Here is a 56,901-nt window from a genome sequence, read left to right as displayed (position 1 = left end):
GTACGCGCTGGTGCGACCGGGCCGCGAGATGCTGTTCACTGCGGTCTCGCCGGAGGCCAAGTACAAGGCGAAGAACTTCATCGACACCGTGGTCTATCGCGGCGCCGATGCGCTGAGCGCCTGGGTCAAGGCGCTGATCGACATGATCGCGAGCCATCCGGCGCTGGCCGCGCTGATCGGCGCGGCGATCTCGCTGGTCTGGGGGCTGACCGGCGGCCTGCTGGCGCTGCAGCAGCGGCGGCTCGAGGCGACGCAGGCGCGGCAGCCGAGTACGCCGCCCGGCGGCTGACGCCGCGCCGCGCTCAGCGCGTGAACAGGTCCTGCAGCGCGTAGCGGCCCGGCGCGCGTCCGGCCAGCCACAACGCGGCGCGCACCGCGCCGCGCGCGAAGATGTCGCGCTCGGTCGCACGGTGGCCCAGTTCGATGCGCTCGCCGGCACCGAGCAGGCAGACGCTGTGCTCGCCGACGACGTCGCCGCCGCGCACGACCGCGAAGCCGATCTCGCCGTCGCGCCGCTCGCCGCTGCGCGAGGCCGCGCCGGCGACCGACTCGAACGCGACGCCGCGCCCTTCGGCGGCGGCGCGGCCGAGCGCCAGCGCGGTGCCGGATGGCGCATCGCGCTTGTGGCGGTGATGCGCCTCGACGATCTCGCAGTCCCAGTCGGCCAGCGCCGCGGCAGCTTCGCGCACGAGGCGCGTCAGCACGGCGATGCCGAGGCTGAAGTTCGCACTCCACAGCACCGGTATCCGCGTGGCGGCCGCATCGAGCGCGGCCAGCTGCGGCGCCGAGAGACCGGTCGAGCCGCTGACGAAGGCGATGCCGCGGCGCAGCGCCAGGTCGAGCGCGGCGTCGAAACCGGCCGGGCCGGCGAACTCGATCAGCGCGGCCGGCGCAGCGTCGAGGCGATCGGCGTAGCGCTCGGCATCACCGTCGCGCGCGGACGCCTCGAAATCCGGCACGACGCGTCCGGCCGACGACGAGCCGCTGCGCACCAGGGCGGCCGCGAGCCGCGCCCGCGGTTCGGTACGGATCGCGCGCACGAGCGCCTGGCCCATGCGGCCGGTGGCGCCGAACACGGCGACGGCGGTCGGATTGGAGGTATCGGTCATGCGCGGATGGTAGAGCCTGGCGCGCGCGTTGGGTATGCACGCAGGGGACGGTGGCGGATCCGCTGGCGAGGGAGCGCGCTGGCGCGTCCCGGCCCGAGCCAGGCGCGACCGCATGCATCGTCATCGGCCGCCACGGGCTCCGATCGTTCGCCGGCGACGCGTTCGGCATACGGTCCGGCGAACCGGCCGCGCGACCGGCGCTCGCCGACCATCCAGCCTGCTCCGCGCAACGGCGAACCGCCGTTGCCCACGCCGGTCAGGACGTCACGCGATCCCAGAACTGCTTGACGTTGTCGAGCCAGGAGCTGTTGCGCGGCGAATGCGCGGCCGCGTCGGCGCCTTCGAACGTGGCCTCGAACTGCTCGAGCAGTTCGCGCTGCGCACGCGTCAGGCGCACCGGCGTCTCGACCACGACGCGGCAGATCAGGTCGCCGGTGCGGCCGCTGCGCACGGACTTGACGCCCTTGCCGCGCAGCCGGAACAGCTTGCCGCTCTGGGTTTCGGCCGGCACCGTGATGCTGGCCTCGCCTTCGAGCGTCGGGATCTTCAGCTCCGCGCCGAGCGCGGCCTGGCCGTAGCGGATCGGCACCTCGCAGTGCAGGTCGTCGCCGTCGCGCTGGAAGATCGCATGCTCGCGCACGCGCACCTCGACGTAGAGATCGCCCGGCACCGTGCCCGGCGGACCGGCCTCGCCCTGCCCGGTCAGGCGGATGCGGTCGCCGTTGTCGACGCCGGCCGGAATGCGCACCGACAGCGTGCGCTCGTCGTGCACGCGGCCTTCGCCGCGGCAGTCGCGGCACGGATTGGCGATGGTCTTGCCGCTGCCGCCGCAATGCGGACAGGTCTGCTGCACCGAGAAGATGCCGTTCTGCATGCGTACGCGACCATGGCCGCGGCAGGTGTGGCAGGTGGTGGTCTTGCCGTCGGCCGAGCCGGAGCCGGTACAGGCCGCGCACTCGATCAGGGTCGGCACCTCGATCGACTTCTCGACGCCGAACACGGCCTCCTCGAGGTCGAGCTCGAGCATGTAGCGCAGGTCCGAGCCGCGCCGCGGGCCGCCGCGACCGCCGCCCATGCCGAAGATGTTCGAGAAGATGTCGCCGAAGATGTCGTCGACGTCGCCGCGGAAGCCGCCGCCGCCCATGCCGCCTTCGAACGCAGCGTGGCCGTGCTGGTCGTACAGCGCGCGCTTGTGCGGATCGGACAGCACCTCGTAGGCCTCCTTGGCCTCCTTGAAGCGCTCCTGCGCGGCGGGGTCGTCGGGACAGCGGTCCGGATGGCATTTCATCGCCAGCCGGCGGAAGGCCTTCTTGATCTCCTCTTCGGTGGCCGATCGCTCGGCACCGAGGATTTCGTAATAGTCGCGTTTGCTCATGATCGGCGCGAGACGTCAGGTCGGGGCGGCGGACACGAAAACGGAGCCGGCGGGCCGGCTCCGTTCCCTCTCGTCTAGCGTCTTACTTCTTGTCGTCCTTGACTTCGGTGAACTCGGCATCGACGACATCGTCGCCGGCGGCCTGACCGGCGCCGCCCTGGGCACCGGCGTCAGCGCCCGGCTGCGGACCGGCCGCGGCCGCCGCATACAGCGCCTGCGCGACTTCCTCGAGGCGGCTGGTGCGCGTCTCGATCTGCGCCTTGTCGTCGCCCTTCATGACCTTCTCGAGCTCCGACAGCGCTTCCTCGATCGGGCCGATCTGGCCACCGGCGAGCTTGCCGCCGTGTTCCTTGAGCGCATCACGCGTGGCGTGGACCAGCTGATCGGCCTTGTTGCGCACGCCGACCAGCTCGTGGAACTTGCGGTCCTCTTCCTTGTTGGCCTCGGCGTCGGCGACCATCCGCTGGATCTCGTCGTCGGACAGGCCCGAGCCGGCCTTGATCTCGACGCGCTGCTCCTTGCCGGTCTTCTTGTCCTTGGCCGACACGTGCAGGATGCCGTTGGCGTCGATGTCGAACGTGACCTCGATCTGCGGCATGCCGCGCGGCGCCGAATCGATGCCGGCCAGGTCGAACTTCGCCAGCGACTTGTTGAAGCGCGCCTGCTCGCGTTCGCCCTGCAGCACGTGCACGGTCACCGCGCTCTGGTTGTCCTCGGCGGTCGAGAACGTCTGCGAGGCCTTGGTCGGGATCGTCGTGTTCTTCTCGATCAGCTTGGTGAACACGCCACCGAGCGTCTCGATGCCGAGCGACAGCGGGGTCACGTCGAGCAGCAGCACGTCCTTGACGGTGCCGCCGAGCACGCCGCCCTGGATCGCCGCGCCGACGGCGACGGCCTCGTCCGGGTTGACGTCCTTGCGCGGCTCCTTGCCGAAGAAGTCCTTGACCGCTTCCTGCACCTTGGGCATGCGCGTCTGGCCGCCGACGAGGATCACCTCGCTGACGTCGGACACGCGCAGGCCCGCATCGTTGAGCGCGATGCGGCACGGCTCGATCGTGCGCTTGACGAGGTCCTCGACCAGCGCCTCGAGCTTGGCGCGCGTGAGCTTGATGTTGAGGTGCTTCGGACCGGAGGCGTCGGCCGTCACGTACGGCAGGTTGACCTCGGTCTGGTGCGAGCTCGACAGCTCGATCTTGGCGCGCTCGGCGGCGTCCTTCAGACGCTGCAGCGCGAGCGGATCGTTCTTGAGGTCGACGCCCTGGTCCTTCTTGAACTCCTCGACGAGATAGTCGATGACGCGCTTGTCGAAGTCCTCGCCGCCGAGGAAGGTGTCGCCGTTGGTCGCGAGCACCTCGAACTGGCGCTCGCCGTCGACTTCGGCGATCTCGATGATCGAGACGTCGAACGTGCCGCCGCCGAGGTCGTACACGGCGATCTTGCGGTCGCCGCCCTTCTTGTCGAGGCCGTAGGCCAGCGCGGCCGCGGTCGGCTCGTTGATGATGCGCTTGACCTCGAGGCCGGCGATGCGGCCGGCGTCCTTGGTCGCTTGGCGCTGGCTGTCGTTGAAGTAGGCCGGCACCGTGATGACGGCCTCGGTGACCGGCTCGCCGAGAAAGTCCTCGGCGGTCTTCTTCATCTTCATCAGCACCTTCGCCGAGATCTCCGGCGGCGCCATCTTCTTGCCGTCGGCGGTCTCGATCCAGGCGTCGCCGTTCTCGTGCGCGACGATCTTGTACGGCACGATGCCGATGTCCTTCTGGACCTCGGCGTCGGTGAACTTGCGGCCGATGAGACGCTTGACCGCGTAGAACGTGTTCTTCGGATTGGTCACCGCCTGGCGCTTGGCGGTGGCGCCGACGACGACTTCGCTGTCCTTGAAGGCGACCACCGACGGCGTGGTGCGGTCGCCCTCGGAATTCTCGATGACGCGCGCCGTCGTGCCTTCCATGACCGCGACACACGAATTGGTGGTGCCGAGGTCGATACCGATGATCTTGCCCATGATGGTCTACTCTCTCCCGCGAAATGGATTCGGTCGCAATGACCGTGACTGGCGCAGAATCTGGGGGTCTGGACACCGCTTTCAAGCGGTTTGCGCATCGAACCGCTCGCTTGCGCGCGGTGCGCGCAGCGTCCGGTCGACGCACTGCTGAAAGCCAATTCCTGAACTCCCCGGTGCAACGGCGCGCCGGAAACCGGCGCTTCGAATCGACGGCGGCCGGCCCCTCGCCGGCCGCCGTCGCGGATCACGCGCTCACTGGGCGGCCTGCGCCACCGTGACCAGCGCCGGGCGCAGCAGGCGCTCGTTGAGTACGTAGCCCTTCTGGAACACGGCGACCACCGAGCCGGCCGGGTGCGCCTGCGTCGGCACCATCTGCATCGCCTGGTGGCGCTCCGGATCGAAGGCCTCGCCGGCCGGATCGATCGCCTTGAGTCCGTTCGCCTCGGCCACGCGCGTCAGCTCGCGCAGCGTCAGCTCGACGCCGCCGCGCAGGGCCGCGAAATCCTCGCCGGTCGCGGCCAGGCCGCGCTCGAGATTGTCCAGGACCGGCAGCAGATCGGCCAGCAGCTTCTCGTTGGCGAAGCGGCGCGCGTGCTCGAGATCGCGCTGCAGCCGCCGGCGCTGGTTCTCGATCTCGGCACGTTCGCGCAGGACCGTCTCGCGCATCTCGGCGAGGTTGCGCTCGGCTTCGGCCAGCTGCGTATTGAGCCGGTCGAGATCGGCCATCACCTCGTCCGGCGGCGCGGCGCCCTCGGGCGCGGGGTTTCCGGCTGGATCGGTGCTTTGCATCGTTGCTCTCCACCTGTCAAAAAAACGCCGCCGGCGTCGGGCGCCGGAGGCCAGCATGCGATTGTGGGGCACTTATTGTGCCGGCTGCGCGCGGTTCAAGGTGCCGGAGATGATCTGGGCGGTGGCCTGGACCATCGGAATCACGCGCTCGTAGGCCATCCGGGTCGGGCCGATCACGCCGAGCACGCCGAGGATCCGCCCATGCACGCCGTACGGCGCGGTGACCAGCGAGAAGCCGTCCAGCGCCGCGAAGCCCGATTCCTCGCCGATGAACAGCCGCACGCCGTCGGCGCGCGCGCAGCGCTCGAGCAGCTGCAGCAGGTCGCGCTTGCGCTGGAACGCCTCGAACAGCTCGCGCAGGCGGTCGATGTCGGCCTGGTCCTGGCGTCCCATCAGCCGGGTCTGGCCGGCCACCAGCATGTCGCTGTCGGTGCTGGCCTGGAACGCCTGGCTCGCGACCTCGACCGCGGCGCTCAGCAGGCGGTTCAGCCGCACGCCCTCCTCGCGCATCTCGCGCAGCAGCCGCGCGCGGATCTCGTCGATGCGCATGCCGGCGAACTGGCCGTTGAGGAAGTTGGCGATCTGCTCGAGCTCGCTGGCACCGTAGGCGCGCTGCGTCGCGACCACGCGGTTCTGCACCTGGCCGTCGGTGAAGACCAGGATCACCAGCAGGCGGCTGGCGTCGAGCATCACGAAATCGATGTGCCGGAACGGGAATTCCTCGCGCTTGGGCACGCTGACCACGCCGACGAAATGCGTCATCTCCGACAGCAGCGAGGTCGCGCTGTTGAGCAGGTCCGGCGTCGCCGCGTCGGTCGGCAGCTCGCGGCGCAGCTGGGCCAGCTGGTCCTCGTCGGGCGGCTGCATCTCGAGCAGGCTGTCGACGAAGACGCGGTAGCCCTGCGCGGTCGGCACGCGTCCGGCCGAGGTGTGCGGCGCGGCGACCAGACCGACCTCCTCCAGATCGGCCAGCACGTTGCGGATCGTCGCCGGACTGACGTCGAGCCCGGAGGACTTGGCCAGCGTGCGCGAGCCGACCGGCTGCCCGTCACTGATGTAGTGCGAGATCAGCGTGCGCAGCAGCTGGCGGGCCCGGGCGTCGAGCGGGTGAGCGGATGAACGGTTCATCGGACGTGCGAATGGCCGGCAGCCGGCGCCAAGCACGCTAGCAAGCGGCCGCGCCGGGTTCAAGCAGGGCGGGCGGAAGCCGCCCTGCGGCGCAGGCCCCGGCCGGGGCTGCGGCGTGCGCGCCCGCCGCACCGGGAATGCCGGCGCGGCGGCGAAGGCGCAGCCGGTGCCCCGCGGCGATGTCGCATCGGCCGCCAGCGGTCGCATGCGGCCGCCGCGAGCCGCGCAGCGGGCCGGGCGCCGCGTATCACGCGGTGCGACGCGATCCGGGCAGCATCCTGTTCACGACCGGCGCCGGCAACGATAATCGGCGCCCCGACCGTCCTCGGACCGCACGCCCACACCATGCTGGAAACCCTCTACGTCAAGGATTTCGCGATCGTCGAGCACGCCGAGATCCACTTCGGCGAGGGCCTGACCGTGGTCACCGGAGAGACCGGCGCCGGCAAGTCGCTGCTGGTCGACGCGCTGCTGCTGCTGGCCGGCAGCCGCGGCGACAGCGGCCTGGTCCGCCACGGCTGCGACCGCGCCGAGCTCTCGGCGCGCTTCGTGATCGACGGCCGCGAGGATCTGCTCGCCTGGCTGCGCGCCGAGGCACTCGACGACGACAGCGCCTGCGAGCTGCGCCGCGTGATCCGCAGCGAGGGCAGCTCGCGCGCCTGGATCAACGGCCGCCCGGTCGCGCTGGCCCAGCTCAAGGCGCTCGGCGAGCGGCTGATCGAGATCCACGGCCAGCACGAGCACCAGACCCTGCTCGACCGCGCCGCGCAGCTGGACCTGCTCGACGCGTTCGGCGGCCACGACGAGGCGCGCCGGACCGTGGCCGGCCTGGCCCAGGACTGGCGCCGCAGGCAGGCGCGCGTCGCCGAGCTGACCGGCGGCACCGACCACGCCGAGCGGATCGACTGGCTGAGCCACCAGCTGGCCGAGCTCGACCGGCATGCACTCGATGCCGATGCCTTCGCCGCGCTCGAGGAGAACCATCGGCGCCTGGCCAATGCCGGCCAGCTCGTGCAGGGCTGCGCGAACCTGGCCGAACGCATCGACGGCGACGGCGAGTTCGCGCTGTCGCGCCTGCTACATCGCGCCCAGGCCGACGCGCTGCGTCTGACCGAGCTCGACCCGCGCCTCGGCGCCGTCGCCGAGCTGCTCGACGCGGCGCGGATCCAGGTCGAGGAGGCCGGCGACACGCTGGGCCGCTACCAGGATGCGCTCGACCTCGATCCGGAGCGGCTCGCCGAAATCGAGGCGCAGCTGACCCGGCTGCACGAGCTCTCGCGCAAGCACCGCCGACCGATGGCCGAGCTCAAGCCGCTTGCCGACGAGCTGCGCGCCGAGCTCGACACGCTGCGCGGCGCCGGCGACGAACTGGCGCGCCTGCACGGCGAATGTGCGCGGATCGCCGCCGACTACGCGAGCGCCGCCGATGCGCTGTCCGCGGCCCGCGCGCAGGCCGGCGAGCGGCTTGCGGCGAGCGTTACCGCGCTGATGGCCGAACTCGGCATGGCCGGCCGCTTCGAGGTGCAGCTTGAATCCGGCGGCGACGCCGAACCGGCGGCGGCCGGCCGCGAACGCTGCGAATTCCTGGTCAGCACCAATCCGGGCCAGCCCCCGCGCGCCCTGCGCAAGGTCGCCTCCGGCGGCGAACTGTCGCGGATCGGCCTGGCGATCGAGGTCGCCGCGCTCGGCGCCGACGCGACCGGCACGATGGTCTTCGACGAGGTCGATTCGGGGGTCGGCGGCGCGGTGGCCGAGATCGTCGGTCAGAAGCTGCGCCGGCTGGCGGCGGGCTGCCAGGTATTGTGCGTAACGCATCTGCCGCAGGTCGCCGCGCAGGCGCATCACCACCTGCGCGTCGCCAAGTCCAGCGACGCCGATTCCACGCGCGTGCAGATCGAGGCGCTCGACGAGGGCGCTCGGCGCGACGAGGTCGCGCGCATGCTCGGCGGCGTGGAGATTACGCGGCAGACCCTGGCGCACGCGCGGCAGATGCTCGACAGCGCGCGCCAGGACGGCTGAGGGCGCGACCGGAACCGGCAGGGCCGGGCCGGTCGCGCAGGAACGATGCTTACTTGATCAGCCGCAGCGTCAGCGGATAGCGGTAGGTCTGGCCGTTGTTGGCACTGATCGCCGCGACGATCGTCAGCACGATCCACACGCCGAGCAGCGCCAGGCCGAGCGGCAGCGTCAGGAAGATGCCGATTCCGAAGGTGCCGATCGTGACGATCCACAGCGCGATCCAGACGATCAGCGCGGTCAGGTTGAAGTTCAGCGCCTCGCGTGCCTGATCGGCCGCGAACGGCAGGCTGTCGCGCTTGACCAGCCAGACCACCAGCGGCCCGAGCACGCAGCCGAAGCCGGCCGTGAAGAACGCGCTGAACGCGGACAGATGACCGAGCAGGGCCCAGGTCCGCTCGTCGTTGCTGAGCGTGCTCGGCGGGGTGGCGGTGGTGTCATCGATCATCACGGATCTCCGGTTCGCGGGAGGTTCCCACGGTGGATTCGGGCGCTCGGAGCGTCAAGGGCGAGGGGTCATGCCCGGCGTACCCGTTCAGCGCACGGACACCTCGCGCGCCAGTCGCGCCGCGCCGGCTACTCGCCGGCGATCGTCATGCGGTCGATCAGGATCGATCCGGTCAGCAGGTGCGAGCGCGGATCGACGTCGCGGCCGATCGCGACGATGCCGGCGAACATCGCGCGCAGGTTCGAGGCGATCGTGATCTCTTCGACCGGATGGACGATCCGGCCGTTCTCGACCCAGAAGCCCGATGCGCCGCGCGAGTAGTCGCCGGTGATCAGCGAGACGCCCTGCCCCATGACCTCGGTCACCAGCAGGCCGGTGCCCATGCGCCCGAGCAGGGCCGGCAGATCGTCGGCGCCGGGCGTGACGACGAGATTGTGGATGCCGCCGGCGTTGCCGGTGGTCGCCATGCCGAGCTTGCGCGCCGAATAGCTGCCGAGGATGTAGCGCTCGAGCACGCCGTCGCGGACCAGGTCGGCATCGCGCGTCGCGACGCCCTCGGCGTCGAACACGCTCGAGCCGTGACCGCGCGGCAGGCGCGGCCGCTCGGCCATCTGCACGAACGACGGAAACACCGGCTTGCCCAGATGATCGACCAGGAAGCTCGCGCGCCGGTACAGCGCGCCGCCGCTGACCGCCGACAGGAAATGCCCGATCAGACCACGCGCGACCTCGGGCACGAACACCACCGGGCATTCGCGCGTGGACAGGCGGCGCGCGTCGAGCCGCGCCACCGTGCGCTCGGCGGCGCGCCGGCCGATCGATTCCGGATCGGCGAAATCCTGCGCCGCGCGCACCGCGTCGTACCAGTAGTTCTGCTGCATGCCGGCCTCGTCCTCGGCGATCAGCGCGCACGACAGCAGGTGCCGCGTGCTGCGCTCGACGCCGCGGAAGCCGGCCGAGTTGGCATTGGCCAGCACCGACTCGCCGACCTGCACGGCGGCGCCTTCGGAGTTGCTGATGCGCGGGTCGAAGCTGCGGCCGGCATCCTCGATGCGCAGACCGAGCTCGATCGCTTCCTCGACGCCGATCCGCCACGGGTGCCACAGATCCAGGTCCGGGAAGTCGCGCGCGTACAGCGCCGGATCGGCCAGGCCGTTGCACGGGTCTTCCTCGGTGTAGCGCGCGATCGCACAGGCGTGCTCGACCGTGCGCGCGATCGATTCGGGATCGAGATCGGCGGTGCTGGCCGAGCCCTTGCGCTTGCCGAACAGCACCGTCAGCGACACGCCGCGGTCACGCGTGCGCGTGATCGTCTCGACCTCGCCGAGCCGCACGCCGACGTCCAGGCCGGTATCGATGCTGGCGGCGACCTCGGCCTCGCTCGCGCCGGCCGCTCGGCAGCGGCGCAGCACGTCGTCGCAGACCTCGGCGAGACGGGCCAGTTCTTCCAGGCTGGAATCGGGGGAATTGTCGATGAGCGCTGCGTTCACGTTATGCTTTTCCGATGATCGATCACGATACGACCGACGAATTCGACGGCCCGAGCCGCAGCCAGCTGCGCCGCGAGGCGCTGGACGTGCTCAAGCTCGCCACCACGCTGGCCACGCTGTCCGACGCCCAGCTCGACCGCCTGCCGCTGCCCGATGACGTGCGCAGCGAGGTCGAGCGCACGCGCGCGACGCCGTCGCACGGGGCGCGCAAGCGGCAGACCCAGTTTTTGGCCAAGCAGCTGCGCCGGCTCGACGAGGACGCGCTCGACGCGGTCCGCAAGCTGCTCGACCACGACCGGCAGAGCGCGCACCGGCAGACCGCGGTGCTGCACCAGATCGAGGCCTGGCGCGACCGCCTGCTCGCCGAAGGCGACGCCGCGCTCGACCCGCTGCTCGAGCGGCATCCGGGCGGCGACCGCCAGCAGCTGCGCGCGCTGATCCGCCAGGCGCGGCTCGAAGCCGAGCGCGCCAAGCCGCCGCGCGCCTCGCGCGAGCTGTTCCGGCTGCTGCGCGCACTGGTCGACGCGCCGGCCGACTGAGCGCCGGCGCGCGGCGCCGGACGCCGGCGCGGCGGTGCCCGTCATGCCGCGGTGCCGCCGACGGTCATCGCGTCGATCCGCAGCGTCGGCTGGCCGACGCCGACCGGCACGCTCTGGCCGTCCTTGCCGCAGACGCCGACGCCCTCGTCGAGCGCGAGGTCGTTGCCGATCATCGATACCCGCCTGAGCACCTCGGGGCCGGCGCCGATCAGCGTCGCGCCCTTGACCGGCCGGGTCAGCCGGCCGTCCTCGATCAGATAGGCCTCGCTGGCCGAGAACACGAACTTGCCGTTGGTGATGTCGACCTGGCCGCCGCCGAAGTTGACCGCGTACAGGCCGCGCTTGACCGAGCCGATGATCTCCTCGGGCGGCAGCGCGCCGGGCCGCATGTAGGTATTGGTCATGCGCGGCATCGGCAGATGCGCGAACGACTCGCGGCGGCCATTGCCGGTCGAGGCCGCGCCCATCAGCCGCGCATTGGTCTTGTCCTGCATGTAGCCGGTCAGGATGCCGTCCTCGATCAAGGTCGTGCAGCGCGTCGGCGTGCCCTCGTCGTCGATGCTGAGCGAGCCGCGGCGGCCGGCCAGCGTGCCGTCGTCGACGACGGTGACGCCCGGCGCGGCGACGCGCTCGCCGATGCGGCCGGCGAAGGCCGAGGTCTCCTTGCGGTTGAAGTCGCCTTCCAAGCCGTGGCCGATCGCCTCGTGCAGCAGCACGCCGGGCCAGCCCGGGCCGAGCACGACGGTCATCGTGCCGGCCGGCGCATCGACCGCCTCCAGATTGATCAGGGCGGTGCGCAACGCCTCGCGTGCGAACGCATGCGCACGGCCGTCGGCGAGCAGCTCGTCGAAGCCGTAGCGGCCGCCGCCGCCGCCGCTGCCGGACTCGCGGCGGCCGCCGCGCTCGGCGATGACCTGGACGTTCATGCGCACCAGCGGGCGCACGTCGGCGGCCAGCGTGCCGTCGGAAGCGGCGATCAGCACGGTATCGACGCCGGCCGAGAGGCTGACGATGACCTGCTGCACGCGCGGATCGAGCGCACGCGCATAGGCGTCGATCTCGCGCAGCACGCGCACCTTGGCCTCGCTCGACAGGGTTTCGATCGGGTCGATCGCCGGATACAGCGCCGGTGCCGAAGCGATCGCGAGCGGCCGGCCGGTACCGGCGGCGCCGGCCTTGGCGATCGCGCGCGCGGCGCCGGCGGCTTCGAACAGCGACGGCAGCACGATCTGGTCCGAGTACGAGAATCCGGTCTTCTCGCCGGAGATCGCGCGCACGCCCACGCCCTGCTCGATGCTGTGGCTGCCTTCCTTGACGATGCCGTCCTCGAGCAGCCAGGACTCGGCGCGCGAATGCTGGAAGTACAGGTCGGCGGCATCGATCGACGGCGCCATCAGGCGCGCGAACACCGGCTCGAGGTCGGTGGCGGACAAGCCGCCGGGCCGCAGCAGGCGCTGCTCGGCCTGGGCGATCAAAGAGGTCATGGGGGCCTTGCGAATGGAACCAGGTCAACGATCATGGGGGCGCACCGCGCCGCCCGCAAGCCGCGCCGGCCCGTTCAGCCGGCCGGGCCGGGCTCCCCGCGGGCCGGCCGTCCGGACCGTCCCTCGCGCGAGATCAGCCGGATCTGCGGCTTCTCCCAAGGCCCGGTGACCTCGTAGGTCGCGCGCGCTACGGCATTGATCTGCTTGTTGAAAAGACCCTGAACGACGAGTCCGGCAGCGGCTCCGACCGGCCCGCCGGCAAGCGCGCCGACCACCGGCAGCGTCGCGCCCGCGTGCGGCGTCACGATCAGGCGCTGGTCGTAGTCCTTGTGCGCCAGATCGGTGCGGCCGCTGACCCGGATGTCGGCGGCCGGCCCCTTGATCGACAGGTCGTCGGTCGCCGCCTCGCCGGTGTTCAGCCGGAACGTCCCGGTGATCGCGTTGAAGCTGAAGCCGGAGCGGAAGAAGTCCGAGAAATCGAGACTGAGCCGGCGCGGAATCTCGGTCAGCGAGAGCAGGCCGAAGATCCGCCCGGCGCCCGGCTCGACGTCGAGGATGCGGCCGGCCCCGACCGAGATCGCGAGCGTGCCGTCGAGTTTGGCCAGCGCGAATGCGGTCGGCGGTCCGGCCCAGCCGGCCTCGATGCGTGCCGTGGTCCGTCCCCCGTCGATGATGCCGGCATAGCCGAACGCGTCGAGCATGCGGCCGAGGTCGTGCGAGGACAGCTCGATCGACAGCCGCGAGCGGTTCGCGCCGGGCGTGCCGGTCCAATCGCCGTGGGCGCGCATCTCCAGGTTCGGCGACTTCGCGTCGAGCTGGTCGATGTGCATGCCGCCGGCGACCGGCCGGCTCTCGAACCGGGTCTGGCCGAGCACCGAGCGGCCGACACGCAGATCGCCGATCCAGACGTGCAGCGGCGGCAGCAGACCCGGCGCGAGGTCGCCGCCGGCCGGAGGCGCGTCCGCATCGTCGTCCTCGGGCGATTCGGGCCAGTGCAGGCGATCCAGATGCACGGTCACGCCGGCGCGCATCAGATCGGCGTTCGGCAGCGTGATGCCGCCCTGCAGCGCCTCGCCGCTGAAGCTGAACTCGGTGGCCGCGTCGCTGCGCGCGATGCGCACGCCGGCCGCGCCGATCGTGCGCGTGCCGAGCATCAGCGCGTCGACCGCGAGGTCGGCGCCGCGCAGTTCGAAATCGCCGCCTCCGCTGCCGGCACCGACGAAGCCCGCCCAGCCGGCGAGGTCGAGCTGCGGCGCATGGCCTCCGATCAGGACACCGCGGTCGGGCAGCGCGCCGGCGGCCCGCGTGCCGAAGTCCAGCCGCATCGCCAGCGGCGCGTTCGGCGCCGGCAGGCGGCCGCTGACGATCAGCCGATCGCCGAGCGTCACGCGCAGATCACCGCCGGCGTACGGCATCGGCAGCGCGACGTCGAGCGCCTGCGCGACGTCGGCGGCCTTCGCCAGCGGCGCCGGCAGATCGATCGCGGTGCCGACCAGATCGCTGTGCGCGCTCAGCCGCGTGCGGCCCGGCGCACCGTCTTGCGCAGCGGCGACGCTGGCGGCGATCGTCCACTGCGAGCTGCCTTGCATGCGTGCCAGAATCGATTCCAGACCCGGCACGTCGGCGAACACGACCTCGGCCGGCAGCCGCGCGTCGAGCCGCGCCTGCACCACCTGCCCGGCCTCGGCGACCGCATCGCCGACCGCCACGGTCAGCGCACCGGCGTGGCCGCGCGTCGTCACGCGCAGGTTCTCGGCGACGAAGCCGCCGCGGTCGAAGCGGATCGCGCCGGCGACGTCGCTGAAGTCGACGCGCCAGTCCGGCTGCGTGACCGTGGCGCCGGCCAGCGTCGCCGTGCCGTCGAGCGAGAAGCCGGGTGCGTCCTTCTTGAGCGGCACGGCCAGCTCGAACTCGAAATCGGCGCTGCCGCCGATCGCAAGGCCGGCCAGCGCGTCGCGGAAGCGCGCGCCGATCGGCGTGGCGCGCAGGAAGCCGAGCAGGTTGCGGCCGCTGCCGCGGCCGTCCGCCGAGAGTTCGAGTACGGCGTCGCCGAAATCGGCGATCCGCGCCTCGGCGCTGCCGAGCGCGGCACCGAGCGAGCTGCCGGCGGTCGCCGAGGCTTCCATGCCGTCGTTGACGAAACGCGCGACCGCCGCGACGCCCTCGACGCGCGGCCAGTCGGCCAGGTACTGCAGCTGGGTGTCCTCGATCGCGGCGACCGCCTCGAAACGCCCGCCGTAGCCGTCGAACGGCCATTCGGCCAGATCGCCGCGGAACACGGCGCGGCCGTCGACGACGCGGCCGGCCTGCAGCGCGCGATCGAGCCAGTCGACCGCGGGCCGCGGCATCACGTTGACCGGCCAGAAGCGCTTGGCGGCCGGCACGTCGCCGTGCGCGACCGCCGCGTAGAGATCGAGCCGCGGCCGCGGCCGGCCGCGCGGCAGCTCGACGCCGCCGCGCAGTTCGCCGCCGTAGCCGTCGCCCTCGAAGACGATGCGGTCGGTCTCCACGCGCCAGCCGTCGTCGATCCGCCGCAGCACCACGTCGCCGCCGAACGCCGAGAACGCGAACGGCTCGCGGAACACGCCCGGGTACTCGGCCGTGAAGCCCTGCGCCGGCAGCGCGATCAGCAGCGCCTGGGCGTCGCCGCGCAGTTCGCCGTGCAGCGGCCCGAGCCCCGGCGCCCTGGCGGCCGGTGCGACCGCCAGATCCGAGAACCGCGTGCTCAGCTCGTAGTCGTCGGCGCCGTCGTAGCGCAGATAGGCCTGATCGAGACGGCCGCGCGGCGCGGCGCCGCGCAGCCAGCCGCGCAGGCCCGGCGGCAGCTGGCCGATCTGCGCGGCCAGACCCGCCAGCGGCGCCAGCGCGATCGTGTCGGCCGCGGCACGCCAGCGCAGCGGCGTGCCGCCGAGCATCTCGACGCTGGCGCGCGTCGGCGGATGCTCGACGCCGCCGGCGCCGAGCACGAGATCGGCCAGATCGAGCGACCAGGCTTCGCCGTCGCCGCGACGCCAGCGCAGCGCCACGGCGAGCCGGTCCAGCGCCGTTGCGGCGGCGGCGCTCGGCGGCCCGACCTCCGGTCCATCGGCCGCCAGTCTCAGACCGCGCAGGTCCAGGCGCGTGCGCACGTCCAGCACCCGGCCGTGGTCCCACTCCGCCCAGGCCTGGACCAGGCCGCGGCCGGCGTCCAGACGCGTGCCGCCGTAGACCTGTCCGCGCAGCAGCCGGCCGAGGTCGACATCGCGGCCGGACAGGTACAGGCGGCCGCGGCCTTCGCCGCGCCGGATCGAGGTGATCAGGTCGAGCGGGCTGGCCTCCTCGTCGAGGCTGCGCACCTTGCCGAGCACATAGAGCTCGGCGCCGCGGTTGACCAGACGCAGCTCGCTGGCGCCGACCTGCAGGTGGATGCCGTGCCGCGCGTCGTCGAGTCGCAGCTTGAGGTCGACCAGCACCAGCACGCCGAGCGCGCCGAGCGGATCGCCGCTGGCCGCCGGATCGAGATCGAAGCCGTGCAGTTGCCAGCGGCCGTCGGCGCCGCGCTCGAGCGAGAGGTCCAGGCCGACCAGGCGGAACTCGTTCCAGGCGCGATTGCGCTGGAACGGCGCGAACAGGTTCAGCGCCAGCTCGGCGCGCTCGAGCCGCAGCGGCGTCTGCGCCGGCGTGCGCGCCCCGATCAGCACGTTCTCGAGCACCAGCTGCGGTCCGCCGCGGACCCAGCGCGCCGCGATGTGGCCGATCGTGACCGGCCGGTCGATGCGCTCGGCGAGCCAGGTCTCGACGCGGTCCGGATTGCGCACCAGCCACGGCACGACGAGCTGGCCGATGCCGACCAGCACGCCGAGCGCGATCACGACCGTCGCCAGCGTGCCGGCGACGATGCGACGGACGCGACGCCAGCGGCGGCGTGCCGGATCTACCGCAGGTGCTGCGCTGGCGCCCATGCCGGCCGGTCAGAGCAGCACGACATCGTACTGCTCCTGCGAGTAGTGCTCCTCGGCCTGGAAGCGGATCGTCTTGCCGATGAACTCCTCGAGTTCGGCCACCGCCGCGCCTTCCTCGTCGAGGATGCGCCCGACCACCTTCGGCGCGGCCAGCACCAGCAGCTTGGCCGCCTCGAACTGGCGCACCGCGCGGGTGATCTCGCGGAAGATCTCGTAGGTGACCGTCTCGGCGGTCTTCAGGCTGCCGCGGCCGGCGCAGGCCGGACACGGCTCGCAGAGCTGGCGTTCGAGGCTCTCGGTGGTGCGCTTGCGCGTCATCTCGACCAGGCCGAGCTCGGACATCTCGTAGACCGTGGTCTTGGCGTGATCGCGCGCCAGTGCCTTCTCGAGCAGGCGGATCACCTGGCGCTTGTGCTCCTCGTCGGTCATGTCGATGAAGTCGATGATGATGATGCCGCCGAGGTTGCGCAGACGCAGCTGGCGCGCGGCGGCCTGCGCCGCCTCCAGATTGGTGCGGAACACCGTCTCCTCGAGGTTGCGGCTGCCGAGGAAGGCGCCGGTGTTGACGTCGATCGTCGTCATCGCCTCGGTCTGGTCGACGATCAGATAGCCGCCGGACTTGAGCGGCACCTCCTTGCGCAGCGCCTTCTGGATCTCGTCCTCGACGCCGTACAGGTCGAAGATCGGGCGCTCGCCGGGATAGTGCTCGACGCGCTCGGCCAGTTCGGGCATGAACTGCGCGACGAAGCGCTGCGCGCGCTCGAGCGTCTCGCGCGAGTCGATGCGCACCTTCTCGATCGACGGCCGCATCAGGTCGCGCAGCGCGCGCTGCGCGAGCGCGAGATCCTCGTAGATGCACTCGCCGACGCGCGCGCGCGCCGAGTTCTCCTGCACCGCCTTCCACAGGCGCCCGAGGTAGGCCACGTCCTCGGCCAGCGATTCGCGCGGCTGGCCTTCGGCATTGGTGCGCACGATGTAGCCGAGCGGACTGTCGCCGACCAGCTGGGCCAGCATGTCCTTGAGCCGGGCGCGCTCCTCCTCGACCTCGATCCGCGCCGACACGCCGAGCACCTTGCTGTACGGCAGCAGGACCAGATAGCGCGACGGGATCGACAGGTGCGTGGTCAGCCGCGCCCCCTTGGTGCCGATCGGGTCCTTGACGATCTGCACGACGACCTCCTGGCCCTCACGCACCAGCTCGCCGATCGGCGGCGGCAGCGGCGGCAGCAGGTCGCCGTTGTCGGCGACGATCGGCAGCGACGGCCGCACGATGTCCGAGGCATGCAGGAACGCGGTGCGCTGCAGGCCGACCTCGACGAAGGCCGCCTGCATCCCGGGCATGACGCGGCTGATGCGGCCCTTGTAGATGTTGCCGACGTAGCCGCGCCGGCTCGAGCGCTCGACCAGCACCTCCTGCAACATGCCGTTCTCGACCAGGGCCACGCGGGTTTCGCGTGGTGTCACGTTGATGAGGATTTCTTCGGACACAAAAGGGGTTAGAAAAGAATGTTGATCGGGTTTATAGCCCGGGCGCGCGGTGCTTGTCGAATCGCCGGACCGGCGCCGCGCCGAATCGGCGGGCGCCGCCGTGAAACCGCTGCACCCGCCCCGACCGGTCCCCGGCAAGCGATTGATTCGATTGAAAGAGGCGTCCGTGCGGCCGGCGCCGCCGGACCTGAACGCGGCCGGTCCGCTAGAGCCGAGCCAGGGCCCGGGCCAGATCGTCGATCAGCACCTGCGGGTCCTCCAGCCCGATCGACAGCCGCACCAGGCTCAGCGCCAGCCCCTTGGCTGGCCGCAGCGGCGTCCCCGGCGGGAACACCGCACAGACCGGAAACGCCAGCGACTCGTAGCCGCCCCAGGACACGGTCATCAGAAAGCGCGTCAGGCCGTCGCAGAAGCGCTCGACCGCGGCGACGTCCGCGGCGTCCAGATCGATCGTGACCAGGCCGCTGGCGCCGCGCAGCTGGCGCGCGCTCAGGCCGAGCTGCGGATTGTCCGCCGCCTGCGGCGACCAGACGCGGCGGATCCGCGGCTGGGCTTCGAGCCAGGTCAGCACGGTGCGCGTGCTGGCCGCGACGCGTTCCATGCGGATCTCGAGCGTGCGCAGGCCGCGCAGCATCAGCCAGGCATCGTGCGGCGACAGGATTGCGCCCAGCGTCATGTACGGCCCCTTGAACACGCCGCGCAGCAGAGAGGCCGGACCGCACAGCGCCCCGGCGACGACGTCGCTGTGGCCGTTGAGATACTTGGTCGCCGAATGCGCGACCAGGTCGATGCCGAGCGCGATCGGCGACTGGTTCAGCGGCGTCGCATGGCTGTTGTCGCACAGCGTGCGGATGCCACGCCGGCGCGCCAGTGCGGCGATGCCGGCCAGATCCTGCTGCTCGAACGTCATCGAGTTGGGGCTCTCGAGCACGATCAGCCGCGTGCGCTCGGTCAGCGCCGCCTCGAACGAGGCGGCCTCGCCGCCGTCGACGAAGCGGGCCTCCACGCCGAAGCGCGGCAGGAAATCCTGCAGCAGGCTGCGCGTCCAGCTGTACGGCCGCGCGGCGCAGACGACATGGTCGCCCTGGCCGACGCAGGCGATCACGCCGGCCGCGATCGCCGCGGCGCCGCTGCCGAACACGAGGCAGTCCTCGGCGCCCTCGAGCGCCGCGAGCTTCGCGCGCAGCATCGCGACGGTCGGATTGTTGCCGCGCGTATAGACGTGGCCGGCGTACTCGTCGCGGAAGCCGGCGCGCATCTGCGCGACCGTCGGGAACGCGAAGATCGAGGACTGCACCAGCGGCGGCACGACCGCGCCGTGATAGCGGTCGCGATCCTCGCCGAGGTGGTTGAGGATGTAGCTGAGGTCCATCAGCGCGGCTCCGGAAGGCCGCCACGCCGGGCAGCGCGGCGGCGGGCAGCGGCGCGGCTCAGAGGCCGCCGACGAACTCGCGCGTGGCGGCCGCGATCTGCGGGTCCTGCAGCGCCATGTGCAGCGTCGCCTTGACCAGGCCGAGCTTGTTGCCGCAGTCGAAGCGCGTACCGGCGAAGCGATAGGCCAGCACCGAGCGCTCGGCGAGCAGCGCCTCGATCGCGTCGGTCAGCTGGATCTCGCCGCCGGCGCCGGGCTGCGTGCTCTCGAGCAGCCCGAAGATCCGCGCCGGCAGCACGTAGCGGCCGACGATCGCCAGGTTCGACGGTGCGACCTCGGGCTTGGGCTTCTCGACGACCAGATTGATCTTGGCCGCGCGCTCGGACAATGCGGTCGCGTCGACGATGCCGTACTTGTCGGTCTGGTCGTGCGGCACTTCCTCCACCGCGATGATGCCGGCGCCGTTCTCGCGCTGCGAAAGCTCGGACATCTGGCGCAGTGCGCCGGGGCCCTCGTTCCAGATCAGGTCGTCGGGCAGGATCACGCCGAACGGCTCGTCGCCGACCACCGGCCGCGCGCAGAGCACGGCGTGGCCGAGCCCGCGCGCCTCGGGCTGGGTTACGAACACGCAGCGCACGTGCGGCGGCAGCGTGCCCTGCACCATCGCCAGCAGCTCGGTCTTGCCGGCCTCGGCGAGCTTGCTCTCGAGCTCGTAGGCCTTGTCGAAGTAGTCGGCGATCGCGTGCTTGTAGCGGTTGGTGACGAACACCAGCGTGTCGGCGCCGGCATCGACGGCCTCGTCGACCGCGTACTGGATCAGCGGCCGGTCCAGCACCGGCAGCATTTCCTTGGCGACCACCTTGGTCGCGGGCAGGAAGCGGGTGCCGAGACCGGCGACCGGGAAGACGACCTTGCGCAAACGGGGGGAGCTCACGGCATGTCCTCGAAACGAATGAAGGGGATGAGCATGGAATCGAAACGCGGCGCGGTCTGCGCGCGCACCGGACCGGACCCGGCGGCGGGCGATCGCGAACGGCGAGCCGCTGCCGTCAAGGCGCGCGCTCGCCGAGCGCCAGCACCTGCGCATCGCCGCCGGCCGGCCGCATCGCGAACTCCGGCAGCAGGCCGTCGAGCAGGCGCCGCAGCGCGTCCTCGTCGTAGTCGCGCGTGGCCAGCGCGCCCTGGCGCAGCTGACTCGCCAGCAGCTCCCAGGACATCAGCCGCGACTGCGCGAGGAAGATCTTGGCATGCGTGGTCTGCTGGTAGTTCTCGAGCGGGTGGAACAGCTCCTCGAACAGCTTCTCGCCGGGCCGCAGGCCGGTGAAGACGATGCCGACGTCGCGGCCGGGCTGCTTGCCGGCCAGGCGGATCATCTGCTCGGCGAGGTAGCGCACCTGCACCGGCTCGCCCATGTCGAGCGCGAAGATCTCGCCACCGCGGCCGAGTACGCAGGCCTGCAGGATCAGCTGCGCGGCCTCCGGGATCGTCATGAAGTAGCGCGTGATCTGCGGATGGGTGACCGTGACCGGACCGCCGGCGCGGATCTGCTCGCGGAACAGCGGCACGACCGAGCCGGCCGAATCGAGCACGTTGCCGAAGCGCACCGTGATGAAGCGCGTGCGCGAATGCGTCGCGAAGTTCTGGCAGAACAGCTCGGCCACGCGCTTGCACGCGCCCATGACGCTGGACGGATTGACCGCCTTGTCGGTCGAGATCAGCACGAAGCTGCCGGCGCCGTGACGGTCGGCGGCCTCGGCCACGACCTGAGTCGCCAGCACGTTGTTGCGGAACGCCTCGCGGATCTGCCCCTGCAGCAGCGGCACGTGCTTGTAGGCCGCGGCGTGGAAGACCACCTCGGGCCGCGCCGCCGCGAACGCGCGCTCGCAGGCGATCGCGTCGCCGCAATCGCCGATGCGCGCGTCCAGCAGCAGGTCCGGATACTCGCGGCGCAGCTCCTGCTCGATGCGGTAGAGGTTGTATTCGGACTGTTCGAGGATCGTCAGCGCCGCCGCGCCGAGCCGCGCGACCTGCCGGCACAGCTCCGAGCCGATCGAGCCGCCGCCGCCGGTGACCAGGACGCGCTTGCCGGAGATGCCGGTGCGGATCGCGGTCCAGTCCAGCTGCACCGGATCGCGGCCGAGCAGATCCTCGATCGCGACCTCCTTGAGCTCGTTGAAGCTCGAGCGCCCGGCGACGATGTCCTCCAGGCGCGGCACCGTGCGGAACGGCAGGCCGGTCTCCTCGCACAGCGCGACCACGCGCCGCATCTGCACGTTGGTCGCCGACGGCATCGCGATCAGCAGCATCTGCGCGGCGGTCTCGCGCGCGAGCAGCGGCAGGTCGGCCAAGTGGCCGAGCACCGGCACGCCGTGGACGCGGCCGCCGCGCAGCTTGGCATCGTCGTCGAGCACGCCGACCGGCCGGTAGCGGTTCTCGTGCAGCAGATCGCGGACCAGGGCCGCACCGGCACGCCCGGCGCCGAGCACCAGCACGCGCTGCGCCGAACGGCCGCCGCCCAGATCGAGATGGCTGTCCTTCCAGTAGCGGTAGAGCAGGCGCGGTCCGCCGAGCAGGACCGAGAGTACCAGCGGATAGATCACCAGCACCGCGCGCGGCACGCTGTCGAGGCGGTTGTACAGGAACAGCACCAGCGCCGCGGCGAGCGCGCCGAGCACGCTGGCGCGCGCGATGTTCCACAGGTCCGGCAGACTCGCGAAGCGCCACAGGCCCTTGTACAGCCCGGTCAGCCAGAACACCGCGCCCTGCGCGGCCAGCACCAGGGCCAGCTCGGGCGTCAGCCAGCCGATCTGCGGCGGCTCGGCCAGCAGCGAATAGCGCACCACGTTGGCCACGACCCAGGCCAGCGCGACCATCGTCAGATCGTGCAGGACCACCGCGAGCCGCGGATGGATCGCCGCCATCGCCGAGCGCAGCATCGTCATCGCGTGCCCCGCATCCGAATGCGGCGCAGGCAGTGCCGCCGGCCGGCGAACCACAGCGCGAGGCCGGCCGCGTAGACCGCGGCGCAGGCGCCCCAGGCCGCAGGCGGCGCCTCAAACGGACCGATGGCGATGTTCGACATGGTGCCCGACACCCGAGGTGAACGATTGACCCAGCACAGGACCGGAACGACGATTCCGAGATTCCACAGCGCGTAGAGCGCGACGACCCGCGGATGGCTGCGTCCGCTGCGCACCAGCCACTGGTAGAGGTGCTCGCGGTGCGCACTATACCAACGCCGGCCGCGGAGCATGCGCGAGAGCAAGGTAGCCGAGGCGTCGACAACGAAGGCCGAACAGGCGATCGCGACATTGACCGCGGCCGGCGCGGCCTGCGCCAGGTGCGCCAGCCCGAGCAGCGCGACCAGCAGGCCGAGCACGCCGCTGCCGACGTCGCCCATGAAGATATGCGCGCGCGGGAAGTTGAACGGCACGAAGCCACCGACCGCGGCCGCCATGACCAGCGCCGCGGCGGCCGGCGCCGGCGCGCCGTAGCGGTCGAGCAGGACCGCCATTACGACGAACACGAACAGCGCCTGCAGCGCCAGCAGGCCGTCGATGCCGTCCATGAAGTTGTGCAGGTTGATGCTCCAGACGATCGTCAGGACCGCGGCGAGCGCGAGCAGCAGGCGAGCCGCCGGCTCCGCGCCGAACGCATCCGGGAGCGCCGCCGGGCCGGAACCGGCCAGCAGCGCCGGGATCGCCGGCGCGCAGACCAGAGCGGCGGCCAGCGCATGCACGGCCAGCCGCGCCGCGGCGCCGAGCGGCCGGTGATCGTCGATCCAGCCGACTGCCGCGACCAGCACGATCGCCGCGACCACCGGCCACTGCGCCGGCATCCACAGCACGATCGGCACGCCGATGCAGACCAGGACCGCGGCGACGATCGCGATGCCGCCGCCGCGCGGCGTCGGCACCGTATGCGAGCGGCGCTGGCCGGGCTGGTCGATCAGGCGGCGGCGCAGCGCGTAGGCGATGCTGGCGCGGGTCAGCAGCGCCGACAGCACGAACGCCAGCGCGGCGAGCGGCGCCGCGATCGTCGCCGATACCGTCATGCCGATGGCCTACTCGCCGACCACGCCGTGGATCGGACGCACCGATTCCCAGCTCTTGCAGCTCGGGCACTGCCAGTGGTGCGCCTTGGCGCCGAAGCCGCAGCGGTTGCAGCGGTACATCGCCTGGCCTTCGAGCAGCTTGCGCGCCAGTTCGCGCAGCAGCAGCAGGTTCTCGCGCGCCTCGCCGCGCGAGCGGTCCAGGCTGACGTCGATCAGCGCGATCAGCGCGCGCACCGACGGCCGCTGGCGCAGCGTCTGGTTGAGGTAGGCGATCGCGACGGCCTCGCCGCGTGTGCTCGCGTAGAGCTTGGCCAGCGCGAGCACCGGCGAGACGCCCTTGTAGCGCTCGGCGATGCCGAGCAGAAACGCCTCGGCGCGCTGCATGCGCTGCAGGCGCGCGTAGCAGTCCAGCAGCGGCGCCAGGATCTCCGGCACGTAGTCCACGTCCTGCTCGGCGACGCGCTCGAACGCGGCGGCGGCCTCGGCCAGATGGCCGCGCGTGGCCTCGATGTGGCCGCGCACGATGCTCGCGCGCACGCAGCGCCCTTCGGCGCCCTCGGCCTGGTCCAGATAGGCCAGCGCGGTCGGCCAGTCGGCCTGCGCGCGCGCCTGCTCGGCGAGCTCGCAGTAGAACTGGGCGATGATCGCCGCCTGCGAGTCGCCGCCGGCCTTCTCGAGCCGGCGCGCGTGTTCGATCGCCTTGTGCCAGTCGCGCTCGTGCTGGTAGATCGAGATCAGATGCCGCAGCGCCGACGGCGCCAGCGCGTCCATCGCGACGAGGTCGCTGAACAGCGTCTCGGCGCGATCGAGCAGGCCGGCGCGCATGTAGTCCTCGCCGAGCTCGAGCAGGGCGACAGTCTTCTCCGATTCGCTGAGATTGGGCCGCGCGATCAGGTGCTGATGCACGCGGATCGCACGCTCGACCTCGCCGCGGCGGCGGAACAGGTTGCCGAGCGCCAGATGCGTCTCGACGGTGTCGCGGTTGATCTCGGCGAGCTTGAGGAAGACCTCGATCGCCTTGTCCTGCTGTTCGTTGAGCAGGTAGTTCAGACCGCGGAAATAGCTGGTCGACAGCTCGTTGACGCGCGCGCCGGAGCTGCGCTCGCTACCGCGGCGCCCGAGCAGCCAGCCCGATAGCGCGGCGACCGGGAGCAGCGCGAACAGCCAGGCGAGTGCGTTCATGCACCACCGGATACCACGGGCTCGTCGGGGGCGGCCGGACTGCCCGGCGCGGCGGCCGCGGCCGCCTTCGCACGGCGGCGCGCGCGGCGCCCGCGCGCGAACCAGACCAGACAGCCGCCGCTGAGCCAGCCGAGCATCAGGGCGGCCAGCAGCGCGGCGCCCTTGGGCAGGGACACGCTGCGGACGTAGAGGTCCACGCTGATCGTCTCGGCGTTGAGCGCGCCGAACACGGCGCCGAACACCGCGAACAGGACCACCAGCAGCAGGGTCAAACCGGTACGCATCGTGATCTCAACGCGAACGAACGGCGCAGCCGGCCGCACGGCGGCACGACCGGTCAGTCGTTGGACTGGAGCAGCTGCTTGGCCGACTCATTGACGCGCTCACGCAGTTCCTTGCCCGGCTTGAAGTGCGGCACATGCTTGCCCGGCAAGGCTACCGCGTCGCCGGTCTTGGGGTTGCGACCCATGCGCGGCGGACGGTAGTGCAGCGAGAAGCTGCCGAAACCGCGGATCTCGATACGATCGCCGTCGGCCAGCGCCTGGCTCATCTGTTCGAGCAGGCTCTTGACCGCCAGCTCCACATCGTTGGCCGCAAGGTGCACCTGACGCGCGGCCAACGCTTCAATCAATTCCGACTTGGTCATCGACGCGGAATGTTCCGTTGTGGGCCGCCGCTGCCCGCCCGAAGGCGGACAGCGGGGCCGTTTCATCGCACACCGTACGCGGACGGAGGCGCCCCTGTGACGCGCGGGAGATCAGTCGGCCGAGCGGCCGAGCTGTTCCTTGAGCAGCGCACCGAGCTTGGTGGTGCCGCCCGACGCGCTCTGGTACTCCTCGAGCGTCTGCTGCAGCTCTTCCTCGTCCTTGGCGCGGATCGACAGCTGCAGGCTGCGGCCCTTGCGGTCCATGCCGGTGTACTTGGCTTCGACCGTGTCGCCGACCTTGAGGTACTGCGTCGCGTCCTCGACCCGCTCCTTGGCGATGTCGTTGGCGCGCAGATAGCCTTCCACGCCGTCGCCGAGGTCGATCGTCGCACCGCGCGCGTCCACTTCACGGACCGTGCCGCTGACGATGCTGCCGCGCGGATGGGCCGCCATGAACTGGCCGAACGGATCCTGCTCGAGCTGCTTGACGCCGAGCGAGATGCGCTCGCGTTCCGGATCGACGGCCAGCACGACCGCCTCGATCTCCTCGCCCTTCTTGAAGTTGCGGACCAGGTCTTCGCCGGTGGTCTGCCAGGAGATGTCCGACAGATGGACCAGACCGTCGATGCCGCCTTCCAGACCGACGAAGATGCCGAAGTCGGTGATCGACTTGATCGTGCCGATGACCTTGTCGTTCTTCTTGTGGATCGCGGCGAAGGCTTCCCACGGGTTGGCGCGGGTCTGCTTCATGCCGAGCGAGATGCGGCGGCGCTCCTCGTCGACGTCCAGGACCATGACCTCGACCTCGTCGCCGACCTGGACCATCTTGCCCGGGTTGACGTTCTTGTTGGTCCAGTCCATCTCCGAGACGTGCACGAGGCCTTCGACGCCCGGCTCGAGCTCGACGAAGCAGCCGTAGTCGGTGACGTTGCTGACCTTGCCGAACAGACGGGTGCCGGTCGGGTAGCGACGCGAGATCGCGACCCACGGATCCTCGCCGAGCTGCTTGAGGCCGAGGCTGACGCGGTTGCGCTCGCGGTCGAACTTGAGCACGCGCACGTCGAGCTCGTCGCCGACGTTGACCACCTCGGACGGATGACGCACGCGCTTCCACGCCATGTCGGTGATGTGCAGCAGGCCGTCGATGCCGCCGAGGTCGACGAACGCACCGTAGTCGGTGAGGTTCTTGACGACACCCTTGACGACCGCGCCTTCCTGCAGGCGGTCCAGCAGCTGCTCGCGCTCGACGCTGAACTCGCTCTCGACCACCGCACGACGCGAGACCACCACGTTGTTGCGCTTGCGGTCGAGCTTGATGATCTTGAACTCGAGTTCCTTGCCTTCGAGGTAGGACGGATCGCGCACCGGCCGCACGTCGACCAGCGAGCCCGGCAGGAACGCGCGGACGTCCTTGATGTCGACGGTGAAGCCGCCCTTGACCTTGCCGGAGATCCGGCCGGTGATCGCGGCATTGGCGGTCTGCGCCTCTTCGAGCTCGTCCCACACCAGCGAACGCTTGGCCTTCTCGCGCGAGAGCATCGTCTCGCCGAAGCCGTTCTCGATCGAGTCGAGCGCGACCTTGACCTCGTCGCCGACGTCGATCTCCAGTTCGCCCAGATCGTTCTTGAACTGCTCGATCGGAATGATGCCCTCGGACTTCAGGCCGGCGTTGACGACGACGACGTCGTTGCGGATGTCGACGACGATGCCGGACACGATGGCGCCGGAGCGCAGCTTGGCCAGCGAGGACTGGCTCTGTTCGAACAGCTCAGCAAAACTTTCGGTCATGTTGGTATCCAGTTGAGACAACAGATCGCAGTCGCCGCGGGTTCCAGCCTGCGAGACGAGGCGCGATCCACCTGTCGAGGGTGCCGTTTCGCCGGCACCGTTCAAATTCCCGGCGCGCGTGCGCCGGACCGTTCCCTTCCGTACGATCAGGAGGCCGGACGCACCAGCGCCAGCACGCGCGACACCACCGTCTGGACCGGCATGCCGGTCGTGTCGATGGTGACGGCGTCGGCGGCGGGCCTGAGCGGCGCCACCACGCGGGCGGCGTCGCGCGCGTCGCGCGCCTCGATTTCATGCAAAAGGGCGGCGAGTGTAACGCTCAACCCCTTTTCTTTCAACTGTTTATACCGGCGCTGTGCGCGCTCGGCGGCGCTGGCCGTCAGAAACACCTTGTACGGGGCATCCGGGAAGATCACCGTGCCCATGTCGCGGCCGTCGGCGACCAGGCCCGGCGCGCGGCGGAAGCCGCGCTGGCGCTCGAACAGGGCCGAGCGCACGCCGGGGATCGCCGCGATCGCCGAGGCCGCCGCGCCGGCGGTCTCGGTGCGCAGCTCGTCGGTCGCGTCGTGGCCGTTGACGATCACGCGCGTCTCGCCGCCGTCGCCGGGATCGCGGAAGCGGATCGTCGTGGTCTGCGCGCAGCGCGTGACCGCATCGGCGTCGGACAGGTCCAGGTCGGCCGAACCGGCGGCGTAGCCGACCGCCCGGTACAGCGCGCCGGAGTCGAGCAGATGCCAGCCGAGCGCCTCGGCGACCAGGCGGCTGACCGTCCCCTTGCCCGATCCGGAAGGACCGTCGATCGTCAGGACCGGGGCGGAAGGCGATGCCGGCGTCATGGGAGCTCCTCGGGCGCAATCGGCGATTTTATCAGGTCGGCAGGTCCGGACCGCGCATCCGGGCCGCACCCGAACGCAGCGCAGCGGGAGGCGGGCACTGCGGCGGATGCGCGCTCCCCGGCCGGAACGGTCCACGGCGGTGCACGGCGCCGGCCGGCGCCGGCTGCCGCATGGCCGCCGCCCATGGCGGCAGCGCGGATCGCATCGCCGCTGCGCTTGATCCGGATCAACTGGTCCGCGGCGGGCCGCGGCGATGATGATCGCCCGCCTCCTGCGAAGCACCGCCATGTTCAAGAAGATCCTCGTTCCGACCGACGGCAGCGCGCTGTCGCACAAGGCGATCGCCGGCGCGATCGAGCTGGCCTCGGCCCTCGGCGCGGGCATCGTCGGCTACTGCGGCGCCGAAGACTATCCGCTGTCGTTCGCCGAATACACGCTGGTCGATCCGGAACAGTTCCGGCGACAGGCGCTGGCCGGTGCCGAACGCCATCTGCGCCACATCGCCGACGCGGCCGCGGCGGCCGGCGTGTCGTGCCGCACCGTCGCGGCCGAATGCGACACGGTCTGGAGCGGCATCATCGATACCGCGACCAGCCAGGGCTGCGATCTGATCTTCATGGCCTCGCACGGCCGCCGCGGCCTGTCCGCCGCGCTGCTCGGCAGCGAGACGCAGAAGGTGCTGACCCACTCGAAGATCCCGGTGCTGGTCTATCGCTGAGCGGCCGCCTGCGCGCTCAGCGCGAAGCCGCAGCCGTTGGCGAGCTCGAGAAAGCCCGGGAACGAGGTCGCCACGTTCGCGCAGTCGGCGATCCGCACCGGCCCGGCGGCGATCAGGCCGGCCACGGCGAAGCTCATCGCGATGCGGTGGTCGCCGCGGCTGTCGACGCGGCCGGCGCCGATCGGTCCGCCCTCGATGTCGGCACCGTCCGGATGCTCGGTCACGGCGACGCCGAGCGCCTCCAGGCCGCGCGCCATTGCCGCGAGGCGATCCGATTCCTTGACGCGCAGCTCGGCGGCGCCGCTGATGCGCGTGATGCCGCGTGCCGCCGCGGCGGCGACGAACAGCGCCGGAAACTCGTCGATCATGTCCGGCACCAGATCCGGCGGCAAGTCGATGCCGCGCAGCGGCGCATGCCGCACGTGCAGATCGGCGACGGGCTCTCCGCCCTGCTCGCGGCGGTCCCGCTCGACGATATCGGCGCCCATCAGGCGCAGCGCGGTCAGCAGCCCGGTCCGACGCGGATTGAGGCCGACCGCACTCAAGACCAGGTCGGATCCCGGCATCAGGCTGGCCGCGACCAGGAAGAACGCGGCCGACGAGAAATCGGCCGGCACGCGCACGTCGGTCGCGCGCAGGCGGTGGCCGCCGGACAGGCGCGCCCAGCCTTCGCCGAACGCGATCGGCCAGCCGAACGCAGCCAGCATGCGCTCGCTGTAGTCGCGCGTCGGATGAACCTCCCGCACCTCGGTCTGGCCGTCGGCATACAGACCGGCCAGCAGCAGCGCGGACTTGACCTGTGCGCTGGCGACCGGCAGCGCGTGGCGCATGCCGCGCAGGGCGCGGCCGCCGTGAATCCGCAGCGGCGGCAGGCCGCCGGGCTCGGCATCGATGCGAGCGCCCATCAGCGCCAGCGGATCGATCACGCGCCGCATCGGCCGCCGCGACAGCGACGCGTCGCCGACCAGGACCGACTCGAAGCGCTGGCCGGCGAGCAGGCCGGCAAGCAGGCGCATGCCGGTACCGGCATTGCCGCAGTCGATCGGCGCGGCCGGCGCCCGCAGGCCATGCAGGCCGACGCCATGCACGATCCGCCGCGACGCCGACGGGGTCTCGATGTGCACGCCCATGCCGGCGAACGCCGCGGCGGTCGCGCGCGTGTCCTCGCCCTCGAGGAAGCCGTCGACCCGCGACACGCCCTCGGCCAGCGCGGCCAGCATGATCGCGCGGTGCGAGACCGACTTGTCGCCGGGCACGAGGATCGTGCCGGTCAGCGGTCCACCCGCGGCGCTCGTCCATTCCAGCTGGCTCATCGGCGCGTACATCCTCGGATTCGGATCAGAACCTCGGCGGCGTGACCGCTCGCGCAGCACCGGGGCCCGCAGACAGCAGGCGACCCGCCCGTGGCCAGCGTCGGCGATGCGGCGCTGCGCGCGGCTTGGCGCCCCGCCGCGACCATCATGACGGCAGCGCCGCCAGCAGGCGCAGGTTCTCCTCGCGGCTGCCGACGCTGATGCGCAGGGTCTGCGGCAAGCCGTAGCCGGTCATCGGCCGCACGATCACCGCGCGCGCGAACAGCGCCGCCTCGAGCGCGGCGGCGTCCGCGCCGAGGTCGATCAGCAGGAAGTTGGTCTGCGACGGCAGCACGCGGTAGCCGCGTGCGCTCAGCTCGCCGGCCAGCCAGGCCCGCTCGGCCAGCGTCCAGTCGCGCACCGCGCGCAGATGCCCGGTATCGCCGAGCGCGGCCTCGGCCGCGGCGAGCGCCGGCCCGTTGACGTTGAACGACTCGCGCAGGCGTTCGATCACCTCGACCACGCCCGGATCGGCGACGAGGTATCCCACGCGCAGGCCGGCCAGCGCGTAGGCCTTGGAGAACGTACGCGTGACGATCAGGTTCGGATGGCGCTCGATCAGGCGCAGCGCGCTGCGCGGCCCCTCGGCGTCGGCGAACTCCTGATACGCCTCGTCGACGACGACCAGTACGGTCTGCGGCACCTCGGCAAGCAGGGCGTCGAGCGCCGCGTCGTCGAACCAGCCGCCGGTCGGGTTGTTCGGATTGGCCAGGAACACGATACGCGTGTCGGCCTCGACCGCGGCGGCGATCGCCGGCAGATCGTGGCCGTACGGCATGCGCGCATGATCGGCCGGCAGCGCCGGCACGCGGATCGCGCGCGCGCCGGCCGCCGCGGTCGCGATCGGGAACACCGCGAAGCCGTATTGCGAATGGACGACCGAGCCGTGCGCGTCGGCGAAGCACTGGCCGATCAGCATCAGCAGCTCGTGCGAGCCGTTGCCGAGCGCGATCCGCGACGCATCGACGCCGAGGTGGCCGGCGATCGCGCGCTTGAGCGCCGCGCCTTTCGGATCGGGATAGCGGAACGCCTCGGCCAGGCTGTCGCGTGCCGCGGCGAGTGCGCGCGGACTGGGGCCGAGCGGATTCTCGTTCGAGCCGAGCTCGGCGAGCGCGGCGCCGTGCAGCCGGCGCAGCGCCGGCAGGTCGTGGCCGGGATCGTAGGCGCGCAGCGCCGCGGTGGCCGCATTGGCCAGCCGCGCAGCGTCGAAGCTCACGGCACCGCGACCGGATAGGAGCCCAGCACCTTGATCTGCGCGGCGTGCGCCTGGAGTTCGGCCAGTGCGCGCTGCATCGGCGCGTCCTCGACGTGGCCGGCCAGATCGATGAAGAACGCGTATTCCCACTTGGCCTGGTGCGAGGGCCGCGACTCGATGCGGTTCATGCTGATGCCATGCCGGGCGAACGGGCTCAGCACGTTGAACAGCGCACCGGGCTGGTCCTTGATGAAGACCAGGACCGAGGTGCGATCGTGCCCGGACGCCGGAAACAGCTGGCGGCCGATCACCAGGAAGCGCGTGGTGTTGTCCTTGTCGTCCTCGATCGGTCCGGTGATGACCTTGCGCAGCCCGTAGACGTGGCCGGCCGCCTCGCCGGCGATCGCCGCGGCGTCGTCGGCGTTGCGCGCGCGGCGCGCGCCCTCGGCATTGCTCGACACCGGGATCTTCTCGACCTGAGGCAGGTTGCCGCGCAGCCAGCCCTGCGTCTGCGCGAACGACTGCGGATGCGAGTAGATGCGTTCGATGTCCTCGATGCGGCCGCTGCGCGAGAGCAGAAACTGGTGCACGCGCAGCTCGACCTCGCCGCAGATCTTGAGGCCGGAGGTCAGGAACAGGTCGAGCGTGACCTGGATCGTGCCCTGCCCCGAGTTCTCAACCGGCACCACGCCGAAATCGGCATTGCCGTTCTCGACCTCCTGGAACACCTCCTCGATGCTCGCCATCGGCATGCCGTGCGCCGAGCGGCCGAAGTGCTTGAGCACGGCCTGCTGGCTGAACGTGCCTTCCGGCCCGAGGAAGCCGATCTTCAGCGGTTCCTGCTGGGCCAGACACGCCGACATGATCTCGCGGAACAGATGGACCAGCACCTCGTCGCCGAGCGGCCCCTGGTTGCGGTCGACGACCATGCGCAGCACCTGCGCCTCGCGCTCGGGCCGGTAGTAGTCCACCGCCGCCGCGAGCGGCCCCTTGGCTAGGCCGACCTGGTGCGCGAAGCGGGCGCGTTCGGCGATCAGCTCCTGGATCGTGCGATCGATGGCGTCGATGCGCGCGCGCACCTGGGCCAGGTCGGGGGGTGCATCGGGCGGCGGATCTGCGCTCATGGGATCGGATCGGCAATGGAAGGGGGGACGCGCCGCCGGCTCAGCCGTGGCGGCGCGCGAAGTCCTGCATGAAGGCGACCAGCGCGTGCACGGCCTCCAGCGTCACCGCGTTGTACAGCGAGGCGCGCATGCCGCCGACCAGCTTGTGCCCTTTCAGCGCGAGCAGGCCGGCCTCGCGCGATTCGCGCAGGAACACTTCGTCGAGCCCGGCGCGCGGCAGCGTGAACGGCACGTTCATCGCTGAGCGCGCGTCCGGATCGACCGGGTTGCGATAGAAGTCCGAGCCGTCGATCGCCGCGTACAGCGCGGCGGCCTTCTCGCGATTGCGCGCGGCCATCGCGGCGACGCCGCCCTCGGCCTTGAGCCACTTGAAGACCAGGCTGGCCAGATACCAGCCGAACGTATTGGGCGTATTGAGCAGCGAGCCCTGGGCGGCGTGTTCGGCGTAGCTGAAGATCCGCGCGATGTCGGCCGGGCAGCGCGCGAGCAGATCCTCGCGCACGATCATCACGACCAGACCCGAGGCGCCGATGTTCTTCTGCGCGCCGGCGTAGATCAGGCCGTAGTGCGAGACGTCGATCGGCCGCGACAGGATGTCCGATGACATGTCGGCGACCAGCGGCACCTCGCCGGTGTCCGGCGGATCGGCGAACTGCACGCCGTGGATCGTCTCGTTGCTGACGACGTGGACGTAGGCGGCGGAAGGGTCGAACCGCCACGCGTCGGCCGGCGGCAGACCGGCGTAGCCGCCGGCCTGCGCGCTGGCCGCGATGCGGACCGTCGTGTACGGCGAGGCCTCGCGTGCGGCCTTCTCGCTCCAGGCGCCGGTCAGCACGTAGTCGGCGACCTGGTCGCGCCGCGCGATGTTCATCGGGATCTGCGCGAAATGCTGGGTCGCGCCGCCCTGCAGGAACAGCACGCGGTAGTGATCGGGGATCGCGAGCAGGTCGCGCAGGTCGCGCTCGGATTCGGCGGCCAGATCCATGAACGGCTTGCCGCGATGGCTGACCTCCATCACCGAAGCGCCGGTGCCGTTCCACTCGAGCAGCTCGGCCTGCGCCTGGCGCAGCACCGCCTCGGGCAGGGCGGCCGGTCCGGCGCTGAAGTTGAAGCATCGACTCACGCGAACCTCGCAGATGCGCTGCGCACGGCGCAGGCGGTGACGGAAACGACCACAGTATGCCGCAGTGCGGCATGGCGGCAAGCCCGGCTGGCGCGCGTTCCGCAGCCGCCGCGTTCATCGCGGCTGAACATCGGACGGAGTATCGTCGCGACGCCCTTCCCGCCTCGCCGGAACCGACCCATGCGCCGCGACGCCGTACCCGCCATACCGGGCTCGCAGATCACGTCCGAATCGACCTGGCTGCGCCGCCGCCAGATCCTCAAGGCGCTCGCGCTGGCCGGACCGGCCCTGGCCGCCGGCTGCAGCCGGGCCGAGGACGGCGCCGCCGCCGAGGCGGCCGAGCTGCCCGGCGAGGCGCTGACGGTCGCCAGCCGCAGCGCCTACTCGACCGACGAGACCCGGACCAGCCTGCGCGACGCGACGCACTACAACAATTACTACGAGTTCGGGACCGGCAAGGACGATCCGTGGCGGCGATCGGGCCGCTTCAAGCCGGCGCCGTGGAGCGTGGAGGTGGCCGGACATGCCGAGCTGACCGGCCGCTTCGCGCTGGAGGACCTGGTCAAGCCGCATGCGCTCGAGGAACGCATCTATCGCATGCGCTGCGTCGAGGCCTGGTCGATGGTCATTCCGTGGGTCGGCATCCCGCTCGGCGACGTGCTCAAGCGCTTCCGCCCGACCGCCCAGGCCAAGTACGTCGCGTTCACGACGGTCGAGCGACCGGCCGAGATGCCGGGGCTGTCGTATCCGGTGCTGCGCTGGCCGTATCGCGAGGGCCTGCGCATCGACGAGGCGATGCATCCGCTGACCCTGCTCGCGGTCGGGCTGTACGGGCGCACGCTGCCGAACCAGAACGGCGCGCCGCTGCGCCTGGTCGTGCCGTGGAAGTACGGCTTCAAGGGCATCAAGTCGATCGTGCGCATCGACTTCACCGAGAGCCAGCCGGCCACCTCGTGGAACCTCTCGGCCGGCGACGAGTACGGCTTCTACGCCAACGTCAATCCGGGGGTCAGCCATCCGCGCTGGAGCCAGGCCAGCGAACGGCGCATCGCCGGCACCGGCCTGAACCTGCTCGGCAACCGGATCGCGACGCTGCCGTTCAACGGCTACGCCGACCAGGTCGCCGGCCTGTATGCCGGCATGGACCTGCGGACCCACTATTGATGGCGCGCCGCCTCGATCCGATCGCGCTCAGCAAGCCTTTCGTCTTCGCCGCCTGCCTGCTGCCGCTGGCCTGGCTGGTCTGGCTGACCGCCTACGGCGACCTCGGACCCGATCCGGTCGCGCGCCTCGAGCACGAAACCGGCGCCTGGGCGTTGCGCCTGCTGCTGGCGACGCTGGCGCTGACGCCGCTGCGCCGGCTCGGCGCCGGTGCCGGCGTGATCCGCTACCGGCGCATGCTGGGGCTGTTCGCGTTCTTCTACGCCAGCGTGCATCTGGCGGTCTATCTGGTCGTCGATCTCGGCGGCTTCTGGTCGCAGATCCTGCAGGAGATCGCGCGCAAGCCGTTCGTGACCGCCGGCTTCCTGGCCTGGCTGCTGATGATTCCGCTGGCCGTCACCTCGACGCGCGCGATGATGCGCCGGCTCGGCGGCCGCTGGCAGAAGCTGCACCGGCTGATCTATCCGCTGGCGATCCTGGCGATCCTGCATTTCCTCTGGCAGGTCAAGTACGGCGAGACGATCGCGGTGCGCGAGCCGCTGATCTACGCCGGCATCCTCGTCGTGCTGCTGGCCCTGCGCGTGCCGGACTGGCTGCGCCGTGCGCGCCGCTCAGGTGCCCAGCAGCAATAGCAGCGCCAGCGCCAGGCCGATCAGCGCGCCGCCGCCGATCAGCCACCACAGGCCGTTGCGCGCCGCCTCGGTCTCCTCGCCGGCACCGTCCAGCAGCGCCGGATCGACGGCCGGCTGCGGAATCAGCGGCGTGCGGCGCGTCTCGTCGGCCGACGGCAGGCCCGGCGCCTCGATCAGGAACCGGTTGCGGCCGATCACGACCTGGTCTCCGGAGCGCAGCAGCGCCGCCGTGACGGCGACGCCGTTGACCTGGACGCCGCCGCTGCCGTGGCTGCGCAGTGCGATGCGCGGCCCGCCGAGCACGATCGTCGCATGCAGCGGCTCGACGCCGGCCTCGTCGACGACGAGGTCGTTGCCGGCAGCCGATCCGATCGTCAGCTGCGGATTGAGTGCGATCGACTTGCCGAACCAGCTGCCGGAGATCCCGCGCAGCGCGGCGCGTGCCACCGGCGCGGACCCGTCGACGTCGAGCGTCACCGCCTCGTCCGCGACGTCGGCGTCGCGATCGGGCTTGACCAGGACCGCGACGCGATCGAGACAGACCGTGTCGCCGAGCCGCAGCAGCGCCTTCTCGCGTACCGGCCGCGCATTGACGTGGGTGCGCGCGGCCGCGTCGAGTACGTCCAGGACCAGACCGCGCGCATCGGCGGTGACGCGCGCGTGCCAGGCGTGCACGCCGTCGGCCGCGATCACGATCGTGTTGCCTTCCGCGCTGCCGAGCGTGACGGCGCCGGCGGCGACGACGACGTCGCGGTGCTCGCCGTTCGGAAAACTGAGGCGCATCGGCCATCCAGGCTTGTTATTGCCGCGAAATTTAGCACAGCATGCCGTCCCGCACGCCCGCATCCGGAGCCCGGCATGAGCCGCATCGACATCCGCCGTCCCCACCAGCGCAGCCGCCAGGACGTGCGCGACGCCGTCGACCGGCTGGCCTGCTCGCTCGGCGACCGGTTCGGCGTCTGCCACCGCTGGGACGGCGACACGCTGACGTTCGAACGCAGCGGCGTGCGCGGCCGGATCGCGGTCGGCGAGCACGACGTGCACGTCAGCGCCGAACTCGGCCTGCTGATGGGCGCGATGAAGCCGCTGATCGAACGCGAGATCGAGCGCTACCTCGACCAGCATCTGGCCTGATCGCGACACGCATCGGCCGCCCGTCGGCAGCCGTGCGCGGCCACGTCGCGCCCGCAGTTCGCCACAACGGCTCGCTATACTGATCGGCATCCGTTCTGGAGGGGAACTTGGGATGAAGGCCTCGCTGCCTGTTTCGCCGTTGCGTCTCGGATGGACCATCGTGCTGTCGTCGGCGCTGGCCCTGCTCGGTGCCTGCAGCCGTTCCCCGCAAGGCGTGCCCGAACTCCAGGAGCGCAAACCGGTCGCCGCCGAGCCGGCGACGCAGCCGGAAGGCTTCGCGCTGGCCTCGGCGCGCGCCGAGCCGTACCAGGGGCAGCTCGCGCTGACGCTGGAGTTCTCGCGCGCGCTGACCGGATCGCAGACGTTCGACACGCTGATCGAGGTGACCGGGCCGAAGGGCGAGACCGTAACCGGCAGCTGGGCGCTCGACGAGGACGGCAAGACGCTGCGCTTCCCGTTCGTGCAGGCCGACGCCAGCTACACCGTGCGCATCAAGCCGGGCATCGGCGCGGTCGACGGCAGCACGCTGTCCGAGGCGGTCGAGAAATCGGTCTATACCGGTCCGCTGGAACCCGCGGTCGGCTTCGCGTCGCAGGGCAGCGTGCTGCCGGCGCGCGAGACGCGCGGCCTGCCGGTGGTGTCGGTCAACGTGCCGGAGGTCGACGTCGAGTTCCTGCGCGTGCAGGACAAGGAAATCCCGAACTTCTTCGCGGCCTACCAGCGCAACGCCAAGCGCTCCTCGTGGGAGCTCGATCCGCGCTACGGCTGGTACGGGCGCGAGGGCAAACCGGTCGCGCAGATCGCCGAGTCGGTCTATGCCAACCGCTTCGCACTGGCCGGCAAGCAGAACGAGCGCACGCTGTCGTACCTGCCGATTCAGAACATCGCCGAGCTGAACCAGCCGGGTCTGTACTTCGCGGTCATGAAGCGCGCCGGCAGCTTCGGCGACCAGTTCGAGACCAGCTTCTTCTTCGTCAGCGACATCGGTCTGCACACGCGTGTCTATGCCGACAAGCTGTTCGTGCACACCGCCTCGCTGAAGACCGGGGCGGCCACCAGCGGTGTCGAGATCGCCGTCGTCGACGCCAAGGGCGAGACCGTCGTCAGCGGCACCACCGACGCCAGCGGCAACGCCCTGCTCGGCTACACGCTCAACGCCGCGCACGTGCTGACCGCGCGCGCCGGCCGCGACGTCTCGCTGCTGCCGTTCAACCAGCCGGCGCTGGACCTGTCCGACTTCGCGGTCGGCGGCCGCCGCCAGGAGCGCTTCGACGTATTCGCCTGGTCCGGGCGCGATCTGTACCGGCCCGGCGAGACCGTGCGGCTGTCGGCGCTGCTGCGCGACTTCGACGGCAAGCCGATCGCCGCCCAGCCGCTGTTCGTCAGCCTCAAGCAGCCCGACGGCCGCGTGTTCGCGCAGGCCAGGCTCGAGCCCGGCGATCTGAACTATTTCGAATGGACGCGCGAGATTCCGGCCGATGCGCCGACCGGCCGCTGGCAGGTCGAGTTCCGGCTCGACCCGGCCGCCAAGGAAGCCAGCCAAGGCATCACGTTCCGCATCGAGGAATTCCTGCCCGAGCGCCTCAAGCTCGACCTCGGCACCGCGCAGGATCGGCTGGCGCCCGGCGAGGCGCTGGCGCTCGAGGTGCAGGCCGACTATCTCTACGGCGCACCGGCCGCCGGCAACCGCTTCACCGCGCGGCTGACCGTCGCCGTCGACCAGCATCCGGTCGAGGCCTACAAGGACTACTTCTTCGGCGATCCGACCGTGGAGCTGCCGAAGGAGGCCAAGGACGTGCTCGACGTCGTGCTCGACCAGCACGGCCACCACAGCGCGAGCGTCGAGATCGCCGAGGACGCCAAGCCGGCCACGCCGATCGCCGCGATCGTCTCGGGCAGCGTCTACGAAACCGGCGGACGCACCGTGACGCGCACGCTCAAGCGCACGCTGTGGCCGGCCGACACGCTGGTCGGCGTGCGGCCGCTGTTCGATCCGAAGGACGGCGCCAGCTCGAACGCGCGCGCCGGCTTCGAGGTGGTGCGCGCCAATGCCGCCGGCGAATCGGTCGGCGGCTCGCCGCTGAAGCTGACCCTGGTCCGCGAGCGCCGCGACTACCACTGGGTCTACGACAGCGAGAGCGGCTGGCGCTTCAACTACACCGAGCGCCAGGAGAACGCCGAGAGCCGCGACCTGCCGATCCAGGCCGGCCAGGCCGCGCGCTTCGACGTGCCGGTCGAATGGGGCAACTATCGCGTCGAGCTGTTCGATCCGGACACCGGCCTGACCACGCGCTATCCGTTCTACGCCGGCTGGAGCTGGAACGACGACAACCGCGGCCAGGAAGCGCGCCCCGACAAGATCAAGCTGTCGCTCGACAAGGAGCGCTACCGCGCCGGCGACACCGTCAAGGTGACCGTCACGCCGCCGCATCCCGGCGAGGGCCTGCTGCTGGTCGAGTCCGACACGCTGCTGCACACCCAGGCGATCGACGTGCGCAAGAACGCGACGATCGAGATTCCGGTCACCGAAGCCTGGGAACGCCACGACGTCTACATCACGGCGCTGGTCTTCCGCGGTGGCTCGGCCTCGGAGAAGGTCACGCCGGCGCGCGCGGTCGGCGAGGCTTTCGTGCCGATCGACCGCAGCGAGCGCAAGATCGAGGTCAAGCTCGAGGCGCCGGCGACGATGAAGCCGCAGACCGCGCTGCCGGTGACGGTCAGCGCGCCGGCGCTGGCCGGCCGCAAGGCCGCGGTGACGGTGTCGGCGGTCGATGTCGGCATCCTCAACATCACGCGCTTCCCGCGGCCCGACCCGACCGGCTGGTTCTTCGCGCAGCGCCGGCTCGGCGTCGATGCCTACGATCTGTACGGCCGCGTCATCGAGAGCTTCGAGGGCGGTACCGCGCGGCTGCGCTACGGCGGCGACCTCGCGCTCGACGCGCTGCCGCAGGCGCGCCGGCCGACCGCGAAGGTGCAGACCGTGGACCTGTTCTCCGGCACCGTCGCGCTCGATGCGCAGGGCCGCGCCGAGGTCAGGCTCGACGTGCCGGACTTCAACGGCACGCTGCGCGTGGTCGCGGTCGCGTTCGCCGACGACCGCTACGGCAGCGCCGATATCGAGACGATCGTGCGCGCGCCGCTGGTCGCCGAGATCTCGACGCCACGCGTGCTCGCGCCGGGCGACCGCTCGGTGATGACGCTGGACCTGCAGAACTTCTCCGGCAGCGAGCGCGCGATCACGGTCGACGTACAGGCCGGCAAGCCGCTGGCGTTGGCCGACAGCAAGCGCACGCTGACGCTGGCCGACGGTGCCAAGACCACGCTGAACTTCCCGCTGAGCGCGCAGGACGGCTACGGCGTCGGCACGCTGACGGTCGCCGCCGACGCCGGCGCCGACATCGAGATCCGCCGCACGTTCGAACTCGCGGTGCGGCCGGCCTGGCCGTCGGTGTTGCGCTCGCGGCCGGCCGTGCTCGAGCAGCTGGCGCCGATCACGCTCGGCGCCGGCGAGCTCGACGGCCTGCTGCCCGACTCGGTCACCGCGCGGCTGACCGTGACCAGCCTGCCGCCGCTGCCGTTCGCGGCCGCGCTGCAGGGCCTGCTCCAGTACCCGTACGGCTGCGCCGAGCAGACCACCAGCAAGGGCTACGGCGCGCTGCTGCTCGACGGCGCGAGCGCCGACAAGCTCGGCGTGACCGGCCTTGACGCGGACGCGCGCAAGGCCCGCGTCGAAGGCGCGCTCGGCCGCCTGGCCTCGATGCAGGTCGGCTCCGGGCATTTCGGCATGTGGGGCGGCGACGGCTACGTCAACGAGTTCCTGACGCCGTACATCACCGAGTTCATGCTCGACGCGCGCGACGAGGGCTTCCTGGTACCCGAGGCGACGCTGCAGAAGGCCCTGCAGCGGATCAACGACGACCTGCTGTCCGGCGGCCATCCGTACTACCAGTACGACCACAGCGACCATCTGCGCTTCGCCGACCAGGCCTGGTCGGCCTACGTGCTCGCCCGCGTCAACCGCGCGCCGCTCGGCACGCTGCGTGCGTTGTACGACAACGACCGCGGCAAGTCGCTGACGGCATTGCCGCTGGTCCACCTCGGCATCGCGCTGAAGCTGATGGGCGACGCGCCGCGCGCCGAGCAGGCGATCGCCGAAGCCTTCGCCAAGACGGTCGACCGGCCGTCCTGGCTCGGCGACTACGGCTCGGACCTGCGCGATACCGCGCTGATGATCTCGCTGGTGCGGCGGTTCGACCTCGCCAAGCCGGAGTACCTGGCGCGCGTGTTCGATCTGGCGCGCAGCCTCGACGCGAATGCCGGTGACCGCCGCTCGCGCTGGACCTATCTCAGCACGCAGGAGCAGATCGCGATCGCGCGGCTCGGCCGCACGCTGATCGACGACAACGGCAATGCAGTCTCCGGCACCCTCGCGATCGGCGCGCAGACCACGCCGGTCGAGCCGACGCAGCTGTGGACGCGCAGCTTCGGCGCAGCCGATCTGCGCGCCGGCGTGCGGCTGACGCCGCAGGGCGACCTGCCGATCTATCTGAGCACCGACGTCGCCGGCGTGCCGACCTCGGCGCCGGCCAACGACGACAGCCACGTCTGGATCCGCCGCCGCTACTACACGCTCGACGGCAAGCCGTGGGAGCCGGCGCCGCTCAAGGAAGGCGATGCGCTGATCGTCGGCCTGCGCCTGGAAGCGCGCGAATCGATGCGTGACGCGCTGCTGGTCGACCTGCTGCCCGGCGGCCTGGAGATCGAGAACTTCAACCTGACCGACGCCAAGCAGTGGGCCGACGTCGTCGTCGACGGCATCACGCTCAGCGATCGCGGCTCGGCCGCCGAGGTTCGCCACGAGGAGTTCCGCGACGACCGCTACGTCGCCGCGCTCAGCCTCGACCAGGGCCAGACCGCGCAGATCTTCTATCTGGTGCGTGCGGTGTCGCCGGGCACGTTCCTGGTGCCGCCGCCGCTGGTCGAGGACATGTACCGGCCGCAGATCCGCGGCGTCGGCCGCAGCGAGCCGCCGCGCATCGAGGTCGGCGCGCCGGCGAAGTCGCCGTGAGCGGCGCGGCCGGCGAGGCGCAGGCGTGCGTGATCGGCCAGCCACTGCTCTCGTGCCGCGCGCTCGCGCGCGGCAGGCGTCTCACGGTGCAGCGGGCGCGGCCACGACGACGGTGAATACGCGCACCGGCGCCGAGGGTGCCGGCACCGCGCGCGCCTCGATCCGCTGCAGCCGCAGCGTCGCTTCGCCGGGCGCGATCGCACGGAAGCGCCATTCGTACCGTCCGCCGGAGCCGACCACCGGCCGCGGCGGCGGATCGAGCAGCCGTCCTGCTGCAAGCGTCTCGAGTACCGCACCGGCGGTCGACGCGTCGATCCGCCAATGCGTGCCGGTGCTGGGGTTCGAGTACAGCCGCAGCACCAGTTCGTCACCGACCTGCACATGCTGCGGCGCTCCGGCTTGGCCGGCACCGAGCTCGACCGTCGAGGCGGCCGCACCGGCCGCGCCGATCCACAACGCGCCGAACGCGATGCCTGCCGCCGATCCGCGTACGCTCATGATCCAGCTCCGATCGCTGCCGTGGCCGCATCAGCCTAGCAGGCCGTCGCACGACGGACCGCATGCGCTGTCTGGCCTTCCATCGCTCGTGCAGCGGCGATGCCTGACCTCGCCCGGCGCGGCCGAACGCAGGGCCGCTGCGCGAGCGGACGCGCCGAATGCGGCAACGCGATCGCCTCGCGTCCCGGCGCCGGCCGGCCGGCGGCAGCGCCGGCACGTCGGCGCGATCGGCCGTGCGGCCGCGTGGATCGGCGCGACGCCGCCGACACGGCGCGGCGCTGAAGTGGGCCGCGGATGAAAGCGATCCTGCGCCCGCGCTGGCTCAGGGGCCTGCTCGCGGCCGTGCTGGTGCCGGCCGCGCTGCTGTGGGTGCTCGACCGCTGCTTTCCACTGCCGCTGCCCGACGGATCGGGCGCCGGCACGGTCGTGCTCGCGCGCGACGGCCAGCCGCTGCGCGCGTTTCCGGACCGCGACGGCGTCTGGCGCTATCCGGTGACGCCGGACCAGGTCTCGCCGCTCTACGTCGAGGCGCTGCTGAACTACGAGGACCGCTGGTTCGCGCATCATCCGGGCGTCAATCCGCTCGCGCTGGCGCGCGCGATCGGCCAGGGACTGCGCCATGGCCGCCTGGTCTCCGGCGGCTCGACGCTGACGATGCAGGTCGCGCGCATCCTCGACGGCACGCCGCATACGCTGGCCGGCAAGCTGCGCCAGATGGCACGCGCGCTGCAGCTGGAGGCGCATCTGTCCAAGCGCGAGATCCTGACGCTCTATCTCAACCACGCGCCGTTCGGCGGCACCGTCGAAGGCGTCGAGGCGGCATCGTGGGCGTACCTCGGCAAGTCCGCGCAGCGGCTTTCGCACGCCGAGGCGGCCCTGCTCGCGGTGCTGCCGCAGGCACCGACGCGCCTGCGGCCCGACCGCAACGCGGAGGCGGCCCGCGCCTATCGCGACAAGGTGCTCGAGCGCATGGCGCGACTCGGCGTCTGGACGCCGGCGGTGGTCGCCGACGCGCGGATCGAGACGGTCGCGTCGCGCTCGCTGCAGCCGCCGATGACGGCCGCGCTGTTCTCCGAACGCCTGCGCACGGCCTACCCGGACCAGCGCCGGATCGCCTCGACGATCGACGTCGAGCTGCAGCGCGCGCTCGAGGCGCGCGTCGGAGACTATCTGGCACGGCTGCCCGAGCGCACCTCGGCCGCCCTGCTCGTCGTCGACAACGAAACGCTGGAAACGCTGGCCTATGTCGGCTCCGGCGCGTTCGGCAGCGAGGCGCGGCTCGGCCACGTCGACATGGTGCGCGCCTGGCGCTCGCCAGGTTCCACGCTCAAGCCGTTCCTGTACGGACTGGCGCTCGACGACGGCCTGATCCATTCGGAAAGCCTGCTGGTCGACGCACCGCAGGCGTTCGGCGGCTATCGGCCCGGCAACTTCGACATGGCGTTCAACGGGCCGGTCGCGGCGGCCGAGGCGCTGCGCCTGTCGCTGAACATTCCGGCCGTCGATCTGCTCGACCGGGTCACGCCGACGCGCTTCGCGGCGCGCCTCGAACATGCCGGCCTGAGCCTGCGCCTGCCGCGGGGGGCGCGGCCGAACCTGTCGGTGATCCTCGGCGGCGCCGGCGCGCGGCTGGAGGATCTGGTCGGCGCCTACACCGCGCTCAATCGCGGCGGCGTGGCCGGCCGCGTGCGCCACCTGCGCGACGCGCCGGTCGTCGATCGCCGCCTGCTGTCCGAGGGCGCGGCCTGGATCGTGCGCGAGATGCTCGAGGCCAATCCGCGGCCCGGCTATGCCAGCGGCAGCTTCGACACCGGCTCGCGCCCGCGCGTGGCCTGGAAGACCGGCACCAGCTACGGCTTCCGCGACGCCTGGGCGATCGGTACCACGCGGCGCCATACGGTGGGCGTCTGGATCGGACGCCCCGACGGCACGCCGCTGCCGGGCCAGTACGGCGCGGTCACCGCCCTGCCGCTGATGTTCCAGGCGGTCGACACGCTGCCGCGCAGCGCGATCGCGCCGACGCCGCGGCCGCCGCCGGCGAACGTCGCCTCGGTGCCGATCTGCTGGCCGCTCGGGCTGGCGTTCGATCCGGACCATCCCGATCGCTGCCACCAGAAGCGCGATGCCTGGGTGCTCGACGGCGTGATCCCGCCGACGCTGGCCGAGCGCGACGCGACGCGCTGGAGCGCCGGCCTGGTCCATCTGACCGTCGATGCCGCCAGCGGGCAGCGGCTCGCTGCCGGCTGTCTGCGCGAGCCCTCGCGCAGGATCGACGTCGCGCGCTGGCCGGTCGCCGCGTATCCGTGGCTGTCGCGCGAAACGCGGCGGCGCGCCGGCCTGCCGCCGCTGGCGCCGGGCTGTGCCGACGACGGGCTCGGACAGTTGCAGGGGCTGCGCATCGAGGGCATCGGCGACGGCGCGACGCTGGCGCGGGCGCCCAACAGCGACCAGCCGGCGCGGGTGCGGCTGCGCGCGCTCGGCGCCGAGGGCGAGGTGCTGTGGCTGGTCGACGGCCTGCTGGTTGCCCGCTCGCTGGGCAGCCGGCCGATCGAGCAGCCGTTCGACACGCCCGGGCCGCGCACGATCACCGCGCTCGCCGCCGACGGCGCCTACGCCCAGGTGCAGGTGCGCGTGCTGCGCTGAACGCTCGCACGCCGGACGCTGCAGCGCCGCTTGTACCGGCGCGAGGCACGAAACGACAATGAACGCCGCCGGCCGGCGCCGCACCGGCCCAACCGAACAGGACATGCACATGGCAGCATCCGGATCGAAGCGCCCCACCCGTTCGCGCGGCACCGCGCCGACCGCCACCGCGCCGCGCAAGCCGGCCAGGGCATCGGCCAGGACGCCGGCTCAGGCACCGGCCGAGGCGCCGGCCGGTCCGAAGCCCGAGGCCGCTACGGGCCGCTCGATCTGGCTGGCCGGCCTCGGCGCGCTGGCGCGCGCGCAGGCCGAGGGTGCGCGGCACTTCCAGGCGCTGGTCAAGGCCGGCATCGACTTCGACGGTCAGCTGCGCAAGGCCGCACGGACCCGCGGCGAGGCCGCCGGCGAGCTGATCGGGGCGGTCGGCGATGCGTTCGGCGCACGCGTGCGCTCGGCGCTGCCGGTCGTCGGCCGTGCCGAGTTCGACGCGCTGGCGGCACGCGTGGAGACGCTCGCGCGCCGCGTCGAGCAGCTGCAGCGCGGCGGCACGGCTCGGCCGGCCGCAGCGGCACGCCGCGGCGGCGCCGAACCGCGTCCGGGCGCGCATGCGGTGCGCCGCGTACGCGACGAACTGGCCGACGTGGCCAAGGAACTGGAGAACGCGCAGATCGCCGCGCGCGCAACGACGCGGAGAAGCGGCTCGCGCAAGCGCTGACGGCGCGCGTTGACCGACATTTCTTGCGCTGTTCTAATCGTTCGCCGGTCAGACGACGACCATGCCCGCGCGCAGGTTCGCTATGCCAGACGATCTACAGGCCGCCTTTCAGACCGCCGTCGCGCGCGTCAGGGAGTTGGCCGAACGTCCGGACAACGACACCCTGCTGAAGCTCTACGCGCTCTACAAGCAGGCCAGCGAAGGCGATGCCTGCGGCCCCAAGCCGGGCTTCTTCGATTTCGTCGGCACCGCCAAGCACGAATCCTGGGGCAAGCTCAAGGGCATGAGCCGCGAGGACGCGATGCAGCGCTACGTCGAACTGGTCGAACGCCTGCACGCCCCGGACCACGGCGGCTGAGCCGCCGCACCGCTCCGGATCAGGACGGCAGACGGCGGATGTGCGCGCCGAGCGAGCCGAGCTTCTCCTCGATGTTCTCGTAGCCGCGATCGATGTGATAGACGCGATCGACCGTGGTGTCGCCCTGCGCGACCAGGCCGGCCAGCACCAGCGACGCCGAGGCGCGCAGATCGGTCGCCATCAGCGGCGCGCCAGTCATCTGCGGCACGCCCTTGATGATCGCGGTATTGCCTTCCAGACGGATGTCCGCGCCGAGCCGCTGCAGCTCGTGCGCGTGCATGAAGCGGTTCTCGAACACCGTCTCGGTGATCACGCCGACGCCCTCGGCGATGCAGTTGAGCGCGGTGAACTGGGCCTGCATGTCGGTCGGAAACGCCGGATACGGCGCGGTCGTCAGGTTGACGGCCTTGGGGCGGCGACCGCCCATGTCGAGCTCGATCCAGTCCTCGCCGACATTGATGTCGGCGCCGGCCTCGGCGAGCTTGGCGAGGACTGCGTCGAGCGTCTTGGGACGCACCTTCTTGGTGACCACGCGACCGCCGGTGATCGCCGCGCCGACCAGGAAGGTGCCGGTCTCGATGCGGTCGGGCAGCACGTCGTAGTCGGTGCCGTGCAGGCGCTCGACGCCCTCGATCGTCAGCGTCGCGGTGCCGGCCCCCTCGATCCGCGCGCCCATCGCGTTGAGGCAGTTGGCCAGGTCGATGACCTCAGGTTCCTGCGCGGCATTCTCGACAATCGTGGTGCCCGAGGCGAGCACGGCGGCCATCATGATGTTCTCGGTGCCGGTCACGGTGACCAGGTCGAGATTGATGCGGGTGCCGCGCAGCCGCTTGGCGCGTGCGCGGATGTAGCCGTTCTCGACGGTGACGTCGGCACCGAGCGCCTGCAGTCCCTTGATGTGCAGGTCGACCGGCCGCGAACCGATCGCGCAGCCGCCCGGCAGCGAGACGTCGGCCGCGCCGAAGCGCGCGACCAGCGGCCCCAGCACCAGGATCGAGGCGCGCATCGTCTTGACCAGATCGTACGGCGCGAAATAGTGCCGCGCCGCGCGCGGATCGACGTTGATGCGCATGCGCTCGTCGACGACCAGTTCCACCCCCATCTGGCCGAGCAGTTCCATCGTCGTGGTGACGTCGTGCAGATGCGGCACGTTGCCGATCGTGACCGGCTCGTCGGCCAGCAGGCAGGCGGCGAGGATCGGCAGGACCGCGTTCTTGGCACCGGAGACGGTGACTTCGCCGTTGAGCGGTTGCCCGCCGTTGATCACGATTTTGGCCATTGCTGTGGGTCACACCTCGAAGTGGGGAACGGGCGAGCGGCACGCCGTCGGCACGGCGCGCCGGCTCTCAAGGGACGGCGCGTCAGCGCGCTTCGTCCGGCGTCAGCGTGCGCAGCGACAGGGCATGGATCGCACCTCCCATCAGGTCGCCGAGGGTCGCATAGACCATCCGGTGCCGGGCCAGCGGCAGCTTGCCGGCAAACGCCGGACTGACCACCAGCGCCTCGAAATGCACGCCGTCGGGCCCGTGGACCTGGACCTGGGCGTCGGGCAGGCCCTGTCGGATCAGATTCTCGATCGTGGATGTGTCCATCGGCGGGCGGCTTGAGGGCGGGATGAGGGCTGCGACGATCGGTGCCCGGCGCCCGTCTTGGGCGCTTACACGGGCTTGCAGCTACAATGGAGGACGCGGATGTTACTGAAAAACTCCCATTTCCGAAACGCGGGCCCGTCCGACGCCGACGTTTCCATCGCTCTGCTGCCTTTGATGAACGCCCAAGTGCAACCGGTTTCCACGAAGCTCGCCCACTCGCCGATCGACGGCGATGCCTTGCGCCGGAGCGCGCTGAACGTGGTCACGATCGAGGCCCGGGCGATCGACGCGCTCAAGGACCGCATCGACGAGAACTTCATGCGCGCCTGCCAGACGATGTTCGCCTGCGCCGGCCGCATCGTCGTCTCGGGCATGGGCAAGTCCGGCCACATCGCGCGCAAGATCGCCGCGACGCTGGCCTCCACCGGCACCCCGGCCTTCTTCGTACATCCGGCCGAAGCCAGCCACGGCGACCTCGGCATGATCACGCACAAGGACGTCGTGCTCGCGCTCAGCAATTCCGGCGAGACCGACGAGCTGCTGACGATCCTGCCGCTGATCAAGCGCCAGGGCGTGCCGCTGATCGCGATGACCGGCAACGCCGGCTCGTCGCTGGCGCGCATTTCCGACGTCCACCTCGACGTATCGGTGCCCGAGGAGGCCTGCCCGCTCGGCCTGGCGCCGACCTCGAGCACGACGGCGGCCCTGGTCATGGGCGACGCGCTGGCGATCGCGCTGCTCGAGGCGCGCGGCTTCACCGACGAGGACTTCGCGCGCTCGCATCCGGCCGGCTCGCTCGGCCGCCGCCTGCTGCTGCACATCGGCGACGTCATGCACAGCGGCGCGGCGATCCCGTCGGTCGATACGCAGGCCACGCTGTTCGAGGCCGTGCTCGAGATGACGCGCAAGGGCCTGGGCATGACCGCGATCACCGATCCGGAGGGCCGCCTGCTCGGCGTCTTCACCGACGGCGACCTGCGCCGCGCCGTCGACGACGGCGACGTCGACCTGCGCACGACGCCGGTGGTCCGGCTGATGACGATCAATCCCAAGACGATCGGCCCGGACAAGCTTGCGGTCGAGGCCGCGCGCGTGATGGAAGCGCACAAGATCCACGCGCTGCTGGTCGTCGACGACGATCAGCGCGTCGTCGGCGCGCTCAACATCCACGACCTGCTGCGCGCCCGCGTGGTCTGACCGGGGCGCCCGCAAGGGCTGCCGTCCCGCGTCACCGGCGGTCGCGATGGCGTTGCCCGCCCGGATGCCGGACTTCGCAGCGGCGGCTGATCGCCGCCGCCCACCATCCGCACCTCCGCGTAACGACCGGCCGCACCCATGCCGGTCCTCTCGCCGCGGTCGCCGCAGACGGCTGCGCGGCGGTACCATGCGCCCTCGCCTTTCAGCCGTCCCCATCATGCTGCCCGACGATCTGCCTGCCGACATCCGCGCCCGCGCGTCCCGCGTGCGCCTCGCCGTGTTCGACGTCGACGGCGTCATGACCGACGGCCGCCTCTGGTATGGCGAGGACGGCCACGAGATCAAGGCGTTCCATGTCCATGACGGGCTCGGCCTCAAGCGGCTGCTCGCCAACGGCATCGAGGTCGCGGTGATCACCGCCCGCATCAGCCGCACCGTGACCGAGCGCATGGCCGATCTCGGCGTCGCCCACGTCTACCAGGGCCAGGCCGACAAGCTCGCCTGCTTCCGCACCCTGCTCGGCGCACTCGGCCTCACGCCCGAGCAGAGCGCCTACACCGGCGACGACCTGCCGGACCTGGCGGTGATGCGCGAGGCCGGCCTCGGCGTGGCCGTCGCCAACGCCCACCCCTGGGTCCGCGAACGCGCGCGCTGGCGCACGCGGCGCGGCGGCGGCGAAGGTGCCGTGCGCGAGGTCTGCGACCTGCTGCTGGCCGCGCAGGGCCGCACCGACGCCGAAATGGCGTTCCACCTGCCGTGATCGACCGCCGCTACTGGCTGGCCGTGGTGCTGCTGGCGCTGGCCGCCGCGGCGACCCAGATTCTGGTCTGGATCAACCGCGCGCCGGTCGACGAGCAGGTCTACAGCGGTCCGCCGCGCTCGGACTACACGCTGGCCGACTTCACGATGAACGCGCTCGACGATCAGGGCAGGCTGTCGTTCGCGATCAGCGGCCCGCGCCTGGCGCGCCGCGGCGACGACGGCTCGATCTACGTCACCGACCCGCGCTACGTCCTGGTCGACCGCGACGGCCTGCCGTGGCTGGGCCGTTCCGACACGGCCTGGGTCGACAAGGGCGGCACCGTGATGAAGCTGCAGGGCGAGGTGCTGCTGGAGCGCCGCGCCGAAGCCGGCGTGCAGCCGGCGACGATCCGCACCGCCGATCTGACGACCTGGCCCAAGACCGGCAAGCTGGAGACCGCGGCGCCCGCCCGCATCGAGCAGCCCGGCTCTATACTGCGCGGCACCGGCCTGCGCGGCGACATGAACACGAACGTCCTGGAGTTGCTGTCCGATGTCCATTCCACCTTCGAACCCCGACAGCGGCGGCGTTGAGCGGTCCGCCCGCAAGGCGATCGGACTGATCCTGGCCGTGCTGCTGCCGGTCGCACCGGCGCTCGCGCTCAGCACCGACCGCAATCAGCCGCTCGACGTCAGGGCGCAGTACCAGCGCATGACGCAGAGCCGCGCGAGCGGCAGCGACACCCATTTCGTGACGCTGACCGGCAACGTGCGCATGGAACAGGGCAGCCTCAAGGCCCAGGGCGACGAGGCCAAGCTCTACGACACCACGCAGGCCGGCAGCGGCGGCGGCGACAACCAGATCCGCCGCATGGTGCTGACCGGCAAGCCGGCGCGGCTCGAGCAGCGCATGGACGGCAGCGGCGACCTGATGAAGGCCAGCGCCGCGACGATCCACTACAACACCGAGACCGGCATCGCCGAACTCGACGGCGACGTCGTCGTCGTGCAGGAAGGACGCTCGGAATTCCGCGGCGCGCACATGACCTACGACACCAATACCGGCGCGATGGAAGGCGGCAGCACTGCACCCGGCAGCGAGATCCACCTGCGCTTCCTGCCCAAGACCGCACCGCCCGGCGGCTCGCCCTGATGCTGAGTGCCGAGGGGCTGCGCAAGAGTTTCCGCGGCCGCAACGTCGTACGCGATTTCGGATTCGCGATCGGGGCCGGCGAGGTCGTCGGACTGCTCGGTCCCAACGGTGCCGGCAAGACGACCTGCTTCTACATGGTGGTCGGCTTGATCGCCTCGGACGCCGGCGTGATCCGCCTGGACGAGACCGACATCACCCAGCAGCCGATGCACGTGCGCGCCCGCCTGGGCGTGGGCTACCTGCCGCAGGAGCCGTCGGTGTTCCGGCGCCTGACCGTCACCGAGAACATCCTGGCGATCCTCGAGCTGCGCGAGGATCTGGACGCCGCCGGCCGCGCCGCCGAGCTCGAAAGCCTGATGCAGGAGCTGCAGATCGGGCACATCGCCGGACAGAAGGGCCAGAGCCTGTCCGGCGGCGAGCGGCGCCGCGTCGAGATCGCGCGCGCGCTGGCCGCCAAGCCCCGCTTCATGCTGCTCGACGAGCCGTTCGCCGGCGTCGACCCGATTTCGGTCGTCGACATCCAGCGCATCGTGCGTCACCTCAAGGATCGCGGCATCGGCATCCTGATCACCGACCACAACGTCCGCGAGACGCTCGGCATCTGCGACCGCGCCTACATCATGAGCGACGGCGTCGTGCTCGCGCAGGGCGTGCCGGCCGACATCCTGACCAACGAGCAGGTGCGCGAGGTGTATCTGGGCCGCGAATTCCGCATGTAGCGCGCCCGCATCGCGCCGGACCGCCAAGCGGCGCCGGCCGACCGAAACCGTGGCGCGCCTGCTGGCCCGCCAAGCCTGTTCCGTTCGCGCTGCGCCGTCAAGCCCTGCCCGGGCCTGCGATTTAGCGCTAGGATTTCGAACCAGGGGATTGGCATGATTCCGGCATGAAACCTGCTCTCCAGCTTCGCGTCAGCCAGCAGCTCGCGCTCACTCCTCAGTTGCAGCAGGCAATCCGTCTGCTGCAGCTCTCGCGCATGGAGCTGGAGCTCGAGCTGGCGGTCGCGCTCGAATCCAATCCGCTGCTGGACATGACCGACGGCGACGCCGAGTTCGACGAGAACGGCGAGCAGAGCGAGTCGCCCGAGCCGGCCGAAGCCGAAGCGCCCGCCGAAGCGGCCGGCGAGGACGCCCACGACGACGAAGGCCCGCTCGACCTCGCGCTCGAGCACGGCGACTACCGCGGCGCCTCCAGCGACGAGGACGGCCTCGAGCCGCAGGACGCCGAAGCGGAGGACCTGCGCGACCACCTGCTCTGGCAGCTGAACCTGACGCCGATGTCGCCGCGCGACCGCGCGATCGCGACGGCGGTCATCGAGGCGGTCGACGACGACGGCTATCTCGGCGAGCCGGCCGAGGTGCTCGCGCAGAGCGTGCAGTCGCTGTTCGCGGCGACCGCCGAGGAAGTGGAGGCCGTGCGCCATCGCGTACAGCGCTTCGATCCGCTCGGCGTCGCCAGCCGCAACCTGCGCGAGTGCCTGCTGGTACAGCTCGACGCCTGCAGCCGCGATACGCCCTCGCTCGATCTGGCGCGCACCCTGGTCGACCAGCATCTCGACCAGCTCGCGCGCAACGACCGCGGCAAGCTGTGCCAGAAGCTGCGCGCCAGCGCCGACGAGCTCGACAATGCGATCACGCTGATCCGCTCGCTGAACCCCCGGCCCGGCGCCGGCCATTCGGCGGCGCCGGCCGAGTACGTCGCGCCCGACGCGTACGCGATCAAGCACAACGGCCGCTGGCAGGTCTCGCTGTCGCCGGGCTGCCAGCCGCGGCTGTCGATCAACCAGCACTACGCGGCCCTGATCGCGCGCGCCAAGCGCGACGACGCCAACTACCTGCGCAGCCAGCTGCAGGAGGCGCGCTGGCTGATCAAGAGCCTGCAGACGCGCGCCGATACGCTGCTCAAGGTCGCCACCGCGATCGTGCGCGCGCAGGAGGCCTATCTCGAATTCGGCCCCGAGGCGATGCGCCCGCTCGTGCTCAAGGACGTCGCCGACGAGATCGGCATGCACGAATCGACGGTCAGCCGCGTGACCACGCGCAAGTACCTGCACACGCCGCGCGGCACGTTCGAGTTCAAGTATTTCTTCTCCAGCGGCGTGACCACGATCGACGGCGGCGCGGCATCGGCGACGGCGATCCAGGCGATGATCCGCAAGCTGGTCGCCGACGAGCGCCCGGAGCGGCCGCTGTCGGACCAGGCGCTGACCGTCGAACTCAACAATCGCGGCATCAACGTCGCCCGGCGCACCGTCGCCAAGTACCGCGAAGCGATGAACATACCCTCGTCGAACGATCGTGCGCGCCTGAGTTGAACCGGTCCGCAAACACCCCCATCGAAACTCCATCACCCTGAGGAACCTCGCCAACCGATTCGTGTCCGAACAGCTTGAGGCCTGCATCGCGCCCCGGCGTGTTTCAGGCTACTGCCGGGGATGTTCCCGGTTCACCCGCAGCAACGGAGGTCGTCATGCAGATCCACGTCAAGGGGCATCAAGTCGAAGTCACTCCCGCCATCCGCGACTACGCGATAGCGAAATTCGAGCGAATCGGACGAACCCTCGATCATGTGAACGAACTGACGATCGTGATCAGTGTGGAGAAGCTGCTGCACAAGGCCGAGGTGACGGTGTTGTGCGCGGGCCGCACCCTGCACGCCGAGACCACCTCGACCGACATGTACGCCGCGCTCGATGCACTGGTCGACAAGCTCGGCGCGCAGGGTCGCAAGCTCAAGAGCAAGCGTGCGGACCACCATGCCGATGAGGTACGCTCCGCGCGTTACGCCTGACGCCAGGGACACCCGCTCCGCCCGATGCCTCTGCTCGATCTTCTGCCCGCGGAGCGGGTTCACGTCGGCGTCCGGGCCGGCGACAAGCCGCAGCTGATCCGGCATCTGGCCGGCATGCTCGCCGTCGATGACGGCGAACTGCCGGCCATCCTCGAATCGCTGCTCGCGCGCGAGCAGCTCGGCAGTACCGGGCTCGGCAGCGGCGTGGCGATTCCGCACGGCCGCACCCCGCACATCGACGGCGCGCGCGCCGCCTTCGTCCACCTGGCCGAACCGGTCGATTTCGGTGCCGCCGACGGCCTTCCGGTCGATCTGGTCGCCGCGCTCGCGGTGCCCGCGCATTTCACCAATCAGCATCTGCAGCTGCTGGCCGAGCTGGCCCAGATCTTCTCCGACGCCCGGCTCACCGGTCAGCTGCGCAGCGCGCCCGACGCCGCCACTCTGCGCCTGAAACTGGCAGAATGGACGCGCGCCGCCCGCGAATCCCGCTGAGGCGCGCCGACGCGGCCCGCAGCGCCGCTGTAGCCCCGGGACATCTGCGTGGATCGAGTCACCGCCCGCGAGATCTTCGACGCCGTCAGCGAGCGTCTGGCCCTGCGCTGGGTCAGCGGCATGCGCGGCGAGAACCGCGTCATCGAGCCGGTCGGCGCGCAGACGCGCCGTCCCTCGCTGGTCGGCTATCTGAACATCATCTATCCGAACAAGGTCCAGATCATCGGCACGGAAGAGCTGAATTATCTGGACGGCCTCGATTCGCGCCAGCGCTGGGAGACCATCGAGCGCGTGATGAACTACAAGCCGATCGCGCTGGTCGTCACCAAGGATCAGGCGGTGCCGGCCGATCTGCGCGAGGCCGCCGACGAATCGCAGACGCCGCTGTGGGCCAGCCCGAAGCGCGGCCACGAACTGCTGACCTATCTGCAATACCACCTGGCGCGCGCGCTGGCGCGCCAGATCACGCTGCACGGCGTGTTCATGGAGGTCAACTCGATCGGCGTGCTGATCACCGGCGAGTCGGGCACCGGCAAGAGCGAGCTGGCGCTCGAACTGATCACGCGCGGGCACCGGCTGGTCGCCGATGATGCGCCGGAGTTCACGCAGATCGCGCCGGACGTCATCGACGGCACCTGCCCGGAGATGCTGCGCGACCTGCTCGAGGTGCGCGGCCTGGGCATCCTCAACGTACGCGAGATGTTCGGCCACACGGCCGTCAAGCAGTCCAAGTACCTGCGCCTGATCGTGCATCTGCAGCCGCAGCGCTTCGACGCGCCCGGCGACAGCATGATCCGCCTGACCGGCGACGTCGGCTACCGCGAGGTGCTCGATTTGCAGGTGCCGCAGATCGTGATTCCGGTCGCCCCGGGCCGCAACATCGCGGTGCTGGCCGAGGCCGCCGTGCGCAGCCACATGCTCAAGACCAAGGGGCTCGACCCGGCGCAGACCTTTATCGACCGCCAGGCGCATCAGATGCGCCGCCTGCCGCCATGGTAGAGCCCCTCGCCGACGCGCCCGCGCAGCGCGCCCAGCTGATCGTCGTCAGCGGCCTGTCCGGCTCGGGCAAGACGGTCGCGCTGCGCACGCTGGAGGACCTCGACTACTACTGCGTCGACAACCTGCCGAGCGCGCTGATGCCGGCCTTCGTGTCCGCCGTTTCGCAGGACTCGATCGCGATGCATCCGCGCATGGCCGTCGGCGTCGACGTGCGCAACCGGCGCCAGGACCTCGACCGCCTGCCCGGCATCCTGTCGGACCTGGCGCGTACCGGCATCGACTACCGCCTGCTGTTCCTGGACACGCGCGACGAGGTTCTGCTCAAGCGCTATTCGGAATCGCGGCGTCGCCATCCGCTGTCGGCCGACGGCATCGCGCTGGCCGATGCGATCGTGCAGGAGCGCAAGCTGCTGCGTCCGATGCGCGCGATCGCCGATACCGTCATCGACACCAGCGACATCAACGTCCATCAGCTGCGCCGCCTGGTCATCACCGAGATGGGCCAGAAGAGCGGCTCGATGACGCTGCTGTTCGAGTCGTTCGCGTACCGGCGCGGCGTGCCGCCGGATGCCGATTTCGTCTTCGATGCGCGCGCCCTGCCCAATCCGCACTGGAACGCCACGCTGCGGCCGCTGTCGGGCCGCGACGCGGCGGTGCGCGACTGGCTCGAGCGCCAGCCCGACGTGGAGGCGTTCCGTGCCGACGTCGCCGGCTTCCTGGACCGCTGGCTGCCGCGTTTCGAGTCGGAAGGGCGCAGTTATGTCACCATCTGCATCGGCTGCACCGGCGGCCGCCACCGGTCGGTGTACCTGGCCGAACGACTGGCCGAGCACTGCCGCGAGCGCTTCCGGCAGGTGCTGAGCTACCACCGCGAGATGGAATGACGATGAGCGTCGGCGTACTGCTCCTGACTCACGAGGCGATGGGCGGCGCGCTCATCACCGCCGCGCGCCACGTGCTCGGCAAGCTGCCGCTGCCGCTGGACGTGATCGAGGTGGAGCCGGGTTCCGACCCGGACACCACGCTGCGCGACGCGACGCTGCGCGCGCGGTCGCTCGACGGCGGCGACGGCGTGCTGGTGCTGACCGACCTGTACGGCGCGACGCCTTGCAATGTCGCGCAGCGGCTGCCGGGCCTGGGCGTGCACATGCACTGCGTGTCCGGACTCAATCTGCCGATGCTGCTGCGCGTGCTCAACTATCCCGAGCAGAAGCTCGATCAATTGGCGCAGACCGCCGCCAGCGGCGGTCGCGGAGGAATCTTCGTCGACCATGCTTGAACGCGACATCACCGTCAGCAACCGGCTCGGCCTGCATGCGCGGGCTTCGGCCAAGCTCGTCCAGGCGCTGCAGGGATTCCAGGCGAACATCTTCATCATCTATCGCGGCAAGGAAGTGAACGCCAAGAGCATCATGGGCGTGATGATGCTGGCCGCCGGCCTCGGCGCGCAGCTGCGCCTGCGCGCGGACGGCGCCGACGAGGAGGCGGCGATGGCGGCGATGGTCGACCTGTTCGAGCGCAAGTTCGACGAGGGGCAATGACGATCCCGAGGAGTAGCATCGAGCGTGCGGTCGGTACTTAAAGGCGGCAGCGCGGCGCGCGGCATGGCGCTCGGACGCGCACGCCTCGAGCAGCCCGGCCGCATCCTCGTCGACGAGCGCCCGCTTGCGGCCGAGGAGATCGAGCCGGAGGTCGAGCGCCTGCTGGCGGCGATCGGCCTGGCGCGCGACGAGCTGCGCACGCTGCGCGACAAGCTGCACGGCACGCTGGCCAGCGACGTCGGCGACTTCCTCGAAGCGCACGGCCTGATCCTCGCCGACCGCGATCTCGTCGCCGGCCTGGTCGATCTGGTCCGGCTCGGCCGCTACCGCGCCAGCGCCGCGCTCAAGCTGCAGCGCGACAAGCTGGTCGCGGTCTTCGAGGCCATGGAAGACGCCTACCTGCGCAGCCGCAAGGAAGACATCGACCACGTGCTCGGCCGCGTCCAGGCCGCCCTGGTGCGCGAATCGAGCGTCGAGGAGCGCAAGCTGGCCTCGCGCGTCGGCGAGATCCTCGTCAGCGACATCGTCGCGCCCGCCGAGCTGGTGCCGCTGGCCGAGAACGGCGTGCTCGGCGCGGTGCTGACCAACGGCAGCACGCTGTCGCACAGTGCGATCCTGGCCCGCTCGCTGCGGCTGCCGATGGTCGTCGGCGTCGACGACGCGCTCGGCTCGATCGCCGAAGACGACCTGATCCTCGTCGACGGCGAGCACGGCGAGGTGGTGGTCCATCCCAATGCGCAGGACATCGCGCGCTATCGCAACTGGCAGCGCGAACAGGTCCAGATCGGCAAGCGTCTGGCGCGGCTGCGCGAAGCGCAGACGCTGACCCGGGACGGTGTGGCGATCCGCCTCTACGCCAATGCGGAGATGCCGGCCGACGTCGCCCGCGCGCGCCTGTCCGGCGCCGCCGGCATCGGCCTGTACCGGACCGAGTTCCTGTTCCTGCAACGCCGGGAGATTCCAGGCGAGGAGGAGCAGTTCCTGGCCTACC

At 71.1% G+C, this 56,901-nt stretch carries 51 protein-coding genes (1 of these 51 only partly in view); 24 read left to right on the top strand and 27 right to left on the bottom strand.

Annotation, left to right across the window (positions count from 1 at the left end; genetic code table 11):
* Positions 1-289, top strand: partial view of an NTP/NDP exchange transporter gene (locus tag VMR06_RS12315; protein WP_325376739.1) — the 3' end only. It extends 1,031 nt beyond the left edge of the window; 289 of the gene's 1,320 nt are visible here — the last part of the coding sequence; its start codon lies beyond the left edge, outside the window; it ends in the stop codon at positions 287-289.
* Between the two features lie 13 nt (positions 290-302).
* Here the strand turns inward: VMR06_RS12315 and dapB are convergent, their stop codons facing one another.
* The 5 genes from dapB to hrcA form a co-directional block, all read right to left on the bottom strand.
* Positions 303-1,109 carry a 4-hydroxy-tetrahydrodipicolinate reductase gene (gene dapB / locus VMR06_RS12310; RefSeq protein ID WP_325376737.1) on the bottom strand — a complete coding sequence of 269 codons (807 nt, stop codon included), beginning with the start codon at positions 1,107-1,109 and terminating at the stop codon, positions 303-305.
* Positions 1,110-1,365: 256 nt separating this feature from the next.
* Entirely contained in the window at positions 1,366-2,484 is a 1,119-nt protein-coding gene (gene dnaJ, locus VMR06_RS12305) for a molecular chaperone DnaJ (RefSeq protein ID WP_325376735.1), read from the bottom strand.
* A gap of 82 nt (positions 2,485-2,566) precedes the next feature.
* A complete protein-coding gene (gene dnaK / locus VMR06_RS12300) occupies positions 2,567-4,486 on the bottom strand; it encodes a molecular chaperone DnaK (protein WP_325376733.1) in 1,920 nt (639 codons plus the stop codon).
* A 252-nt stretch (positions 4,487-4,738) separates the two neighbouring features.
* A complete protein-coding gene (grpE, locus tag VMR06_RS12295) occupies positions 4,739-5,275 on the bottom strand; it encodes a nucleotide exchange factor GrpE (RefSeq protein ID WP_325376732.1) in 537 nt (178 codons plus the stop codon).
* A gap of 72 nt (positions 5,276-5,347) precedes the next feature.
* On the bottom strand, positions 5,348-6,403 hold the full coding sequence (gene hrcA / locus VMR06_RS12290) for a heat-inducible transcriptional repressor HrcA (protein WP_325376731.1): 1,056 nt from the start codon (positions 6,401-6,403) through the stop codon (positions 5,348-5,350).
* Positions 6,404-6,748: 345 nt separating this feature from the next.
* Here hrcA and recN point away from each other — a divergent pair, with 345 nt between their 5' ends.
* A complete protein-coding gene (gene recN / locus VMR06_RS12285; RefSeq protein ID WP_325376730.1) occupies positions 6,749-8,422 on the top strand; it encodes a DNA repair protein RecN in 1,674 nt (557 codons plus the stop codon).
* A 49-nt stretch (positions 8,423-8,471) separates the two neighbouring features.
* Here the strand turns inward: recN and VMR06_RS12280 are convergent, their stop codons facing one another.
* Both VMR06_RS12280 and pmbA read right to left on the bottom strand, forming a co-directional pair.
* Positions 8,472-8,867 carry a DUF4870 domain-containing protein gene (locus tag VMR06_RS12280; protein WP_325376728.1) on the bottom strand — a complete coding sequence of 132 codons (396 nt, stop codon included), beginning with the start codon at positions 8,865-8,867 and terminating at the stop codon, positions 8,472-8,474.
* A 128-nt stretch (positions 8,868-8,995) separates the two neighbouring features.
* Positions 8,996-10,357 carry a metalloprotease PmbA gene (gene pmbA / locus VMR06_RS12275; protein ID WP_325376726.1) on the bottom strand — a complete coding sequence of 454 codons (1,362 nt, stop codon included), beginning with the start codon at positions 10,355-10,357 and terminating at the stop codon, positions 8,996-8,998.
* A 14-nt stretch (positions 10,358-10,371) separates the two neighbouring features.
* Between pmbA and yjgA the strand changes: the two genes are divergently transcribed.
* Positions 10,372-10,896, top strand: a complete 525-nt coding sequence (gene yjgA, locus VMR06_RS12270) for a ribosome biogenesis factor YjgA (protein ID WP_325376724.1) — start codon at positions 10,372-10,374, stop codon at positions 10,894-10,896.
* Between the two features lie 41 nt (positions 10,897-10,937).
* Here yjgA and tldD read toward each other — a convergent pair whose 3' ends face one another.
* The 12 genes from tldD to cmk all read right to left on the bottom strand — a co-directional run bounded on the left by tldD (position 10,938) and on the right by cmk (position 27,687).
* Positions 10,938-12,380, bottom strand: coding sequence for a metalloprotease TldD (gene tldD, locus VMR06_RS12265; protein WP_325376722.1), 1,443 nt, complete (start codon positions 12,378-12,380; stop codon positions 10,938-10,940).
* A 74-nt stretch (positions 12,381-12,454) separates the two neighbouring features.
* Positions 12,455-16,321, bottom strand: coding sequence for a YhdP family protein (locus VMR06_RS12260; RefSeq protein ID WP_325376720.1), 3,867 nt, complete (start codon positions 16,319-16,321; stop codon positions 12,455-12,457).
* A gap of 9 nt (positions 16,322-16,330) precedes the next feature.
* A complete protein-coding gene (rng, locus tag VMR06_RS12255) occupies positions 16,331-17,809 on the bottom strand; it encodes a ribonuclease G (protein WP_325376718.1) in 1,479 nt (492 codons plus the stop codon).
* 205 nt (positions 17,810-18,014) lie between these two features.
* A complete protein-coding gene (locus tag VMR06_RS12250; protein ID WP_325376715.1) occupies positions 18,015-19,181 on the bottom strand; it encodes a PLP-dependent aspartate aminotransferase family protein in 1,167 nt (388 codons plus the stop codon).
* Between the two features lie 58 nt (positions 19,182-19,239).
* Complete coding sequence (gene galU / locus VMR06_RS12245; protein ID WP_325376713.1) at positions 19,240-20,115, bottom strand: UTP--glucose-1-phosphate uridylyltransferase GalU; 876 nt, start codon at positions 20,113-20,115, stop codon at positions 19,240-19,242.
* 115 nt (positions 20,116-20,230) lie between these two features.
* The gene (locus VMR06_RS12240) at positions 20,231-22,123 is read right to left on the bottom strand and encodes a nucleoside-diphosphate sugar epimerase/dehydratase (protein ID WP_325376710.1); all 1,893 of its coding nucleotides are present in this window, start codon (positions 22,121-22,123) and stop codon (positions 20,231-20,233) included.
* Positions 22,120-23,235 (bottom strand): glycosyl transferase family 4, encoded by a 1,116-nt coding sequence (locus VMR06_RS12235; protein WP_325376708.1) that lies wholly within the window; start codon positions 23,233-23,235, stop codon positions 22,120-22,122. The genes VMR06_RS12240 and VMR06_RS12235 overlap by 4 nt, the downstream gene beginning before the upstream one ends.
* A 9-nt stretch (positions 23,236-23,244) precedes the next feature.
* Complete coding sequence (gene lapB, locus VMR06_RS12230) at positions 23,245-24,417, bottom strand: lipopolysaccharide assembly protein LapB (RefSeq protein WP_325376705.1); 1,173 nt, start codon at positions 24,415-24,417, stop codon at positions 23,245-23,247.
* The gene (locus VMR06_RS12225; RefSeq protein ID WP_325376703.1) at positions 24,414-24,701 is read right to left on the bottom strand and encodes a DUF1049 domain-containing protein; all 288 of its coding nucleotides are present in this window, start codon (positions 24,699-24,701) and stop codon (positions 24,414-24,416) included. The genes lapB and VMR06_RS12225 overlap by 4 nt, the downstream gene beginning before the upstream one ends.
* A 53-nt stretch (positions 24,702-24,754) precedes the next feature.
* On the bottom strand, positions 24,755-25,129 hold the full coding sequence (locus VMR06_RS12220) for an integration host factor subunit beta (RefSeq protein ID WP_325376701.1): 375 nt from the start codon (positions 25,127-25,129) through the stop codon (positions 24,755-24,757).
* Positions 25,130-25,174: 45 nt separating this feature from the next.
* Positions 25,175-26,851: a 30S ribosomal protein S1 gene (rpsA, locus tag VMR06_RS12215; protein ID WP_325376699.1), complete on the bottom strand. Its 1,677-nt coding sequence runs from the start codon at positions 26,849-26,851 to the stop codon at positions 25,175-25,177.
* Between the two features lie 146 nt (positions 26,852-26,997).
* Positions 26,998-27,687 (bottom strand): (d)CMP kinase, encoded by a 690-nt coding sequence (cmk, locus tag VMR06_RS12210; protein WP_325376762.1) that lies wholly within the window; start codon positions 27,685-27,687, stop codon positions 26,998-27,000.
* Between the two features lie 286 nt (positions 27,688-27,973).
* On the opposite strand from cmk, the gene VMR06_RS12205 reads away from it, so the two are divergent.
* Complete coding sequence (locus VMR06_RS12205; RefSeq protein WP_325376697.1) at positions 27,974-28,405, top strand: universal stress protein; 432 nt, start codon at positions 27,974-27,976, stop codon at positions 28,403-28,405.
* Here VMR06_RS12205 and aroA read toward each other — a convergent pair.
* The 4 genes from aroA to serC form a co-directional block, all read right to left on the bottom strand.
* The gene (gene aroA / locus VMR06_RS12200) at positions 28,396-29,718 is read right to left on the bottom strand and encodes a 3-phosphoshikimate 1-carboxyvinyltransferase (RefSeq protein ID WP_325376695.1); all 1,323 of its coding nucleotides are present in this window, start codon (positions 29,716-29,718) and stop codon (positions 28,396-28,398) included. The two genes, VMR06_RS12205 and aroA, sit on opposite strands and share 10 nt — an antisense overlap.
* Positions 29,719-29,863: 145 nt before the next feature.
* Positions 29,864-30,973, bottom strand: coding sequence for a histidinol-phosphate transaminase (gene hisC / locus VMR06_RS12195; protein WP_325376693.1), 1,110 nt, complete (start codon positions 30,971-30,973; stop codon positions 29,864-29,866).
* A complete protein-coding gene (gene pheA, locus VMR06_RS12190; protein ID WP_325376691.1) occupies positions 30,970-32,076 on the bottom strand; it encodes a prephenate dehydratase in 1,107 nt (368 codons plus the stop codon). Before pheA ends, hisC begins: the two co-directional genes overlap by 4 nt.
* Positions 32,077-32,116: 40 nt before the next feature.
* Positions 32,117-33,199, bottom strand: coding sequence for a 3-phosphoserine/phosphohydroxythreonine transaminase (gene serC / locus VMR06_RS12185; RefSeq protein WP_325376689.1), 1,083 nt, complete (start codon positions 33,197-33,199; stop codon positions 32,117-32,119).
* Positions 33,200-33,379: 180 nt separating this feature from the next.
* Here serC and msrP point away from each other — a divergent pair, with 180 nt between their 5' ends.
* On the top strand, positions 33,380-34,363 hold the full coding sequence (msrP, locus tag VMR06_RS12180) for a protein-methionine-sulfoxide reductase catalytic subunit MsrP (protein ID WP_325376687.1): 984 nt from the start codon (positions 33,380-33,382) through the stop codon (positions 34,361-34,363).
* Positions 34,363-34,992 (top strand): protein-methionine-sulfoxide reductase heme-binding subunit MsrQ, encoded by a 630-nt coding sequence (locus VMR06_RS12175; protein ID WP_325376685.1) that lies wholly within the window; start codon positions 34,363-34,365, stop codon positions 34,990-34,992. The genes msrP and VMR06_RS12175 overlap by 1 nt, the downstream gene beginning before the upstream one ends.
* Here the strand turns inward: VMR06_RS12175 and VMR06_RS12170 are convergent.
* Positions 34,972-35,775 (bottom strand): FHA domain-containing protein, encoded by an 804-nt coding sequence (locus tag VMR06_RS12170; protein ID WP_325376683.1) that lies wholly within the window; start codon positions 35,773-35,775, stop codon positions 34,972-34,974. The genes VMR06_RS12175 and VMR06_RS12170 overlap by 21 nt on opposite strands.
* Before the next feature lie 75 nt (positions 35,776-35,850).
* Here VMR06_RS12170 and VMR06_RS12165 point away from each other — a divergent pair, with 75 nt between their 5' ends.
* The gene (locus VMR06_RS12165) at positions 35,851-36,126 is read left to right on the top strand and encodes a polyhydroxyalkanoic acid system family protein (RefSeq protein WP_325376681.1); all 276 of its coding nucleotides are present in this window, start codon (positions 35,851-35,853) and stop codon (positions 36,124-36,126) included.
* Positions 36,127-36,238: 112 nt separating this feature from the next.
* Entirely contained in the window at positions 36,239-41,194 is a 4,956-nt protein-coding gene (locus tag VMR06_RS12160; RefSeq protein ID WP_325376679.1) for an alpha-2-macroglobulin, read from the top strand.
* An 81-nt stretch (positions 41,195-41,275) separates the two neighbouring features.
* Here VMR06_RS12160 and VMR06_RS12155 read toward each other — a convergent pair whose 3' ends face one another.
* Positions 41,276-41,692, bottom strand: a complete 417-nt coding sequence (locus tag VMR06_RS12155; protein ID WP_325376677.1) for a protease inhibitor I42 family protein — start codon at positions 41,690-41,692, stop codon at positions 41,276-41,278.
* A 294-nt stretch (positions 41,693-41,986) separates the two neighbouring features.
* Here VMR06_RS12155 and pbpC point away from each other — a divergent pair, with 294 nt between their 5' ends.
* From pbpC to VMR06_RS12140, 3 genes are all read left to right on the top strand, one after another.
* Entirely contained in the window at positions 41,987-44,335 is a 2,349-nt protein-coding gene (pbpC, locus tag VMR06_RS12150) for a penicillin-binding protein 1C (RefSeq protein ID WP_325376675.1), read from the top strand.
* 109 nt (positions 44,336-44,444) lie between these two features.
* Complete coding sequence (locus tag VMR06_RS12145) at positions 44,445-45,050, top strand: phasin family protein (RefSeq protein WP_325376673.1); 606 nt, start codon at positions 44,445-44,447, stop codon at positions 45,048-45,050.
* An 82-nt stretch (positions 45,051-45,132) separates the two neighbouring features.
* A complete protein-coding gene (locus tag VMR06_RS12140) occupies positions 45,133-45,408 on the top strand; it encodes an acyl-CoA-binding protein (protein ID WP_325376671.1) in 276 nt (91 codons plus the stop codon).
* Between the two features lie 19 nt (positions 45,409-45,427).
* Here VMR06_RS12140 and murA read toward each other — a convergent pair whose 3' ends face one another.
* Positions 45,428-46,687, bottom strand: a complete 1,260-nt coding sequence (murA, locus tag VMR06_RS12135) for a UDP-N-acetylglucosamine 1-carboxyvinyltransferase (RefSeq protein ID WP_325376669.1) — start codon at positions 46,685-46,687, stop codon at positions 45,428-45,430.
* A gap of 82 nt (positions 46,688-46,769) precedes the next feature.
* Entirely contained in the window at positions 46,770-47,000 is a 231-nt protein-coding gene (locus VMR06_RS12130; RefSeq protein ID WP_325376667.1) for a BolA family protein, read from the bottom strand.
* Positions 47,001-47,174: 174 nt separating this feature from the next.
* Between VMR06_RS12130 and VMR06_RS12125 the strand changes: the two genes are divergently transcribed.
* From VMR06_RS12125 to VMR06_RS12065, 13 genes are all read left to right on the top strand, one after another.
* Entirely contained in the window at positions 47,175-48,197 is a 1,023-nt protein-coding gene (locus tag VMR06_RS12125; RefSeq protein WP_325376665.1) for a KpsF/GutQ family sugar-phosphate isomerase, read from the top strand.
* 217 nt (positions 48,198-48,414) lie between these two features.
* Positions 48,415-48,957 (top strand): 3-deoxy-manno-octulosonate-8-phosphatase KdsC, encoded by a 543-nt coding sequence (gene kdsC, locus VMR06_RS12120; protein WP_325376663.1) that lies wholly within the window; start codon positions 48,415-48,417, stop codon positions 48,955-48,957.
* A complete protein-coding gene (gene lptC / locus VMR06_RS12115) occupies positions 48,954-49,532 on the top strand; it encodes an LPS export ABC transporter periplasmic protein LptC (RefSeq protein ID WP_325376661.1) in 579 nt (192 codons plus the stop codon). The genes kdsC and lptC overlap by 4 nt, the downstream gene beginning before the upstream one ends.
* Entirely contained in the window at positions 49,492-50,091 is a 600-nt protein-coding gene (lptA, locus tag VMR06_RS12110) for a lipopolysaccharide transport periplasmic protein LptA (protein ID WP_325376659.1), read from the top strand. The genes lptC and lptA overlap by 41 nt, the downstream gene beginning before the upstream one ends.
* On the top strand, positions 50,091-50,810 hold the full coding sequence (lptB, locus tag VMR06_RS12105) for an LPS export ABC transporter ATP-binding protein (protein ID WP_325376657.1): 720 nt from the start codon (positions 50,091-50,093) through the stop codon (positions 50,808-50,810). Before lptA ends, lptB begins: the two co-directional genes overlap by 1 nt.
* A gap of 164 nt (positions 50,811-50,974) precedes the next feature.
* Positions 50,975-52,402, top strand: a complete 1,428-nt coding sequence (locus VMR06_RS12100) for an RNA polymerase factor sigma-54 (protein WP_325376655.1) — start codon at positions 50,975-50,977, stop codon at positions 52,400-52,402.
* Between the two features lie 155 nt (positions 52,403-52,557).
* A complete protein-coding gene (hpf, locus tag VMR06_RS12095; protein ID WP_325376653.1) occupies positions 52,558-52,878 on the top strand; it encodes a ribosome hibernation-promoting factor, HPF/YfiA family in 321 nt (106 codons plus the stop codon).
* 24 nt (positions 52,879-52,902) lie between these two features.
* Entirely contained in the window at positions 52,903-53,370 is a 468-nt protein-coding gene (locus VMR06_RS12090; protein ID WP_325376652.1) for a PTS sugar transporter subunit IIA, read from the top strand.
* Between the two features lie 48 nt (positions 53,371-53,418).
* The gene (gene hprK, locus VMR06_RS12085; RefSeq protein ID WP_325376650.1) at positions 53,419-54,369 is read left to right on the top strand and encodes an HPr(Ser) kinase/phosphatase; all 951 of its coding nucleotides are present in this window, start codon (positions 53,419-53,421) and stop codon (positions 54,367-54,369) included.
* Positions 54,363-55,253, top strand: coding sequence for an RNase adapter RapZ (gene rapZ, locus VMR06_RS12080; protein ID WP_325376648.1), 891 nt, complete (start codon positions 54,363-54,365; stop codon positions 55,251-55,253). Before hprK ends, rapZ begins: the two co-directional genes overlap by 7 nt.
* Positions 55,254-55,255: 2 nt before the next feature.
* Positions 55,256-55,648, top strand: a complete 393-nt coding sequence (locus VMR06_RS12075; RefSeq protein ID WP_325376646.1) for a PTS fructose IIA subunit family protein — start codon at positions 55,256-55,258, stop codon at positions 55,646-55,648.
* On the top strand, positions 55,641-55,910 hold the full coding sequence (locus VMR06_RS12070) for an HPr family phosphocarrier protein (RefSeq protein WP_325376644.1): 270 nt from the start codon (positions 55,641-55,643) through the stop codon (positions 55,908-55,910). The genes VMR06_RS12075 and VMR06_RS12070 overlap by 8 nt, the downstream gene beginning before the upstream one ends.
* A gap of 63 nt (positions 55,911-55,973) precedes the next feature.
* The coding region (locus VMR06_RS12065) for a phosphoenolpyruvate-utilizing N-terminal domain-containing protein (protein ID WP_325376760.1) at positions 55,974-56,901 on the top strand (928 nt) is incomplete at its 3' end.

This window comes from Dokdonella sp. (assembly GCF_035511235.1).
Classification (GTDB): domain Bacteria; phylum Pseudomonadota; class Gammaproteobacteria; order Xanthomonadales; family Rhodanobacteraceae; genus Dokdonella.
Note: the sequence above shows the minus strand (reverse complement) of the source record. Positions and strands in the feature narration are given on the sequence as shown.

Excerpts from the sequence above, each read along its gene's own strand:
- rpsA (WP_325376699.1), bottom strand. The coding sequence starts at position 26,851 with ATGACCGAAAGTTTTGCTGAGCTGTTCGAACAGAGCCAGTCCTCGCTG.
- murA (WP_325376669.1), bottom strand. The coding sequence starts at position 46,687 with ATGGCCAAAATCGTGATCAACGGCGGGCAACCGCTCAACGGCGAAGTC.
- yjgA (WP_325376724.1), top strand. The coding sequence starts at position 10,372 with ATGATCGATCACGATACGACCGACGAATTCGACGGCCCGAGCCGCAGC.
- VMR06_RS12280 (WP_325376728.1), bottom strand. The coding sequence starts at position 8,867 with ATGATCGATGACACCACCGCCACCCCGCCGAGCACGCTCAGCAACGAC.
- VMR06_RS12160 (WP_325376679.1), top strand. The coding sequence starts at position 36,239 with ATGAAGGCCTCGCTGCCTGTTTCGCCGTTGCGTCTCGGATGGACCATC.
- lptB (WP_325376657.1), top strand. The coding sequence starts at position 50,091 with ATGCTGAGTGCCGAGGGGCTGCGCAAGAGTTTCCGCGGCCGCAACGTC.
- VMR06_RS12145 (WP_325376673.1), top strand. The coding sequence starts at position 44,445 with ATGGCAGCATCCGGATCGAAGCGCCCCACCCGTTCGCGCGGCACCGCG.
- VMR06_RS12075 (WP_325376646.1), top strand. The coding sequence starts at position 55,256 with ATGAGCGTCGGCGTACTGCTCCTGACTCACGAGGCGATGGGCGGCGCG.
- VMR06_RS12170 (WP_325376683.1), bottom strand. The coding sequence starts at position 35,775 with ATGCGCCTCAGTTTTCCGAACGGCGAGCACCGCGACGTCGTCGTCGCC.
- hpf (WP_325376653.1), top strand. The coding sequence starts at position 52,558 with ATGCAGATCCACGTCAAGGGGCATCAAGTCGAAGTCACTCCCGCCATC.
- pbpC (WP_325376675.1), top strand. The coding sequence starts at position 41,987 with ATGAAAGCGATCCTGCGCCCGCGCTGGCTCAGGGGCCTGCTCGCGGCC.
- dapB (WP_325376737.1), bottom strand. The coding sequence starts at position 1,109 with ATGACCGATACCTCCAATCCGACCGCCGTCGCCGTGTTCGGCGCCACC.
- VMR06_RS12225 (WP_325376703.1), bottom strand. The coding sequence starts at position 24,701 with ATGCGTACCGGTTTGACCCTGCTGCTGGTGGTCCTGTTCGCGGTGTTC.
- VMR06_RS12250 (WP_325376715.1), bottom strand. The coding sequence starts at position 19,181 with ATGGACCTCAGCTACATCCTCAACCACCTCGGCGAGGATCGCGACCGC.
- VMR06_RS12125 (WP_325376665.1), top strand. The coding sequence starts at position 47,175 with ATGAACGCCCAAGTGCAACCGGTTTCCACGAAGCTCGCCCACTCGCCG.
- pheA (WP_325376691.1), bottom strand. The coding sequence starts at position 32,076 with ATGAGCGCAGATCCGCCGCCCGATGCACCCCCCGACCTGGCCCAGGTG.
- grpE (WP_325376732.1), bottom strand. The coding sequence starts at position 5,275 with ATGCAAAGCACCGATCCAGCCGGAAACCCCGCGCCCGAGGGCGCCGCG.
- VMR06_RS12165 (WP_325376681.1), top strand. The coding sequence starts at position 35,851 with ATGAGCCGCATCGACATCCGCCGTCCCCACCAGCGCAGCCGCCAGGAC.
- VMR06_RS12235 (WP_325376708.1), bottom strand. The coding sequence starts at position 23,235 with ATGACGGTATCGGCGACGATCGCGGCGCCGCTCGCCGCGCTGGCGTTC.
- msrP (WP_325376687.1), top strand. The coding sequence starts at position 33,380 with ATGCGCCGCGACGCCGTACCCGCCATACCGGGCTCGCAGATCACGTCC.
- VMR06_RS12155 (WP_325376677.1), bottom strand. The coding sequence starts at position 41,692 with ATGAGCGTACGCGGATCGGCGGCAGGCATCGCGTTCGGCGCGTTGTGG.
- lapB (WP_325376705.1), bottom strand. The coding sequence starts at position 24,417 with ATGAACGCACTCGCCTGGCTGTTCGCGCTGCTCCCGGTCGCCGCGCTA.
- recN (WP_325376730.1), top strand. The coding sequence starts at position 6,749 with ATGCTGGAAACCCTCTACGTCAAGGATTTCGCGATCGTCGAGCACGCC.
- dnaJ (WP_325376735.1), bottom strand. The coding sequence starts at position 2,484 with ATGAGCAAACGCGACTATTACGAAATCCTCGGTGCCGAGCGATCGGCC.
- VMR06_RS12175 (WP_325376685.1), top strand. The coding sequence starts at position 34,363 with ATGGCGCGCCGCCTCGATCCGATCGCGCTCAGCAAGCCTTTCGTCTTC.
- aroA (WP_325376695.1), bottom strand. The coding sequence starts at position 29,718 with ATGAGCCAGCTGGAATGGACGAGCGCCGCGGGTGGACCGCTGACCGGC.
- kdsC (WP_325376663.1), top strand. The coding sequence starts at position 48,415 with ATGCTGCCCGACGATCTGCCTGCCGACATCCGCGCCCGCGCGTCCCGC.
- cmk (WP_325376762.1), bottom strand. The coding sequence starts at position 27,687 with ATGACGCCGGCATCGCCTTCCGCCCCGGTCCTGACGATCGACGGTCCT.
- VMR06_RS12100 (WP_325376655.1), top strand. The coding sequence starts at position 50,975 with ATGAAACCTGCTCTCCAGCTTCGCGTCAGCCAGCAGCTCGCGCTCACT.
- tldD (WP_325376722.1), bottom strand. The coding sequence starts at position 12,380 with ATGACCTCTTTGATCGCCCAGGCCGAGCAGCGCCTGCTGCGGCCCGGC.
- VMR06_RS12220 (WP_325376701.1), bottom strand. The coding sequence starts at position 25,129 with ATGAAACGGCCCCGCTGTCCGCCTTCGGGCGGGCAGCGGCGGCCCACA.
- VMR06_RS12070 (WP_325376644.1), top strand. The coding sequence starts at position 55,641 with ATGCTTGAACGCGACATCACCGTCAGCAACCGGCTCGGCCTGCATGCG.
- VMR06_RS12140 (WP_325376671.1), top strand. The coding sequence starts at position 45,133 with ATGCCAGACGATCTACAGGCCGCCTTTCAGACCGCCGTCGCGCGCGTC.
- dnaK (WP_325376733.1), bottom strand. The coding sequence starts at position 4,486 with ATGGGCAAGATCATCGGTATCGACCTCGGCACCACCAATTCGTGTGTC.
- hrcA (WP_325376731.1), bottom strand. The coding sequence starts at position 6,403 with ATGAACCGTTCATCCGCTCACCCGCTCGACGCCCGGGCCCGCCAGCTG.
- VMR06_RS12090 (WP_325376652.1), top strand. The coding sequence starts at position 52,903 with ATGCCTCTGCTCGATCTTCTGCCCGCGGAGCGGGTTCACGTCGGCGTC.
- VMR06_RS12240 (WP_325376710.1), bottom strand. The coding sequence starts at position 22,123 with ATGACGATGCTGCGCTCGGCGATGGCGGCGATCCATCCGCGGCTCGCG.
- VMR06_RS12205 (WP_325376697.1), top strand. The coding sequence starts at position 27,974 with ATGTTCAAGAAGATCCTCGTTCCGACCGACGGCAGCGCGCTGTCGCAC.
- VMR06_RS12260 (WP_325376720.1), bottom strand. The coding sequence starts at position 16,321 with ATGGGCGCCAGCGCAGCACCTGCGGTAGATCCGGCACGCCGCCGCTGG.
- lptA (WP_325376659.1), top strand. The coding sequence starts at position 49,492 with ATGTCCATTCCACCTTCGAACCCCGACAGCGGCGGCGTTGAGCGGTCC.
- rapZ (WP_325376648.1), top strand. The coding sequence starts at position 54,363 with ATGGTAGAGCCCCTCGCCGACGCGCCCGCGCAGCGCGCCCAGCTGATC.
- VMR06_RS12130 (WP_325376667.1), bottom strand. The coding sequence starts at position 47,000 with ATGGACACATCCACGATCGAGAATCTGATCCGACAGGGCCTGCCCGAC.